This window comes from Burkholderia sp. 22088 (assembly GCF_052045915.1).
Taxonomy (GTDB): Bacteria; Pseudomonadota; Gammaproteobacteria; order Burkholderiales; family Burkholderiaceae; genus Burkholderia; species Burkholderia cepacia.
In genome coordinates this window covers 55,419-112,062 of sequence record NZ_JBQEPY010000019.1, presented here as the reverse complement: position 1 = coordinate 112,062, position 56,644 = coordinate 55,419, and the positions used below count along the sequence as shown (strand labels likewise).

Below are 56,644 nucleotides of genomic sequence, written 5' to 3'. Positions count from 1 at the left end.
GCCGGTACGCGTACGTGACGAGCGAGCTCAACGCGGCGGTCGAGGTGTTCGGCTACCACGACGGCAAGCTGACGCCGGTCGAGACCGTATCGATGACCGCGCCGGGCTTCAAGGGCAAGGTCGGCGGCGGTGCGATCCACCTGTCGCCTGACGGCCGCTTCCTCTACGTGAGCAACCGCGGCGATGCGAACGACCTGGTGATCTACGCGGTGAACCAGGCCGACGGCCGGTTGAAGCCCGTCGGCCGCCAGTCGAGCCTCGGCAAGACGCCGCGCGAGTTCCTGATCGACCCGACCGGCAAGTGGCTGATCGTCGGCAACCAGGACAGCGATACGTTCTACGTGTTCAGCCGCAATGTGGAAACGGGGCAACTGGGCCCGAATCCGCAGAAGGTGGCGGTCGGCAAGCCGGTCGACTTCAAGCTGGTGCCGGTGCAGTAAATGACAAAGGGCGCTGCCGATGCAGCGCCCTTTGCTTTCCGGGGCGGCCGGTTTCCCGGTGGCCCGCATCGGTGGACGGCGGCGGCGGCCGCGCTCAGTCGGCCGCGGCCGGCACGAGCACCTCGCGGCTGCCGTTGATGCCCATCGGCGACACCAGCCCGGCCGCCTCCATCTGCTCGACGAGGCGTGCGGCGCGGTTGTAGCCGATGCGCAACTGCCGCTGCACCGACGAGATCGACGCGCGCCGCGTGCGCACGACGAACGCGACGGCTTCGTCGTACAGCGGATCGGCCTCCGCGTCCGGCGCATCGCCGAACAGGTCCTGCGTTGCGCCGTCGGCGGCCGGGCCGTCGAGGATTCCTTCCTCGTACTGCGGTTCGCCGAACTGTTTCAGGTACTCGACGATCCGGTGCACTTCCTCGTCGGCGACGAATGCGCCGTGCACGCGCTGCGGATAACCGGTGCCCGGCGGCAGGAACAGCATGTCGCCCATCCCGAGCAGCGATTCGGCGCCCATCTGGTCGAGAATCGTGCGCGAGTCGATCTTCGACGACACCTGGAACGCGACGCGCGTCGGGATGTTCGCCTTGATCAGGCCCGTGATCACGTCGACGGACGGGCGCTGCGTCGCGAGGATCAGGTGGATGCCGGCCGCGCGCGCTTTCTGCGCGAGACGGGCGATCAGTTCCTCGATCTTCTTGCCGGCCACCATCATCAGGTCGGCCAGCTCGTCGATCACGACGACGATCAGCGGCAGCGTCGACAGCGGCTCGGGGTCCTCGGGCGTCAGCGAGAACGGGTTGCCGATCTTCTTTTCCTTCGCTTCGGCATCGCGGATCTTCTGGTTGAAGCCCGCGAGGTTGCGCACGCCGACGGCCGACATCAGCCGGTAGCGCTTCTCCATCTCGCCGACGCACCAGTTCAGCGCGTTGGCCGCGAGCTTCATGTCGGTGACGACCGGCGCGAGCAGGTGCGGGATGCCTTCGTAGACCGACAGCTCCAGCATCTTCGGGTCGATCATGATGAGCCGCACGTCCTCGGGTGTCGCCTTGTACAGCAGCGACAGGATCATCGCGTTGATCGCGACCGACTTGCCCGAGCCCGTCGTGCCCGCGACGAGCATGTGCGGCGCCTTCGCGAGATCGGTGACGACCGGATGGCCGGTGATGTCCTTGCCCATCGCGATCGTCAGTTGCGAGGCCGAGTGCTGGTACTGGCGCGACTCGAGGATTTCCGACAGGCGGATCATCTGGCGCTTCGCATTCGGCAGTTCGAGGCCCATGCAGGTCTTGCCGGGAATCGTCTCGACGACGCGGATCGACGTGAGGCCGAGGCCGCGCGACAGGTCCTTCATCAGCCCGACGATCTGGCTGCCCCGCACGCCGAGCGCGGGTTCGATCTCGAAGCGCGTGATCACGGGGCCGGCCGATGCGCCGACCACCGTTACCGGCACCTTGAATTCCTGCAGTCGCTGTTCGATGACCTGCGCGGTTTGCGCGAGGTGTTCGTCGGTGATCGTTTCGATGTCGTCGGACGCGGGTTCGAGCAGGTCGAGGGTCGGCAGTTCGACGTTGAACGTCGCGGGCGCGTGGAATTCGAACGCGTTCGGGCGCGGCGGGCGGGCGGGGGTGTCGGGGGCCGGTGCGGCGGGTTCGGTTGTTGCCGCGGCGGCGGTCGCTTCTGCCGGCGGGGCAGCGGGAATCGCCGGTACGGGCGTGACCGCCGCCGGTGCGGACAGGCTCGCGCCGGGGAATGTCGTGGCAGGTTGCGGGGCAGCGGCTGCCGGTGTCGCGGCGACGTTCGGCACGTGCCAGCTTGCCGGCGACGAGGCCGGGGCGGGCGGGGCTGCGAACGTCGTGGCTTCGATCGCGGCAGGTGCGGAAGCGATCGACGGAGTCGGTATCGCGGCGGTTGCCCCGAAGGACGGCAGCGAGCCGGTCGGAGCGACGGGCGAGCCGGAGATCGGTTGCGCCGGAGTCGCTGCGGCGGACGTGATCGGTGCGACGGCGCCGGGGGACGGTGCAGTCGTGTCGGAAACGGCCGGAGGCACGGGCAGGCTTGCGGCCGGCTGCGGTGCGACCGCGCCGGAGGTGCCGAACGTGCCGAATGTCGTACCCGTCGATGAGCTTGCCGGGTTGGCCGGCGCCGACGCCGGCGCCGGCGCCGGCGAGCCGGACGCGGTGTTCACGGGCATCGCGGCAGCGAGCGCGGGTGCGACAGCCGGTGCGGGCGCGGTCGAACCGAATGTCGAAGCCGACGTGCCGGCCGTCGACGGAGTCACGACGGGCGATGTGGGCATCGATGCACGGGGGAACGAACCGTAAGTCGTGCCCGTTTCGCTAACCGGGGCTGTCGACGCAACCGATGCAACGGTCGATGTCGACGCGGCCGGCTGCGAAGGCGAAGCCGACGCAGTACCAGTTACGCCGACCGGGGATGCCGATGGGGCGGATGTAGCGGTCGATGCCAATGCGGCCGGCTGCGACAGCGAAGCCGACGCAGTACCGGTTACGCCGACCGGGGATGCCGATGGGGCGGATGTAGCGGTCGATGCCAATGCGGCCGGCTGCGACAGCGAAGCCGACGCAGTACCGGTTTCGCCGACCAGGGATGCCGATGGGGCGGATGCAACGGTCGATGCCGATGCGGCCGGCTGCGAAAGCGAAGCCAACGCAGCGCCGGTTGCGCCGATTGCGGATGTCGACGCGACTGATGCAGCGGTCGATGCCGACGCAGGCGACTGAGCAGGCGAACCGGATGTCGTGCCGGTCACGCGATCCGTTGAAGTGGTCTCGGCGACAGGCGATGTCTCCGAAGCGAATGCAGGTGCTTGCGCGGCAAAGCCTTGAGCGGTGCCGACGAGCGGCGACGCAGCAGCCGAAGCCGTCTGCGTTGCGGCGGCAAACGGTTGAGCGGCGACCGGCGATTTCGGCAATTCCACGGCGGCGGTCGTATTCGTCGGGGCAGATCGTGCCGTCGACGGTTTCCAAGTCCATTCCGCTGCCGGCGCGGAGTCTTGGGCGCTTGCCGACGGCGGTGCCGCAGGTTCTGCTGTGTCTGCCTTGATGGCTTCCGGTGCTGCACCCGACGCAGCCGATCCCGACGTTGCCGACACCGCCGCAAACGGCCTGGCTTCGGCACTTGCGCGCGACGTCGTTTCGGTGATCGGCGAAGAGGGGAGGGCCGCGAACGGTGCGATGTTCCCTGTCGCTTTCACGTCGGCGTGCGCATCGTCGATGCCCTGCGGCACGCGGGCCGATGCGATGTGATCGATTGCGGGAGCCGGTTGCGCCGTGTACCTGTCGTCGTTATCGACGGGTGCCGGCAGATTGCTCGCGGCGATGTCGTGAGCCGCCTCGCGCCTGGGTTGCGCGGCGGCAGCATCGACCGGTTCCGATCCCGTCGCGTCCGTCGACGACTCGGCGGCCGGGTTCCACGCGGATGCGTCGAACGCGGAAACCGGCCGGCTGGCGAGGTCTTCCCACGGTGCGAGGTCGATGGGCGCGTCGAACGAGGCTGAGGGTGCGGACGGGATTCCCGGCGTCGGCGCGGCAGGCGCATCGTCGGCGTACCGGATCTCGTCGTCGGCGTGATGCGAAAACGCGGCATCGTCGCTGCCGGTATTTGGCAGCGCGTGCGGGGCGGCCGCGTCGAGCGCCACGGTGCCCGCATCGGCACCCGGTGCATGAACAGCGGGTGCCGCCGGCATGAACGCGTCGAGCACGATCGGTGCGTTGTCGTCGTACGCCGGCGCCGCATCGTGCGCGAGCGATACCGTGGCGTCATGCGCGGCGAGGCCGTGGGTCGCGGCGGCGATCCCGGTCGGCACGGCCGGCATGGTCGATGCGGCCGCCGATGCCGGCGCCGCAACGCCGGCTGCTGCCACGGCCACACCGGCCACGGTAGCGGCTGCGGCGGCAGCGTGCCCGGCGTCGGCCGGCTGCGCACCGCCCAGCGTCGCCCATTGCGCGGTGCTGGCCTCGATCGAGCGCAGCGTGTCGTGCACGCTCGGTGCCGGCGCGATCGGCGCGGCGGGTTTTTCCGTCCATGCATAGAGCGGCGCACGCGCCGGCGTTTGCGGCGCCGGACGACGTCGTGCCGTATCCGCAGGCTGACCGGCCGAACCTGCGCCTGCGACGGGGCGTACCAGCGGACGCTGCGGCTGCGCGGCGGCCGGCCGCGGCGTGACCGTGGTACGCGGCGTAGTCGGCTTCAATGCGGCCGTGGCCGGTCGCGCGGCTGTCGGCCGCGGGCGGACGGGTTCGAATCCGACGGGAAGCGGGGCTGGATCGGGGCGCGGGACCTGCGAATTCGCCGCTGCGCGCGCCAGGCTCGCGGTGCTGCCGGTCGTCGGTGGCGGCATCGCGCTGGCCGGGGGGATCGGTGCGGGCTGCGTCGGCGCGCGCTGGGGCGCGGTCGGCTTCAACCAGCCCGACGGCGCGACGGGTTCCACGTGGGGGCGCGGGGGCGTGCTGCTGCGCGGCTTCGGCCGCGCCTGCGGATCGGGTTTCCACAGCGTCGGACGCGAATACCGGCCGTTCTGGCGCGGCGCCATCGAATTGACGGTGTGCGCGGTGGTCGGCTGTACGACATCGTCGTCGCGATGCAGCGCGCTGCGCGGCAGGTCGGCAATGCCGCGGGCGTCGTCGTCGCCGCCGTCGCGCGACAGCTTGACGCCGAACGACGTGTCGACCCAGGCGGCGAACTGCCGCCAGCCGATGCCGGTCAACCAGGGCAGCCCGGCGAAGAACAGCACGACCATCGCGACCGGCGTGCCGATCGGGCCGAGCACGCGGGCGAAGCCTGCCGAGAACGCATGGCCGAGCGCGTTCGTGTCGGGGCCCGACAGCGGGCTCGTCAGCGTGCAGCTGGCCACGAACACCGCGGCGAAGCCGAGCCACAGACGGATCGAGCCGCGGCCGGCGAGCCCGCCGCCGCCGGGCAGCATCGCCTGCACGAGACGCCAGAAGAGAAGGAGGAACCAGACGGCGGAGATGCCGAACCAGCCGAAGACAACCGTGTGCATGCTTTGAAACAGGAGTGGGGAGGGGCGCGCGGGGCGCGACCCGCCGAGTTTAACCGGCCGGCGAACAAGACTCTAACGCGGCGTGCATCCGCTTCACGCCGCGCACGTGGGTGCGCGGCACACGCGCGTGGCGCGCCACGCGAAGGCGGTCGGTCGGCCTTCGCGCGCGCGGTGCTGCATCAGGGGCTCCGGTGCGTGAAGGTCAGCGTTGCGCCGGACGCGGTCACGATCTGCAATTGCTGCGGCTCGCGCATCTGCACGCCGGTCTTGTCGATGTGGGCGAGTGCGTCGAGGTACGCGGGTTCGAGTTGGCCGCCGAGCGTATTCGGGCAGGCCATCCGCGTGCCGGCGAGCGGCCCGAAGCTCAACAGGCCGTTCTTGATCGCGTAGGTGCCCATGTAGCGGTTGCAGCCCGAGAACCCGCTCGCGCGCCGGATGCCCGACTCGGTCGACAGCGCGAGCTTGATCGGCTCGCCGTTGTCGCCGTGCGGGATCGCGCGCTGCGTGCCGTCGGCGTTCAGCCAGCTGGTGAGCTCCCAGCTCGTGTCGTCGAGCAGCTGGACGGCGGCCGGGTTGTACGGGTCGGGCGCGGGGGCGGCGGAATCGGGGTGGGTCGGCATCGCGCAGGCGGCGAGAAGCGTGGCAAGCGTCAACGCGCAGAGCGGCGCGCGCAACGGGCGAAGCAGGCCGGTGCGTGCGCGTGCGGCCGCGGACAGGTGGGACATGAGCCTCGTTCCTCATCGGATTCTGATCAAGGCGTAAGAGTAACGCACCCGCCCCGCGGCAGGCGAGCCGACACTTCGCGCGTGAAAACGTTCGCAGCCCGCTCGCGAGCGGCCCGACGCGGGGCGGCGGCACGGCGAAACGCGCCAAACCGGTGTCGTGGCGCGTGTTAACATCGGAGCCGTTTTCGTCCTCCACCAGAAGCGGGTAATCACATGCAGATCGGTCAGCGGCTCGGTACGCCGCTCTCATCCTCGGCCACGCGCGTCATGCTGCTCGGCGCCGGCGAGCTCGGCAAGGAAGTCATCATCGCGTTGCAGCGTCTCGGTGTCGAAGTCATCGCGGTCGACCGCTATCCGGACGCACCCGGCCATCAGGTCGCGCATCGTGCGCACGTGATCGACATGACCGACGCCGCCGCGCTGCGCGCGATCGTCGAGGCCGAACGCCCGCACCTGATCGTGCCCGAGATCGAGGCGATCGCGACCGACGCGCTCGCGGCGATCGAGGCGGCCGGTCTCGCCGAGGTGATCCCGACCGCGCGCGCGACGCAGCTCACGATGAACCGCGAAGGGATCCGCCGGCTCGCGGCCGAGGAGCTCGGCCTGCCGACGTCCCCGTATGCGTTCGCGGATTCGTTCGAAGCGTTCAGCGCGGCCGTCGCGAAGATCGGCATGCCGTGCGTCGTGAAACCCGTGATGTCGTCGTCGGGCAAGGGGCAGTCGGTCGTGAAGACCGAAGCCGACGTGAAGCCGGCGTGGGACTACGCAATGGCGGGCGGGCGCGTGAACCACGGCCGCGTGATCGTCGAAGGCTTCATCGATTTCGACTACGAGATCACGCAGCTCACCGTGCGCGCGATCGATCCGGCGACGGACGCCACGCGCACCTATTTTTGCGAGCCGGTCGGCCACGTGCAGGTGGCGGGCGACTACGTCGAGTCGTGGCAGCCGCAGCCGATGAGCGCGGCGGCGCTCGAGAAGTCGCGCGAAATCGCGCACAAGGTCACCGAGGCGCTCGGCGGGCGCGGGCTGTTCGGCGTCGAGCTGTTCGTGCGCGGCGACGACGTGTGGTTCTCCGAGGTGAGCCCGCGGCCGCACGATACGGGCCTCGTCACGCTCGCGTCGCAGCGCCAGTCGGAGTTCGAGCTGCACGCGCGTGCGATTCTCGGGCTGCCGGTCGATCCGGCGCTCGGTTCGCCGGCCGCGTCGGCCGTGATCTACGGCGGGCTCGACGAGCGCGGCATCGCGTTCGAAGGCGTGCGCGACGCGCTTGCGGTGCCGGGCGCCGACCTGCGCCTGTTCGGCAAGCCGGAAAGTTTTGCGAAGCGGCGCATGGGCGTCGCGCTGGCGACCGGTGCGACCGTCGACGAAGCCCGCGAACGCGCGAAGCGTGCCGCTGCGGCCGTCCGGCCCGTGTCGGCGCGCTGACGTAACCAGGAGAGGACGATGACGCCAAGGTGGCTGCGTATCGGAAAGCTGGGCGCCGCACTGGCGCTGGTCGCGAGTCTCGCGGGTTGCGGCGTCGCGGCCGCGCCGTGCCGGGTGGCCTCGGCCGGGCTCAAGATCGTGCCGCTCGTCGGCCATCTCGCGGCCGCGCCGACCGACGCGTGTGCCGACGTCATCGATCCCTGATCACGCTATACGACGCGATCGCCAACAATAATTGCGCGCCCCGCGAGGGCGCGTTTCCACCCGTCTCGTGAGAGGACCTGCATGATTCGCCAAACGCTCGCCGCGCTCGCGCTCGCCGGCACCGCCGTTTCCGTCGCGCATGCCGCGCAACTGACCGTCGAAGAGATCGACGCCGATTCGCGCCAGTTCGCCGTCTACCAGTGCGCGAACCAGAAACAGCCCGTGCGCGTGTCGTACTGGCTCGCGGGCAACGGCCAGAGCTTCGCGCTCGTGCCGGTCAACGGGAAGCAGATGCTGTTCGTCGACACCGTGTCGGCGTCCGGCGCGCGCTATCAGGCCGGCCGCTATACGTGGTGGACGAAGGGCAAGGAAGCGACGCTGCGCGACGAGATCGCCGACCAGAATGCGCCGCCGCTGCTGGGCGACTGCGTCCAGGTCGAGAAGAAAAAGAAGAAGGGCTGAGCGACGGGCGGGAACGTGGGGCGTGCCTGGCGGTGGCAGCGGGCGGCAGGCTTTCTGGTGTGACTGCGTGGCACGCGGGCCGGCGGCGGGCGATCCGGTGAGGCGATCCGGCAAGACGATCCGGCAAGGCGATCCGGCAAGGCGATCCGGCAAGGCGATCCGGCAAGGCGATCCGGCAAGGCGATCCGGCAAGGCGATCCGGAATCTGACCCCTGAAATTATCCGTCGACCGATCGGGATAGCCCGATAGGGGCATTCGTCGACCGCGCGGGCCTGCCCGGGCCCGTCGCGCGTACCGCCGTTGGGGCCGTTCGCGGCGTTGTCACGGACAGATGGCTGCGCAGTGCTACAATACGCCCCTTTCCGCCGGCATTCGCGCCGAACGGAGTCCGCACGGCCTGGCGTCCAGCGTTCGCATTGAACCGGTCCCAAGCGCCAGAGCGGCGCCGCGCGGCGCGCCGCGGCTCCGTCTATTTCCGAATTGTGATGAGCGCAGGCCCGGCTGGCCTGACGCACGATGTCCCCGCCGCGCCTTTTGAGCGAAACGCCACCATGTCCGATTCTGTCGCCAAGCCCGTCGACGCAACCTTCGATCAATTCGGCCTTGCCGCCGATATCCTGAAAGCCATTGCGGAGCAGGGCTATACGACGCCGACGCCGATCCAGGCGCAGGCCATTCCGGTCGTGCTCGCCGGCCGCGACGTCATGGGCGCCGCGCAAACGGGCACCGGCAAGACCGCGAGCTTCTCGCTGCCGATCATCCAGCGGCTGCTGCCGCAGGCCAACACGAGCGCGTCACCGGCGCGCCACCCGGTGCGCGCGCTGATCCTCACGCCGACCCGCGAACTCGCCGACCAGGTCGCCGCGAACGTGCACGCGTATGCGAAGCACACGCCGCTGCGCAGCGCGGTCGTGTTCGGCGGCGTCGACATGAACCCGCAGATGGCCGAACTGCGCCGCGGCGTCGAGATCCTGATCGCGACGCCGGGCCGCCTGCTCGACCACGTGCAGCAAAAGACGGCGAATCTCGGCCAGGTGCAGATCCTCGTGCTCGACGAAGCCGACCGGATGCTCGACATGGGCTTCCTGCCCGATCTGCAGCGCATCCTGAACCTGCTGCCGAAGGAGCGTCAGACGCTGCTGTTCTCGGCCACCTTCTCGCCGGAAATCAAGAAGCTCGCGTCGACCTACCTGCGCAACCCGCAGACGATCGAAGTCGCGCGCAGCAACTCGACGAACGCGAACGTCACGCAGATCGTCTACGACGTCGCCGAAGGCGACAAGCAGGCGGCCGTCGTGCAGCTGTTGCGCGATCGCGGGCTCAAGCAGGTGATCGTGTTCTGCAACAGCAAGATCGGCGCAAGCCGGCTGGCGCGCAATCTCGAGCGCGACGGCGTGGTCGCGTCGGCGATCCACGGCGACAAGACGCAGATCGAGCGGATGCAGGCGCTCGACGCGTTCAAGCGCGGCGAGATCGAGGCGCTGGTCGCGACCGACGTGGCCGCGCGCGGCCTCGACATCGCCGAGTTGCCCGCCGTGATCAACTTCGACCTGCCGTTCAGCGCGGAAGACTACGTGCACCGGATCGGCCGTACCGGCCGTGCGGGTGCGACGGGCGACGCGCTGTCGCTGTGCAGCCCGAACGAGCGCAAGCAGCTCGCCGATATCGAGAAGCTGATCAAGCGTCCGCTCGAAATGCAGACGCTCACGCTCGACAAGCCGGCGCGCCATCGTCACGACGAGCGCGGCAACGAGCGCGGCGGCGAACGGGGCGGGCGTCGCGAACGCGACGAACATCGCGGTGCGTCGGGACGCCGCCCGGGCAGCTCCGAGCGCGGTCATCACCGTCGCCACGAAGCGCCGGTCGACGATTTCTTCCTGAAGCCGTACGAGCCGTCGGCGCCCGCGAAGCAGCGGGACGACGCGCAGCCTGCGCAGCAGCCCGAGAAGAAGGGGCCGAAGCGTCAGGTCGCCGCGCTGCTCGGCGGGTTCGGGATGCCGCGCAAGCCGTCGGCGTAAGCCTGGCGGACGCGACGGCGCGGCGCGCGAGCGCTGCGGGAAAAGCGGGTGCATGCGATGAGCATGTGCCCGTTTTTCATTGGGGGCGCGGTTCGATGGTGGAGCGGAAGAAGGCGCTTGGCGCCGGCGGAGAGCGATGCAAGCGGCACCCGGCGGGCGCGCGTTCGGCGCGAAACCGGCGCGAAACCGCGCGTCAGCCGGCCTGCGGCCCGAAGCGCGTCGCCCACGCGGCCGTTGCGGCTGCGTAGAACGCATCGAGAGTCGTGCCTGCGAGCGCGCCGGCCGGCGCGAGGCCCAGATGCGCGGCCGCAGCCTGCAGTGTCGGCAGCGGATTGTCGCGCTCGAGCGCGGTCGCGCCCGTCTGCTTGCTGAGCTTTTCGCCGTTCGCGTCGACCACCACGGGCACGTGCAGGTATCGCGGGGTCGGCACGCCGAGGCAGTGCTGCAGGTAGATCTGGCGCGCGGTCGAGTCGAGCAGGTCGGCGCCCCGCACGACGTGCGTGATGCCTGCATCGGCATCGTCGACGACGACCGCGAGCTGATACGCCCATTGCCCGTCCGCGCGTTTCAGCACGAAATCGCCGACTTCGGTCGCGAGGTTCTGCGTTTGCGCGTGCTGCCAGCGATCGTCGAACGTGACGATCGCGGCGGCGCCGTCCGGCACGCGCAGCCGCCACGCGCGCGCGGGCTTGCCGTGCAGGCCGGTGCGGCAGGTGCCCGGATAGGCGAGCGTCGTGTGGCGCTCGTGCGCGGCGCGCAGCGAATCGGCGATTTCCTTGCGCGTGCAGCCGCACGGATAGACGAGCCTGGCCGAGACGAGCCGTTCGAGCGCGGCCGTATAGGCTGCGTCGCGGGTGCTTTGCCAGACGGGCGGCTCGTCGGGCGTCATGCCGAAATGCGCGAGTGTCGCGAGGATGTCGTCGGCCGCGCCGGGTACCGTGCGCGGGCCGTCGAGATCCTCGATGCGCACGAGCCATGCGCCGCCGTGCGCGCGCGCGTCGAGCCAGCTCGCGAGCGCGCCGACCAGCGAGCCGAAGTGCAGCGGGCCGGTGGGCGACGGCGCGAAGCGGCCGCGATAGGCGCTCATCGGGGCGCGGGGCGGCGCGCGGTCAGGCTGCGCTGGCTGCCGGTGCGCAGGCCGGGCACGACCGGCCGGGCACGTAGCTCGGCGATTGTTGTGCTTCCGGCGTGACGACCGCGCGGCACGCGAAGCACGTGACGTTCTCGGTGGGCTGGAGTTGCGGATTCAGCGCGGTGCGGTAGTCGAACACGAAGCAGTCGCCGTGATAGTGCGCGCCGCCGACTTCCTCGAAGTATTTCAGGATCCCGCCTTCGAGCTGGTACACGTTCTCGATGCCGATGTCCTTCATGTGGATCGCGGCCTTCTCGCAGCGGATGCCGCCCGTGCAGAACGACACGACCGTCTTGCCTTCGAGGTCGGCGCGGTTCGCGTCGATCACTTCCGGGAATTCGCTGAACTTGTCGATCCGGTAGTCGAGTGCGTTGTCGAACGTGCCGACGTCGACTTCGAATGCATTGCGCGTGTCGAGCATCACGACCGGGCGGCCCGTGTCGTCGTGGCCGCGGTCGAGCCACGTCTTCAGCGTGCGCGCGTCGACGAACGGCGCGCGGCCGAGTTCCGGCTTGATCGCCGGTTTCTTCATCGTGATGATCTCGCGCTTCAGGCGCACGAGCATCCGGCGGAACGGCTGCGAATCGGACAGGCTTTCCTTGAACTGCAGCGATGCGAACCTGCCCTCGAACAGCGGATCGTGACGGATGTACGCGATGAATGCGTCGGCGGCGTCACGCGTGCCGGCGATGAACAGGTTGATGCCTTCCGGCGCGAGCAGGATCGTGCCGCGCAGGCCGAGTTCGTTGCAGCGGGCGGTGACGAGCGGGCGCCATTGCTCGGTCGCGTCGAGCGACACGAAGTGGTAGGCGGCGAGGTTGACGATGGTCATGATGGTCCGACGGGAAAACGGCCGCACGGCGGCCCGCAAAAAAGGGTGCGAAGCCGGGGCGTTGATTCGAAAAACCGTATTATCCCGCAAACGGCGCGGGCACCGGTACCTGGCCGATCGGCCAACCGCGCGACGCGTCGCCGCGCGCATCGGCCGAACGGCCAAAGCGGGCATTTTTTGGGCAGCCTGCGCGGCGGGGCGGCTACAATAGCGCCCATGTCAGATCCCCGCTTCGTCCATCTTCGCGTTCACTCCGAATTCTCGATTGCCGACGGCATCGTGCGCATTGACGACATCGTCAAGGCGGCGGCCGCGGACGGTCAGGGCGCGCTCGCGCTCACCGATCTCGGCAACGCATTCGGCCTCGTCCGTTTCTACCAGGAAGCCCGCGGCAAGGGCATCAAGCCGATCGCCGGCTGCGACGTCTGGATCGCCAATCCCGACGACCGCGACAAGCCGTCGCGGCTGCTGCTGCTCGTCAAGGACAAGGTCGGCTACCTGAATCTCTGCGAGCTGCTGTCGAAGGCGTGGCTCACGAACCAGTACCGCGGCCGTGCGGAACTCGACGCGAGCTGGCTCGACGGCGAGCTCGCGCAGGGGCTCCTCGCGCTGTCGGGCGCGCAACAGGGCGATATCGGGCTCGCGTTTGCCGCGGGCAACGAAGAAGCCGCGCGCCGTCACGCCGAGCGCTGGGCGAAGGTGTTCCCGGGCGGCTTCTACATCGAGCTGCAGCGTTACGGCCAGCCGGGCGCCGAGGCGTACATCCAGCAGGCCGCGACGCTCGCCGCGGCGCTGAAGCTGCCGGTCGTCGCGACGCACCCGACGCAGTTCATGACCGACGACGATTTCACCGCGCACGAAGCGCGCGTGTGTATCTCGGAAGGCGACATCCTCGCGAATCCGCGGCGCCAGAAGCGTTTCACGACCGACCAGTATTTCCGCACGCAGGACGACATGGCCGCGCTGTTCGCCGACCTGCCGTCGGCGATCGCGAACACGGTCGAGATCGCGAAGCGCTGCAACCTGAAGCTCGAGCTCGGCAAGCCGAAGCTGCCGCTGTTCCCGACGCCGGACGGCATGTCGCTCGACGACTACCTCGTCCAGCTGTCGAAGGAAGGGCTCGAGACGCGTCTCGCGCAGCTGTATCCGGCCGAAGCCGAACGCGACGCGCAGCGCGACACGTACTACAAGCGCCTCGAATTCGAATGCGGGACCATCACGAAGATGGGCTTTCCCGGCTACTTCCTGATCGTCGCGGACTTCATCAACTGGGCGAAGAACAACGGCGTGCCGGTCGGCCCGGGCCGCGGCTCGGGCGCCGGTTCGCTGGTCGCGTACGCGCTCGGCATTACCGATCTCGACCCGCTGCGCTACAACCTGCTGTTCGAGCGTTTCCTGAACCCGGAACGCGTGTCGATGCCCGACTTCGACATCGACTTCTGCCAGCACGGCCGCGATCGCGTGATCCAGTACGTGAAGGAAAAATACGGCGCGGACGCCGTGTCGCAGATCGCCACCTTCGGCACGATGGCCGCGAAGGCGGCCGTGCGCGACATCGGCCGCGTGCTCGACCTCGGCTACATGTTCACCGACGGCATCGCGAAGCTGATCCCGTTCAAGCCGGGCAAGCACGTGACGATCGCCGACGCGATGAAGGAGGAGCCGCAGCTTCAGGAGCGCTACGACCACGAGGACGAAGTGCACCAGCTGCTCGACCTCGCGCAGCGCGTCGAGGGTCTCACGCGTAACGTCGGGATGCACGCGGGCGGCGTGCTGATCGCGCCCGGCAAGCTGACCGATTTCTGCCCGCTGTACACGCAGGGCGACGACGGCGGCGTGGTCAGCCAGTACGACAAGGACGACGTCGAAGCCGTCGGCCTCGTGAAGTTCGACTTTCTGGGTCTCACGACGCTGACGATCCTCGACTGGGCCGAGCGCTACATCCGCCGCCTCGATCCGTCGAAGTCCGACTGGTCGCTCGCGCAGGTGCCGCTCGACGATCCCGCCTCGTTCCAGATCCTGAAGAAGGCCAACACGGTCGCCGTGTTCCAGCTGGAAAGCCGCGGGATGCAGGGCATGCTGAAGGATGCGCAGCCCGACCGCTTCGAGGACATCATCGCGCTCGTGTCGTTGTACCGTCCGGGCCCGATGGACCTGATCCCGAGCTTCTGCGCACGGAAGCACGGCCGCGAGAAGGTCGACTATCCGGATCCGCGCGTCGAACCCGTCCTGAAAGAGACCTACGGCATCATGGTCTATCAGGAGCAGGTGATGCAGATGGCGCAGATCATCGGCGGCTACTCGCTCGGCGGCGCGGACTTGCTGCGTCGCGCGATGGGCAAGAAGAAGCCCGAGGAGATGGCCAAGCATCGCGAGATCTTCGCCGAGGGTGCGGCGAAGAACGGCCTCACGCGCGAGAAGTCCGACGAGATCTTCGACTTGATGGAGAAGTTCGCGGGCTACGGCTTCAACAAGTCGCACGCGGCTGCCTACGCACTGCTCGCGTATCACACCGCGTGGCTGAAGGCGCACCATCCGGCCGAATTCATGGCGGCCAACATGACGCTCGCGATGGACGACACCGACAAGGTGAAGATCCTGTTCGACGATTGCATCGTGAACAACCTCGCCGTGCTGCCGCCCGATATCAACCAGTCGCATTACCGCTTCGAGCCGGTCGCGGAAGCCGACGGCAAGCGCTCGCGCACGATCCGCTACGGCCTCGGCGCCGTGAAGGGCAGCGGCCAGAACGCGATCGAGGAAATCCTGCGCGCCCGCGAGGAAAAGCCATTCACCGACCTGTTCGACTTCTGCGAGCGGATCGACCGGCGCGTCGTCAACCGCCGCACGGTCGAGGCGCTGATCCGCGCCGGCGCATTCGATTCGCTGAATACGAACCGTGCCCAGCTGATCGCGTCGGTACCGCTGGCGATGGAAGCGGCCGACCAGGCCGAGGCGAACGCGATGCAGGCCGGCCTGTTCGACATGGGCGCCGAATCGCCGCACGCGCATGCGCTCGTCGACGAGCCCGCGTGGGACGACAAGCGCCGCCTGCAGGAAGAAAAGGGCGCGCTCGGCTTCTACCTGTCCGGCCACCTGTTCGACGCGTATCGCGACGAGGTGCGCCGTTTCGTGCGGCAGAAGGTCGGTGACCTGAAAGAAGGGCGCGACAAGCTCGTGGCCGGCATCATCGCTTCGCTGCGCACGCAGATGACCCAGCGCGGCAAGATGCTGATCGCGCTGCTCGACGACGGCTCGGGCCAGTGCGAGATCACGATCTTCAACGAGCAGTTCGAGGCGAACAAGGCGCTGTTCAAGGAAGACGAACTGCTGATCGTGCAGGGGCAGGCGCGCAACGATGCGTTCACGGGCGGCATCCGCTTCACGGCCGACACGGTGATGGATCTCGAACGCGCGCGCAGCCGTTATGCGCAGGCCGTACGGCTGACGATGAACGGCAACGCCGACGCGGCCGCGCTGCGCCGCGTGCTCGAGCCTCACGTGTCGAAGGACGATCCCGCGGCCACGGCTGCGGTCGAGGCGCCTGCACCGCGCGGCGGCGGGCGCGACGGCGGCCGCCGTCCGCAGGCGCCGCTGCCCAACGGGCTCGCGGTGCAGGTTCACTACAGCAACGCGCGGGCTCAAGGCGAAATGCGCCTCGGCGACGCATGGCGCGTGAAGCCGAGCGACGTGCTGCTCGCGGAGCTGCGTGCGGCGTTCGACGGCAGCGTCGTCGAAATCACGTACTGACCGCGCTTCAGCCGAAGGCTGTCGCGCCACGCGGCCCGCCGCATCGCCATCGTGCGGTGCGGCGGGCCGTTTTGCATGTTCACGCAAGCGGGTCTTGGGCTGGCCATCCGGACGCTATACAATCCGGCGCTGGCCGCACGAACGCGGCGCCGATCGCCGCTCGTCCGGCGGGTGGCGCCGGTATCGCGCGCATGAACGGGGGCGGATCCGTGCGGCGAGCGGCAATATGCGACAAGGCCGTCCCGGAACCGGATGCGGGGAAATGGCCCGTCGCGACAACAATGAACTGACAGTCACCACATGACCATGGCCAATGGGAACCCGCCGCAGCGGATCCTCGTGATCCGGATCGATTTTTTGGGCGACATGCTGTGCACGACGGCGTTTCTCGGTGCGCTGAAGGAGCGCTGGCCCGGCGCGGAACTGCATGTGGTCGCGAACCGCTACAACGCGGCCGCGCTGGCCGGAAACCCGGACGTGGACGTGATCCACACCTACGTGTACAGCCGCCAATGCGAACGCAACGACCGTCCCGGGCGGATGCGTGCGTTCTTCGACCGGCTGCGGCTCGTGCGTCGCCTGCGCCGCTTGCGGTTCGACCTCGTGGTCGTGCCGAACGGCGGCATGCATCGCAGCAGCATGCAGTTCGCGCGCCAGATCGGCGCGAAGGATTGCCGCTGGCACGATGCCGAGACCGAATTCGACGATCGCAAGCCCGAGCATGTCGCGCAGCGGCCGATGTGCCATGAGGCGCTGTCGGGTTTCCGGCTCGTGCCCGAGCTCGGCCGCGCCGATCTCGACCGTCTCGAGTTGTCGGTCCATCCCGACCGCGCGCTGCAGGACGCGTGGCATCGGCTGCTCGGCGCGCGCACGAAGCCGCGGGTCGGGCTGTTCGTGACGAACAAGGCGGCCGAGCGCCGCTGGCCCGCGGATCGCTGGCACGACCTTGCCGAGCGGCTTGCGCCGAGCGTCGACGTGATCGTGTTTCGCGACCCGGCCGTGGGCCATGCGCCCGAGGACGACTCGTGGCGCGACGTGAGCGCCCGCCATGTCGCGCCTTCGTCGGTCGCCGAGCTGGTGGCGGCCGCGAGCCTGCTCGATGCGATCGTCTCGGCCGACAGCGCCCCCGTGCACCTCGCGTCGGCGCTCGGCGTGCCCGTCGCCGCGCTGTTCGAGGATCGTCCCGAGAAATACCTGCGCTGGCATCCGCTCGGTGTGCCGCACGTGATCCTGCGCGCCGGCGCGACCGTCGACGCGATCGGTGTCGACGCGGTCGAGCGCGCGGTGCGTCATCTGCTGCCGCAGGCCACCCATCGCGACGAACCGCTGGCCGACGCAGCCCACCCGCGGCCGGCTGCCGTTGTTGCGACGCCGGTGATCCTGGCGGCCTCGTAGCGTCACGGGCGTCACGGGCGTCACAAGCCTCCGCGTGCGGCACCGGCGCGCGGTGCGCCTGCCGGGCATCCCTCCATGAGCAGGGCCGTATCAGGGCCGCCGCGCGGCCGATTCGCCAGGCCGCGCCGGCTGCTGCAAAATCCTGTACATTGCCAGCCTTGTTCAGCCAGCCGGATACCTCAATCGCCGTGGCCCTGTTTTCTTCCGCCCGCCCGCCCAGAACCATCCTCGTGGCCGCGCCGCGCCGTATCGGCGACGTGCTGCTGACGACGCCGCTCGTCCGTTCGCTGAAGGCCCGCTGGCCGGATGCGCAGATCGACATGCTGGTGTTCCGCGGCACCGAAGGCGTGCTCGAGCACAATCCGGACGTGCGGCACGTGATCGTCGTCGCGCAGCGCGCGGGCTTCCGCGAGCGGTTGCGCGACGCGTTGTCGATGTGGCGCCGCTACGATCTTGCGTGCGCGGCGCTGAGCTCCGACCGGCCGCGCTTCTACAGCTGGTTCGCGGGCCGCAAGCGGGTGGGCCTCGTCGATCCGAACCGCGTGACGTGGCTCACGCGGATGATGCTGAACGGGATCGCGATCAATCATCACGAATCCGCGCATACGGTCGTCAGCACGCTGGCACTCGCGCCGGTGATCGGCATCGAGCCGGTGTCCGAGGTCGTCGCACCCGGCATCGGCGACGATCCGGCACGGCGTGCGCGTTTCGACGCGTGGCTCGCCGAGTCGCCCGCGATCCGCGCCGGCAAGCCGCTGGTCGTGCTGCATCCGTATCCGATGTTCCGTTACAAGCAGTGGCGGCTCGACGGCTGGGTCGAGATGATCGGCTGGCTGCGCGAGCACGGCTATGCGGTCGCGCTGTCGGGCGGCCCGGCCGACAGCGAGCGCGAGTATGCGGAGCAGGTCGCGGCCGAAGCGGGCGGCGACGTGCTGAACCTGGTCGGACGCCTGACGTTCGGCGAAAGCGCCGAACTCGTACGGCGCGCACGGCTCTTCATCGGGCCCGACACCGGCGCGACGCACGTCGCGGCCGCGACCGGCACCGACACGATCGCGCTGTTCGGTCCGTCCGACCCGGTGCGCTGGGGGCCGTGGCCGCAGCACTGGCCGGCGACCGAGAATCCGTGGCCGCTGCGCGGCTCGGGGCGGCACGGGAACGTGTGGCTGCTGCAGGGGGAGGGCGATTGCGTGCCGTGCCGGCACGAGGGCTGCGAGCGCAAGGTCGACAGCCGCAGCGACTGCCTCGTCAATCTCGGTGCGCAGCGCGTGAAGGCCGCAGCGGCCGAGATGCTCGGGCTGAATCCGCCGGGCCCGGCCGCGGTCACCGTCGATACGTCACGGCTGCATCGCGCCGGCTCCGACTGACGCGCGGGCGGCGCACGCCGTTCTTTTTTGTCGTTCTGGATGGCCTGTTTCGCGACGGGCCGCGCCGAACGCGCGCAGCCCGGTCGCTTCGACGGCGGGTGCCGCCGCCGCCGAAGTCGGTCGGCAGCACGGCGCAGGCCGCCGCGCGTTAAGCGTTACGCACTGCGCCGGATCGCCGACGTCTCGCGCGGCAGCGCCTCGCCGCGCTCGCCGCAGCCGAGCAGGATACCGGCCAGCAGCACGATCAGGTGCCCTTCGGCGAAATCGAGCAGCAACGAATTCGCGAGACTGCCGATCGCGAAGATCGCGAGCCAGGCGAGCAGCAGATGCCGCGAGCGCGGATCGAGCGCGCGGCTGCCGCGTGCGATCTGCACGATCAGGTTGATGAACAGCAGCAGGCCGAGCGTCCCGAGCTGCACGGCCATCAGCAGGTATTCGTTGTGCGGGTTCGATGTCAGCTGGCCTTCGGCGGCCGTCTTGCCGGCCGTGAGTTTCTCGAATTCGAATTCGAGGCCGCCCGCGCCATAGCCGATCAGCGGGCGCTGGCGATACAGTTCGAAGCCCTTCTTGTACCACTCGAGGCGCAGCCCGGTCGACGTCGCCGCATCGCTCTGCCGATACTGCTGCACTTCCGACACGACCTTGACGAGCCGGCCGTTGTGAACCGTGCAAGCCGCGACTACCAGCGCGATGCCGGCCAGGACGAACACCCCGGCGACGAGCCCCGCGCGCAGCGCCGACCGGCGGCGCAGCAACAGCACGAAACGCACCGCGACGACGAGGATCAGCAGCAGCGCGATGACTTGCCCGGTGCGCCCCTGCAGCATCACGAAGACGTTCACCAGCGACCACGCGGCGATGGCGGCGCAAGCGACGCGCGACAGCGTCGTGCGCGCCGACAGCGCGAAATCGGCGGCCTGGTAGAACAGCAGCGCGCCGAACATGCCGGCGGCGATGTGGTTCTTGAACACCCATGCGCGCGACAGCGGCAGCTGGGTCGCATGCGCGGGCCCGATCGCGGTCAGCCCGAGATAGTTGGTCGTCGACAGCAGCAGGATGACGCACAGCGTGGCGAACCAGCAGCGCTGCACGATCGGCGCCCAGTTCGAATGACGGAACGCGACCACGGCAAAAGGCAGCAGCAGCAGCTTGTCGTATTTGGCGACCCAGTTCCACGCCTTGGCGTGCGGCGCAACCGTATAAGTGACGCTGACGGCCAGCGCGGCGAGGATCAGCAGTGCCGCGAGCGAAGCCTGGTCGGTGACCAACGAGCGCAGGTCACGCCAGAATTCGGGGGAGATGACGAGCGCGGCGGCGAACAGCCCGCAGAAGACGTTGGTCAGCGCGGTCGAGACCGGCACCATGCAGAGCGCGGCAACGGCGAAGGCGCGGGCGGCGGTCAGGCGCCGCGTGGCGGGAGCGGAAAACGAAAGCATCGGAACCTGTCGAATGGACGAATGCGGCTTGCGGGCATCGTGCTGCGCGCCGCGCGCCCCGGCGGGAGAGCCGGGACGAACGGCGCAGAGTATACGCGAAGCAGGGGGCGTTTCCGTGCTGTTTTCGGGGCCCGATCAGCTGAACGCGCGCTTGATCCGCGAGCGCAGCAGCGCGCGCTTCAGGCGTCCTTCGATGGCCGGCGTGTCGAGCGCGACGCGCGTGCCGGCCGGTTCGCCGCGATGCAGGTAGTAGCGGTCGAACGTCGCCTGGGTCATGCCCCATTTGTTGAGGAACTGGCGGCGGCCGTCGTTCTTGACGATCTTGCCCGTGCTCTTCTGCTGGAAGTGGTAGACGAGGCTGTCGCCGGCGCCGATGAAGATCCGGCAGCCGGCGTCCCAGAATTTCATCGAGAAATCGTTGTCGCTGCTCATGCCGGGCGACAGTTCGCTGCTGTAGCCGCCGATCCGGTTCCACCAGTCGCGGTGCACGAGCGTCGGCGGCCAGGTCGAGCCGAGCCAGTCCGCGCGCGCGAGCTTCGGGGCCGCCGCGACGAGGCTCGCCGCATCGAAATGTTCGGCGTCGCGGCCGAAATTGCTGACCACGACGCACGGGTTGCGCGTGTCGACCGGCTCGATCATCGTGCCCGACAGCATGAACAGGTCGGTCGGCATCTGTTCGATGCGGCGCACGAGCGCCGTGTCCCAGCCGGGGCAGCAGAACATGTCGTCGTTCATGTAGACGACGTAGTCGCGGGTCGCGCGCGCGGCGGCCCAGTTCACCGCGTGGCAGATGCCGATGTTGGTCGGCGACGCGGTATGTTCGATGCCTTCGCTGCGCACCCAGTCGAGCGTGCCGTCGGAGCCGTCGTTCACGTGGACGATGATCTGGTGGTCGTACGCGGAGTGGCGGCGCAGGCTGTCGACGACGAGCTTGAGGTACGGCAGGTTGTTCCAGGTCGGAATGATGATGGAGAACATGGCGGTCGGATTCGGTGGTCGTCGTGGCGGGCGGCGCGCGGCGCCGCCTGTCGGGCGAGCGGGCACGCGCGGCGCGGGCAGCCCGGCATTGTAACGCCGCGCCGGTCGCGTGCCGGGCGGGCGCTCAGCGCGCCCGTTCGTGGCCGAGCTTCAGGAACCGGTAATACACGGTTTCCGCGTTGAACACGGCGATCATGAAGCCGGCGCGGCCGTCGAGGAAGCCGCGCCGCAGCACGTAGGTGCGCACGAACGCCCAGGTGCCGCGCGCGAGCGCCTTGCCGAAGCCGCCGCGCTGGCCGGCCGCGCGGCGCTGGCGCGCGCCGGCCGTCGAATACGCGTCGAGCTTGCGCACGACGGTTTCGAAATCCTCGTACGAGTAGTGCATCAGCTTGCCGGACAGGCGCTGCGCCGCGCCATCGAACACGAGGCGCTCGTGCACGAGATCGTCCGAGAAGCGCGCGCAGCCGCGCCGGAACAGGCGCGGCACCCAGTCCGGATACCAGCCGCTGTGATGGATCCACTGGCCGCAGAAGCTCGACAGCCGGTCGAGCGCGTAGACCTGCGCGTTCGGTGCGCGGATCGTGTCGCGGATCGACTGCGCGAGTTCAGGCGTGACGACTTCGTCGGTATCGAGGGACAGGATCCAGTCGGTGTCGAGCGCGTCGAGCGCGCGGTTCTTCTGCGGGCCGAAGCCCGGCCAGTCGCGCTCGACGATCACGCGCGCGCCGTGCGCCTGCGCGATCGCGACGGTATCGTCGGTGCTGCCGCCGTCTATGACGACGACGTCATCGGCGAACGACAGCGCGGCAAGGCACTGCGCAAGCCGCGCGGACGCATTGAGGGCGATGAGGGCGACGCCGAGGGAGGGTTCAGCCATGAAATCGTCGGAAAGGCGGAGAAAACGGTGAGCGGCAGTATACCCGCGGGCCGGCCGCCGGCCGCCGGCCGCGTCGGCCCTGCGTCGGCCCCGTGTCGGCCATGACCGTGCCCGCCGGGGCGGTGCGGCTATAATGTTGAGCCCTTTTCGGCACCCGCCCGACAGGGGCGACCTCCCGGGCGGCCATGCCCGGGCGCCGCTTCGCGGCTCAAGAAGGATTGCCTTGGAAACCCAGAACACTCTTCGCAAACCGATGGACGGCACGGGCACCTCGCCCGTGACGGTCCTCAAGCGCCTGTGGCCGTACATCCGGCCGCTGATCGGCATCGTGGTGCTCGCCGTGATGACGATGGGCGTCGTCGCGGCCACCGAGGCCGGTATCCCGGCGCTGCTCAAGCCGCTCCTCGACCACGGCTTCGGCGCGCACGGCAGCGACCGTGCGAAATGGTACGTGCCGATCGCGGTGATCGGCCTCGCGCTCGTGCGCGGCGTGTCCCAGTACACGTCGAATTACCTGCTCAACTACGTATCGAACCGCATCCTGCTGCAACTGCGGCTCGAGATGTTCCAGCGGATGATCCATACCGGCGCGTCGTTCTTCCAGCGCGAAACCGCGAGCACGGTGATCAACGCGATCGTGTTCGAGGTCAACCAGATCCTGTCGGTGCTGACGGGCGTGATGGTCACGCTGGTGCGCGATTCGCTGACGGTGATCTTCCTGCTCGGCTACCTGTTCTACCTGAACTGGCGGCTCACGCTGATCGTCGCGGTGATCCTGCCGGGCATCGGCTGGCTCGTCAGCAAGATCAACCGCCGCCTGCGCCGCCTGAACCGCGAGCACCAGACGCTGACCAACGAGCTGTCGTACATCGTCGAGGAGACGGTCGGCGGCTACAAGGTCGTCAAGGTGCACAACGGCGAAGCGTACGAGATCGACCGCTTCACGCAGATGAGCAAGCGCCTGCGCGGCTACGCGATGCGCATGACGGTTTCCGGCGGCCTCGCTCAGCCGCTCACGCAGTTCCTCGCGTCGATCGCGCTCGCGGTCGTGATCACGATCGCGGTCGTGCAGTCGTCGAACGACCAGACGACGGTCGGCGGCTTCGTCGCGTTCGTCACGTCGATGCTGCTGGTGATCTCGCCGCTCAAGCACCTGATCGACGTCAACCAGCCGCTGCAGCGCGGGATGACGGCCGCCGAGCTGATCTTCGGGCTGATCGACGAGCCGGCGGAGCCGCAGGGCGGCGGCCGGCTGTTGCCGCATGCGCGCGGCGAGATCGAGTTCCGCAACGTGTCGTTCGACTACGGCGCGACCGAGCGGCCGACGCTCGACCGCATCTCGTTCAAGGTCGCGCCGGGTGAAATGATTGCGCTCGCGGGGCCGTCCGGCAGCGGCAAGACGACGCTCGTGAACCTGCTGCCGCGCTTCTTCGACCCGACCGACGGCGCGATCCTGGTCGACGGCGTGCCGGTGGCCGACTACGACCTCCACGCGCTGCGCGGCCAGATGGCGATGGTCAGCCAGGACGTCGTGCTGTTCAACGACACGATCGCCGCGAACGTCGCGTACGGGCAGACGCCCGACCGCGCGCGCGTGCAGGCCGCGCTCGAGGCCGCGAACCTCGCCGACGCGGTCGCCGCGATGCCCGACGGGCTCGACACGCTCGTCGGCGGCAACGGGATGCGGCTGTCCGGCGGCCAGCGCCAGCGGCTCGCGATCGCGCGTGCGATCTACAAGGACGCGCCGATCCTGATTCTCGACGAAGCGACGTCGGCGCTCGACTCGGAATCGGAGCGCCACGTGCAGGCCGCGCTCGAACGGCTGATGGAAGGCCGCACGACGCTCGTGATCGCGCACCGGCTGTCGACGATCGAGCGCGCAGACCGCATCCTCGTACTCGAGGCCGGCAAGATCGTCGAAGAGGGCAGCCACGACGAATTGCTGCGCCACGGCGGCCTCTACGCGCACCTGCACCGGATCCAGTACCAGCAGCAGGCGGCGTAACGCGCGGTTACGTAGCCGCGCGATACCGTGTGCTAGTCTTCATCGGGCAGTTCGAGTGGTTTCGTTCGACGTGACGACACGGAGGGAACGCACGATGAAGAAGATGCACGGGATGATGCTGGCCGCGGTGATCGCGGCGGGTTTCGCCGCACCGGCCGCGATGGCGCAGGACCACGACAACCACCACGACCAGGGCGGCCACGGCATGCAGCGCGGCCACGGCCCGAAACATATGCCGCCCGGCCAGATGCGTCATGAGGACGACGTGCCGCCGCGCTGGGCCGACCAGCCGCGCCGCGAGTGGCACAAGGGCGACCGGCTTCCCCCCGAGTTCCGCGATCGCCAGTACGTGATCGACGACTGGCGCGGCTATCACCTGAGCCCGCCGCCGCGCGGTTATCAATGGGTCGGCGTCGGCGGGGATCACCTGCTGGTGCAGATCGGTTCCGGCATCGTGCTGCGGATCGGCGGCTGACCTTGCCGCTCGCCCGGCGCGTATCGCGATGCCGCGATGCGCGCCGGGCAGCCGCGTCACTTTGCCGCTGCGTGGCGGAACCAGCGGCGCTCGATTCTCGACATCACCCAGCACACGCCCAGCGCACACACGGTGCCGAGCGTCACTTCACCGAGCCGCATCAGCGGAACGTCCCACAGCGGGCCGTTGCCCGGAAACAGCAGCACGATCGTCGCGGTTACGCCGCCGAGCCGTGCCGCGCTGCCGACGTTCAGACACCAGCAGCAGACGATCACGACCGCGACGGTAATCGCATACGCGACGAGGCGGTCGCCGCCGAGTGCCGCACCGGCGAAGCCGAGCACGCCGCCGACCATCGCGCCGATGAACTGGTCGCGCGACAGCGACATCGTGTCCGAGTAGTTGTGCTGCGTGACGGCGATCGCGGTGATCGCCGCCCATACGGCCTGCTCGGTATGCAGCGCGTGGCCGATCACGTAGGCGAGGCACGCGCTGCACACGGCCTGCAGCGCCATCAGCCCGCCTTGCGCGAGCCGTTCCCCGAATGACAGCCCCTTGAACAGATCGAAGATCGACTGCTGGATCTGCTGGCGGGCTTCGTTGAGTGTCCTGATCGTATCCATCATGCGTTGACCTGGAAGCGGGTAGCGGCGGCGCGCGGGCGTCAGTGCGCCTGTTCGGGCGACGCGGCGGCCGGTTCGTCGGCTGCCGCGTCGCCGTTCTCGACGCGCGTTTCGGGCATCACGAGCCAGACCAGCAGCACGGCCAGCGCGCCGGCGCCCGCGAGCCCGAAGAAGCTGACGGCATTCCCGAAATGATCGGCGACGTAGCCGGCAGCCGCGGTGCTGAGCGTCGCGCCGATCCCGGCCGCGAGCCCGAACAGCCCGATGCACAGGTTGTAGCGGCCCTTGCCGCCCGCGACGTCGGCCGCGATCAGCGGCAGCATCACGCCGAACACGGCGGCGCTGATGCCGTCGAGCATCTGCACCGGCACCAGCAGGTACGGGCTGCTCACGCCCGCGAACAACAGCGCGCGCACCGGCAGCGCGGAGAAGCCGAGCAGCAGGATCGGCCGGCGCCCCCAGCGCTGCGCGGAGCGGCCGACCCACGGCGACAGCATCGCGACGATCGCCTGCGGCACGATGATGCACGCGGCGATCACGAGCTGCACGTTCTCGCCCATCCCGGCCGTGACCTCACCGGCCGCGAGGTTCAGCATCGCCGCGTTCGACAGGTGGAACAGCACGACGCACGCCGCGAAGATCAGCATCCGGCGGTCGCGCAGCAGTTCGAGCAGTGTCTCGCGTTCGCCGGCTTCGTCGCGGTCGCCGTGGTCGTCGGGCTTCGACGATTGCGGGATCACTTCGTGTGTCGGCTGGATCATCGCGAGTGCGAACAGCGCGGGCAACGCCAGCACGGCGGTCAGCCAGAACACCGCACGCGCGGAGAAGTATTCGCCGGTGAGCCCCATCAGGCCCGCCGCGACCGCGCTGCCGATCGATGCCCAGCGCGCGTTGCGGCCGAGCCGGTCGCCGAGGTCGGCGCGGCCGACGAGCGAGAACGAGATCGCGGCCATCGCCGGCACGAGCATGCAGCTCGCGAAACCGTGGAACACCTCGGCGGCGATCACCGGCACGATCGTCGGGCTCGACGCGAGCAGCACCGCGGACAGGATGATGGCCGCGATCGCCCACGCGGCCGCGCCTTTCTTGTTCTTCAGCGCATCGACGGCCGCGCCGCCCGGCACCTGGCTGACCATCGCGCTGATCGTGCCGATCGACAGCACCATGCCGATCTCGCCCTGCGTCCACTTGTGCGACGCGAGGTAGGACGCGATGAACGGACCGAACCCTGTTTGAACGTTTGCAACGAAGAAGTTGAGCCAGTCGAGGGACCGGAGACTGCGTACGCTGACGGAATGCTTGATCGTCATCGGGTCGCACTCGCAGACGAAGCCGGTGCCGGGGCAACGGGCGGGTAGACCGCGACGATCGGCTTGTCGGCCGCGTAGGGCGGCGACGCCTTGATCTGTGCGTCGTTCAGGTCGAGCTGCGGACGCAGTGCCTTGTCGCGCGTGACGAAGCGCAGCGCGCCCCAGCTCGCGGCGATCGAACGGCGGTCGGTATTGACGAGCCCGCCGAGGTCGAGCACGACAGCCTGCGGCTGCGACGCGCGGTCGATCAGCACGTCGACGATGCGGCCGATCTTCGTGCCGTTCGGGCGCTCGACGTCGCTGTCGAGCAATGGCAGGCGCGTCGTGGGCGAGGCCGCGGCCGAACCCGACAGTGGCACGGCCTTGGGCCGCGCGGCCGGCGGCAGGTCGCCCGACGGCACGTCGAGCACGATCGGCTCCTGTTTGCCGCCCGGCGTGAAGCGGAACACGTTCCACGGGAAGATGACCTTGCGGTCGCCGACGCCCATGAAGCCCTGCAGGTTGACGACCATCTCGCGCGGCTTGCCGCTCGCGTCGGTCACCATGTCGACCGCGCGGCCGATCACCTTGCCGTTGCGGCGCGCGACTTCGCTGTCGAGCAGCGCATGGATCTGCGTGCGGTCGAGCGGGCGCGTCGCGACGATCGGCGCGGGCGGAGGCGGCGGCGGAGTCGGCGATTCGGGGCGCTGCACGGGCTTCGGCCGCGTGACTTCGCGGTGCGGCTTTTTCGGCGCTTCCGGCCCTTCCGGCTGCGTCGGCGCCGGCACGGGCGGCATCGTCAGCGGTTCGCCGGCGGTTTCCTGGATGGGCTCGACGAGCGCCTCGCTGATCGGCGCGGGCGGATTCTGGACCGGCAGCAGCCCGCAGCCGGACAGCAGCGCGGCGGCGGCGAGAATCAGGAAGACCGTCGAGGACGGCAACGACTTGCGGGATGCGTGAAACGGAAGTCCGCCGCTCATTGACACTCACTCCATGGGTCGGGGGCGGCCCGAGGGCACGCGGCTGGCGATGGATGGCGGGTGCGGGCGGCGCACCACGCGAGGGGAGATTTTAACGTGTCTTCCTTTCAGGGCCGATTTCGACGGCTTGCTGGAGGCGGACTGTCGGGAAAAGGTAGGGATCGGCGGCGGTCGCGTCGCCGTGGGGCGACGGGGAAGCGACCGGGCGAGGGGCCGTGCGCATGGGTGCCGGCCCGGCCTGCCGCCGTCATGGCGGGCAGGCGCGGGCGCTGCATGAATGCAGGGGGAAACCGGGCGTCAGGCTTCCGGGTACCACGCGTCGGAGAATTCGCTGACCTGCACGTCGGTCAGTTCCGGACGGGCGGCGAGCCAACCGCGCACGAGTTCGCGATCGGCGTCGGTCGTCGTGCCGCGCGGTGCGCCGGAGATCACGTACGCGCCGATGCCTTCGTCCGCCGACGCGACGGTCAGCAGACCGTTCGCTTCGACGAAGTCGATGAACGCGTCGATCAGCTGGCCGCGTTCGAGGTCGGTCAGTTCGTTGCGGTAGTGCGCGGTTGCGTTGAACGCGAGTTCCTGGAATTCGCCGATGTGGAGTTTCTTGCGCTGGCGGCGGTTGTGGCCTTGGCTCATGGTGTGTGGTGAGTGAATGAGAGGGGAATGGATCGTGCGGCCGGAGGCGGCAGCGAAAGGATGACGCATGGCGCCGTCTCGATCGCGTGTCATCGCGGAGGCGATCGTGAAACCATTCGTGAACATTGACGCGATGGGCGTTTCGTGATGCGGCTTGGCCCGGCGGCTCATCGCGCGCATGACCGAATGATACAGGGACGGCGGGCTGCCTCGGCTTTGCTATGGCCGGCGGCTACTCGAACGACAACGAGGGTCGCATGTCGGACGATCGCAATGCGTTCATTGGACGTATCGATCTCGAGGCGGGCGGCCTGTTTTTCCGGGATTCTGAAATGCCGACCGATACGTGGGAAAAGCTGGCTGCATTCACGCGCGAAGAACAGGGTCGCCCGTTGATCGGCGGCGAACTGAAGATCGCTCCGTCGTCACGCCTCGAAGAGGATCTGTATGTGACCGGAATCGACGCAATCGAATTTATCGACAAGTGGGCCAAAACGTTTGGCGTGCCGGCCGGCGATTTTCCCTGCGGCCGCTATTTCGGCCCGGAGGAACAGGATAGGGTGACGACGTTTCTCGCGATGTTTTCCGAGCGTTATCGCAAACCACCGCGCGTGTCGTTGACGCTCGGCATGCTGGAGGAAGCGATGCGGCTCGGCCGTTGGGACAGCAATGCGATCGAGCCGGCCGCAACGTTAACCGCTCACACGAAATAACCGGACTCGAACGGCCGTTACATCAGCACGATGTCGTATTGCTCCTGGCTCAAATTCGACTCCACCTGCAGCGACACCGGCTTGCCGATGAAGTCGATCAGCATCGCGAGATGTTGCGATTCCTCATCGAGGAACAGGTCGATCACCTGCTGCGCGGCGATCACGCGGAATTCGCGTGGGTTGAATTGCCGTGACTCACGCAGGATTTCGCGCAGGATGTCGTAGCACACGGTACGCGACGTTTTCACCTGGCCCTTGCCCTGGCAGGTCGGGCACGGTTCGCACAGCACGTGCGCGAGCGATTCGCGGGTGCGCTTGCGCGTCATCTCGACGAGCCCGAGCTGCGAGAAGCCGTTGACCGTCACGCGCGTGCGGTCGCGCGACAGCGCCTTCTTCAGTTCGGACAGCACCGCGTCGCGATGCTCGGCGTTCTCCATGTCGATGAAGTCGATGATGATGATCCCGCCGAGGTTACGCAGCCGCAGCTGCCGCGCGATCGTATGCGCGGCCTCGAGGTTGGTCTTGAAGATCGTGTCGTCGAAGTTGCGCGCACCGACGTAACCGCCCGTGTTCACGTCGATCGTCGTCATCGCCTCGGTCTGGTCGATCATCAGGTAGCCGCCCGACTTCAGGTCGACACGGCGCGACAGTGCGCGCTGGATCTCCGTCTCGATGTTGTACAGGTCGAACAGCGGCCGTTCGCCCGTGTAGTGGTGCAGCTTCGGGCTCACGGCCGGCGTGAACTCGGCCGCGAATTCGGAGAGGCGCTGGTAGGTCTCGCGCGAATCGACCTGGATGCGCGTCGTGTCGTCGTTCGCGAAATCGCGCAGCACGCGCTGCGCGAGATCGAGATCCTGGTACAGCAGGCTCGTCGCCGGCAGCCGCTGCGCCTGCCCGACGATCGTCGCCCATGTCTTGCGCAGGTACGTGACGTCGCCGGCGAGTTCGTCGGAGGTCGCATCCTCGGCGATCGTGCGCACGATGTAGCCGCCTTTCTCGTCCGGCGGGATCACGGCGGTCAGCCGCGCGCGCACGGCCTCGCGCTCGGCCTCGCTCTCGATCTTCTGCGAGATGCCGATATGCGGCTCCTGCGGCAGGTAGACGAGCGTGCGGCCCGCGATGCTGACCTGCGTCGACAGCCGGGCGCCTTTCGTGCCGATCGGGTCCTTTATGACCTGGACCATCAGCGTCTGGCCCTCGAACACGGTCTTTTCGATCGGCTGGTGCGGCGTGCCCGACTGCGGCTCGCCCGCGAGGCGAGGATGCCAGATGTCGGCGACGTGCAGGAACGCCGCACGCTCGAGGCCGATGTCGATGAATGCCGACTGCATGCCGGGCAGCACGCGCACGACCTTGCCGAGATAGATGTTGCCGACCCGCCCGCGCGACAGCGTGCGCTCGACGTGAAGCTCCTGCACCGCGCCTTGCTGGACGAGTGCGACCCGCGTTTCCTGCGGCGTGAGGTTGATCAGGATTTCTTCGTTCATGGTGGGATTCAGAAGGCGACACGCGCGGCGCGCAACAGCGCCGCGGTCTCAAAAAGGGGCAGACCCATGATACCTGAATGGGAACCGTCGATTCGCTCGATGAACTCGGCGGCGCGCCCCTGGATCGCGTACGCGCCGGCCTTGCCGAACGGCTCGCCCGATTCGACGTAGCGTGCATACGCATCGCGCGACGCGGCCGCGAAGCGCACCGACGAGCGCGACAGCGCGGGCGGCAGCAGTTGGCCGTCGGCATCGATCACGGCGACGGCCGTCAGCACTTCGTGTTCGCGGCCCGCGAGGCGGGTGAGCATCGCGAGCGCGTCGTCGGCGTCGGCCGGCTTGCCGAGGATCGCGCCGTCGATCGTGACGGTCGTATCGGCGACCAGCACCGGCGAAGCCGGCTTGCCGCTCGCGACGAGGCGCGCACGCGCGGCCTCGGCCTTGGCGACGGTCACGCGCCGCACGTAGGCATCGGCGGCTTCGCCGGGCAGTTCGGCCTCGAGCGCTTCGGCGTCCTCGTCGGGGCGCGGCAGCAGCAGCTCGAAGCGTACGCCGATCTGCTGCAGCAGCTCCTGGCGGCGCGGGCTTTGTGAAGCGAGGTAAAGGGTGGGGAAAAGTGCGGGGGGCGTGCTGGACGGCATGGTGTCGTTATCTCGGTGAGCGCGCGAGGCGCGCGTCTCGAGGACGACACGTCATGCGCGGTGGTAGGGGTGATTCTGCGTGATGCTCCACGCCCGGTAAAGCTGTTCGGCGAGCAGCACGCGCACCATCCCGTGCGGCAGCGTCATGCTCGAGATGCGCAGCAGCACGTCGGCGCGCGCTTTCAGTTCCGGATCGAGCCCGTCGGCACCGCCGATCACGAACGCGACGTCGCGGCCGTCCTGCTGCCAGCCGGGCAGCGCCTGCGCGAGCTGCATCGTGGTCCAGTCGCGGCCGCGCTCGTCGAGCGCGACGAGGCGCGCGCCCTTCGGCAACGCGGCCTCGATCTTCTGCCGCTCGGCCGCCATCACGCTCTCGGCGCTGCGGCCGCCCGAACGCAGTTCGGGCTTGATCTCGCGCAACTCGATGCGCAGTTCCGGCGGCATCCGCTTCGTGTATTCGTCGAAGCCGGACGCGATCCAGCCCGGCATCTTGTGGCCGACCGCAAGAATGAAAAGCTTCATCGGGAGACGCGTAACGACTCGGGGCTCAACGGCGGCGGGCGGCCGTCTTGCGCGCCGGGCGTGCGGGCGCGGCTTCTTCCTCGTCCTCGTCGCCTTCGCTGGCCGTGGCGAAGCCGTTCCCCTTGCCGCCGCCGAGCTTCATCCGCACGGGCTTGTCGCCCCAGATTTCCTCGAGGTTGTAGTACTGGCGCAGGGCCGGCTGCAGGATGTGCACGACCACGTCGCCGCAGTCGACGAGCACCCATTCGCCGGTGTCTTCGCCTTCGGAGCTGACGATGTCGCCGCCGGCTTCCTTGACCTTGTCACGCACGCTCGACGCGAGGGCCTTGGTCTGGCGGTTGGAGGTGCCCGAAGCGACGACCACGCGGTCGAACAGTTCGGTCAGGTGGCTGGTGTTGAACACCTTGATGTCTTGCGCCTTGACGTCTTCGAGGGCGTCGACGATCACGCGCTGCAGTTTGCGAATATCCATGGATTCAGGAATGGTAGAGGCGATGTTGAAGAATATAGGCCCATACGGCGGCCGGCACATGCTCGGCCGATGCGTCGGGCATTTGCGCATGGCGCGCGATGCATTCGCGCAGGTGTGCGCGGATGTCGGTCGCGGCGATGTCGAACGAAAGGGTCGTATCGATCAGCAGGTGCCCGCCCGGCGTGGCCTTCAGCACGTCGGCGCCGGCCTGCCGCGCGGCGATTTCCCGCGCGACGTCCGGCGGCGCCGCGCCGAGATCGAAGCCCGGGCGCGTCGACACGCAGATGTGCGCGTAGTCGAACAGCGTGCGCCAGTCGCGCCACGTGTCGAGGCGCACGAGCTGGTCGGCGCCGATCAGCAGCGACAGCGACGCGTCCGGGCCGATCCGCGCGCGCCAGCGCGCGAGCGTCTCGACCGTGTAGGTCGGGCCGGCGTGCTCGATCTCGTCGGTGGCGACGGTCACGGTCACGCCCGGCAGGGACAGCGAGCCGGCGGCCGCGCGGGTCATCGCGAGCCGATGCTCGGCGGCCGACACGTCGCGCTTCTGGTACGGCTGCCCGGCGGGCAGCAGCACGAGTTCGGTCAGGCCGAGCAGCCCGGCGAACCGGCGCGCGAGCGCGAGATGGCCGTCGTGGATCGGGTCGAAAGTGCCGCCCAGCAGGCCGATACGACGCGGCAGCGGGGCGGGGCGGGCGATGGTGTCCAGAAAAACGTGTCCTGTTCTTGGGGCGGCGGGGCGCGACGGGCTCAGACCCAGTCGCGCGGCACGAGGAACTCGCTCAGGCGCGCTTCCGGCGAGCCCGGCTCGGGCTGCCAGTTGTAGCGCCAGTTCGCGACCGGCGGCATCGACATCAGGATCGATTCGGTCCGGCCGCCGCTTTGCAGGCCGAACAGCGTGCCGCGGTCGAACACGAGGTTGAATTCGACGTAGCGGCCGCGCCGGTAAGCCTGGAAGTCGCGCTCGCGCTCGCCGTACGGCAGCGCGGCACGACGCTCGACGATCGGCAGGTACGCGTTCAGGAACGCGTCGCCGACGCTTTGCATCATCTCAAACGAGCGTTCGAATCCGGGCTCGGAGAAATCGTCGAAGAAGATCCCGCCGACGCCGCGCGTCTCGTTGCGGTGCTTCAGGAAGAAATACTCGTCGCACCACGCCTTGAAACGCGGATAAAGCTCGGCGCCGAACGGATCGAGCGCGTCCTTGCAGGTCTGGTGGAAATGCCGCGCGTCGTCCTCGAACGGATAAACCGGTGTCAGATCCATCCCGCCGCCGAACCAGAAGACCGGCGCTTCGCCGGGTTTCGTCGCGATCAGCATCCGCACGTTCATGTGCACGGTCGGGCAGTACGGATTGCGCGGGTGCAGCACCAGCGACACGCCGAGCGCCTCGAAGCCGCGACCGGCCAGCTGCGGACGCGCGGCGCTCGCCGACGGCGGCAGCGCGTCGCCCGCGACGTCGGAAAAACCGATCCCCGCGCGCTCGAACACGCGGCCGCCTTCGAGAATCCGCGTGCAGCCGCCGCCGCGCAGGCGCTCTTGCGGCCCGCGCTGCCACGCATCGGTCGCGAGCGGCGTGCCGTCGAGCGCACCGAGCGCGTCGGCGATGCGTGTCTGCAGGCCCTGGAGGTACGTGCGCACGCGCGTCACGTCGTAGGTCGAATCGGTCATGTCTGGACTGGGTGCCCCCGTGCGAAGCGGGGCCGTAAAAAAGGCATCTGCCGGGCATTCTATCGAACCCCGGCAGAGGACCCGCCGCCGCGCGAGGGCGGGGCGGCGGTTGCAACGTTACGCGCTCTTGCGGTTGAGCGCGCGGAAGCCGATGTCGCGGCGGTACTGCATGCCTTCGAAATTGATCTGGTTGATCGTGTCGTACGCATGCTGCTGCGCTTCGCGCACCGAATCGGCGAGGCCGACCACGCACAGCACGCGGCCGCCGGACGTCGTCAGCTTGTCGCCGTCGAGCGTCGTGCCCGCATGGAACGTGACCGCCTGTTCGGTCTCGGCCGGGATCCCGTTGATGCGGTCGCCCTTGCGCGGCGCGTCCGGATAACCGTGCGCGGCCAGCACGACGCCGAGCGCGGTGCGGCGGTCCCAGTCGAGCTCGACCGTGTCGAGCGTGCCCGCGATCGCCTGCTCGACGACCTTCGAGAAATCGCTCTTCAGGCGCGCCATGATCGGCTGCGTTTCCGGGTCGCCCATCCGGCAGTTGAACTCGAGCGTGCGCGGATTGCCTTCCTTGTCGATCATCAGGCCCGCATACAGGAAGCCCGTGAAGCGGATGCCGTCCTTCTCCATCCCGCGCACGGTCGGCATGATGATCTCGCGCATCACGCGTGCGTGCATCTGAGGCGTGACGATCGGCGCGGGCGAATACGCGCCCATGCCGCCGGTGTTCGGGCCGCGATCCTCGTCGAGCAGGCGCTTGTGGTCCTGGCTGGAAGCCAGCGCCAGCGCGTGCTTGCCGTCGACCATCACGATGAAGCTGGCTTCCTCGCCGTCGAGGAATTCCTCGATCACGACGCGCGCGCCGGCGTCGCCCAGCTTGTTGCCCGACAGCATCATGTCGACGGCCTGATGCGCTTCTTCCAGCGTCATCGCGACGACGACACCCTTGCCGGCCGCGAGGCCGTCGGCCTTCACGACGATCGGCGCACCCTTCGCGTCGATGTACGCGTGCGCGGCGGCGACGTCGGAGAACGTTTCGTACTCGGCGGTCGGGATGCCGTGGCGCTTCATGAACGCCTTCGCGAAATCCTTCGAGCTCTCGAGCTGCGCGGCTTCGCGGGTCGGGCCGAAGACCTTCAGGCCGCGTGCGCGGAACAGGTTGACGATGCCGGCCGCGAGCGGCGCTTCCGGCCCGACGAGCGTGAACGCGACGCCTTCGCTTTCCGCGAAATCGGCGAGTTCGTCGAGCGCCGTGATGTCGACGTTCTTCAGACGCTCGTCCTGTGCCGTGCCGCCATTGCCGGGCGCGACGTAGACCATCTGGACGCGCGGCGACTGCGCGAGCTTCCACGCCAGCGCATGTTCGCGGCCGCCGGAACCGACGACGAGTAGTTTCATGGGATTCCCCGCAGACTAGAAAACAGGGCGGCCGGCACGCTCAGGCGCGCCGGCCGCGGATTCGATCGGGCCGCCGCCGCAAAGGGTGCGCGGCGGCCGGCATCTCATTCCTCGACGATGACGGCGTTCGTATACACGTCCTGCACGTCGTCGAGGTTCTCGAGCGCGTCCAGGAGCTTCTGCATCTTCGCTGCGTCGTCGCCGGTGAATTCGACTTCGTTCTGCGGCTTCATCGTCACTTCGGCGAGTTCGGCCTTGAAGCCGCCGGCTTCGAGCGCGTCCTTCACCGCCGAGAATGCCTGCCAGTCGCACAGCACTTCGATCGAGCCGTCGTCGTTCGTGTTCACGTCGTTCGCGCCGGCTTCGAGCGCGGCTTCCATCAGCGCGTCTTCCGACGTGCCGGGGGCGAACAGGAACTGGCCGACGTGATCGAACATGAACGCGACCGAGCCGTCGGTGCCCATGTTGCCGCCGAACTTCGAGAACGCGTGGCGGACTTCCGCGACCGTGCGGGTGCGGTTGTCGGTCAGCGTGTCGACGATGATCGCCGCGCCGCTGATGCCGTAGCCTTCGTAACGGATTTCCTCGTAGTTCGCGCCGTCCGCGCCGCCGACGCCGCGATCGATCGCGCGCTTGACGTTGTCCTTCGGCATGTTCGCGTCGGCCGCCTTGTCGACCGCGAGACGCAGGCGCGGGTTCGAGTTGACGTCGCCGCCGCCGAGGCGCGCCGCGACCTGGATTTCCTTGATCAGGCGAGTCCAGATCTTGCCGCGCTTCGCGTCGGCCGCTGCCTTCTTATGCTTGATGTTGGCCCATTTCGAATGACCAGCCATACCTTTCTCCGTGCCCGGGCGCGCAGCGCGGGCGATTGTTTCAATGTGTCGTTGAGTCGGCGGCCGTGTCGGCGGGCATGAAGCCGCGGGGCCGCGCGTGTCGAGTGGATCGAGATTTTATCACGCGGCGACCGCCGGATCGGGGCCGCCGCGCATGGCCGAACGGCCGGGTGGGCCGCCGCGAGCCGGGCCGCGCGCCGCGCGGCCGTGCCGGGGCTCAGTTCTTGGTGCCGAACAGGCGGTCGCCCGCGTCGCCCAGGCCCGGCACGATGTACGCGTGCTCGTTCAGGTGCGAATCGAGCGACGCGACGAACAGCTTCACGTCGGGGTGCGCGTCCTGGAACACCTGCACGCCTTCGGGCGCGGCCACCAGTGCGACGAACATGATGTTCGCGGCCGGCACGTTGCGGCGTTTCAGCACGTCGACCGCGTGCACGGCCGAGTAGCCGGTCGCGACCATCGGGTCGCACAGGATGAAGATGCGGTCTTCCAGATCCGGCAGGCGCACCAGGTATTCGACCGGGCGATGGTCGTCGGCGCGGTACACGCCGATATGGCCGACACGCGCGGAGGGCACCAGATCGAGCAGGCCGTCCGACATCCCGATGCCCGCGCGCAGCACCGGCACGATCGCCAGTTTCTTGCCCGCGATCACCGGCGCGTCGACCTCGACGAGCGGGGTTTCGACCCGCTTGGTGGTAATCGGCAGGTTGCGGGTGATCTCATAGCCCATCAGCAGCGTGATTTCGCGCAGCAGCTCGCGGAACGTGCGGGTGGACGTGTCCTTGTCGCGCATGTGCGTGAGCTTGTGCTGGATCAGCGGGTGATCGGTGATGAAGAGATTCGGGAAACGGCTGTCCTGTTTCATGACGGGGGGTGCCTTGGCGGCAAAAGAGGATCGGGGGCGGGGGCGGGCGCAAGCCGGCCGCGCGCTTATGTCCGCAATTTTACCAAGGCGCGCCGCATGATCCGGATAATATCGACGTCTCACGACAATCCGCGCGCCTGCGCCCGCCCGTTCGCCTGCCTGGCCCGCCCGTGGTCCGGGCGCCGAATCGGCCGGGCCGCGCCGGCGCGTGTCGCCACCAAGGAATCGACGATGGATCTCGGCATCGAAGGAAAGACCGCGCTCGTGTGCGCGGCAAGCAAGGGGCTCGGTCGCGGCTGCGCGGAAGCGCTGGCCGCGGAGGGCGTGAACCTCGTGATCGTCGCGCGCACGCGCGACACGCTGGAGGAAACCGCGGAGGAGATCCGCGCCGGCGCGAACGTGTCGGTGACCGCGGTCGCCTGCGACATCACGACGCCGGACGGGCGTGCGGCCGCGCTCGCCGCGTGCCCGCAGCCGGACATTCTCGTGACGAATGCGGGCGGCCCGCCGCCCGGCGACTTCCGCGACTTCTCGCACGACGACTGGATCCGTGCGCTCGAATCGAACATGCTGACGCCGATCGAGCTGATCCGCGCGACCCTCGACGGGATGATCGCGCGCCGCTTCGGCCGGATCGTCAACATCACCAGTTCGGCCGTGAAGGCGCCGATCGACGTACTCGCGCTGTCGAACGGCGCGCGCTCGGGGCTGACCGGATTCGTCGCGGGGCTGTCGCGCAAGGTCGCGGGGCAGGGCGTGACGATCAACAACTTGCTGCCGGGCTTGTTCGACACCGACCGGATCGCGACCACGCTCACCGCGTCGGCGAAGGCGCAGGGCGTGACGGTCGACGAGATGCGCGCGCGGCGCACGAAGGAGATCCCGGCCGGCCGCCTCGGCACGCGCGCAGAGTTCGGCGCGGCGTGCGCGTTCCTGTGCAGCGTGCATGCCGGCTACATCACCGGGCAGAACTGGCTGCTCGACGGCGGCGCGTATCCGGGCACGTTCTGACGCGCGTGTCCCGAATCACGATCACGACAACAACCGAACGACAAAGGAACCGGAGATGAGCAAAACCCGCATCGCCTTGATTGCGCACGACGCGAAGAAGGACGAGATCGTCGCGCTCGCGGGCGAATACCGCGCGACGCTCGCGCAATGCCGGCTGGTCGCGACCGGCACGACGGGCGGCCGCATCGCGGACGCGCACGGGCTGGAGGTCGAGCGCAAGCTGTCGGGGCCGCTCGGCGGCGACCTGCAGATCGGCGCGGAACTGGCGGACGGCCGCGTGGACATCGTCGTGTTCCTGCGCGACCCGATGACCGCGCAGCCGCACGATCCCGACATCACCGCGCTCGTGCGCGCGTGCGACGTGCACGACGTGCCGGTCGCGACCAACGTCGCGACGGCGCGGATGCTGCTCGACGATCTGGCGCGGAACATGCAGGACCGCTGCTAGCCCGCAGCGTGGCCCGATTGCCCCTGTTGCGGGCAGGGCCATGCACGGACGGCGGCGCCGGGCGAGAATCGTGCGTCGCGACGCGCCTGCCGCCGGCTGTTGCCTGCATCGATCGGCGCCGTGCGTCGGCGATCCGACCATTTCCCTGACCGACAGACAGACAAGGAGCGAAACGATGCCGAAAGCAATCCGATACGACCAGCCCGGCGGCCCGGACGTGATGAAGTGGGTCGATGTCGAGGTCGGCGAGCCGAAGGCGGGTGAAGTCCGCATTCGGCAGCACGCGGTCGGGCTCAACTACATCGACGTGTATTTCCGCACCGGCCTTTATCCGCAGCCGCTGCCCGGCGGCCTCGGGATGGAGGCGGCGGGCGAGGTGACGGCCGTCGGCGAAGGCGTGACCGCGCTCAAGGCGGGCGACCGCGTCGCGTACGTCGGGCAGCCGCCGGGCGCGTATGCGCAGGAACGCGTGATGCCGGCCGAGCGGCTCGTGAAGCTGCCGGACGGCATCAGCTACGACGACGCGGCGTCGGTGATGCTGCAGGGCCTGACCGCGCACTACCTGCTGCGCCGCACGTACCCGGTGAAGGCCGGCGACACGATCCTGATCCACGCGGCGGCCGGCGGCGTCGGCCTGCTGGTGTGCCAATGGGCGAAGGCGCTCGGCGCGACCGTGATCGGCACGGTCGGCTCCGACGAGAAAGCCGCGCTCGCGAAGGCGCACGGTTGCGACCATCCGATCGTCTATACGCGCGAGAACTTCACGCAGCGCGTGAAGGAGATCACGAACGGCGCGGGCGTGCCCGTCGTCTACGACTCGATCGGCAAGGACACCTACATCGGCTCGCTTGACTGCCTCGCGCCGCTCGGCTACTTCGTCAGCTTCGGCAACGCGTCGGGCCCGCTGCCGGCGATCGATTCGAAGGAGTTCTCGTCGCGCGGCTCGCTGTTCTTCACGCGGCCGACGCTGTTCTCGTACATCGCGAAGCGCGCCGATCTCGAATCCGCGGCCGCCGAGCTGTTCGACGTGATCCTGTCGGGCAAGGTGAAAACCAGCATCAACCAGCGCTATCCGCTCGCGGAAGTCGGCCGCGCGCATGCCGACCTCGAGTCGCGCAAGACCACCGGCTCGACGATCCTCGTTCCCTGATACATCCCTTCGTGCCGGCATCATGTCGGCACGCCCTCCCGGCGGGCGGCACCGGCGTGTCGCCCGTCCTGCCCATCGTTCCGCCCGCCGTTCCGCCGCCCGCGTTTACACGTTTTTTATACCCGCCCCGATACCTTTGACCCGTCCTTTACGTGCGTTCCCATAAGGTTCTAGTCGTCTGATTTCGACGATGGAGAACAGAAAAATGGATGGGGTTTTCATCGGCGCACTGGTGCTCTTCACCACGCTGATCCTCGGTTTGGTTGCCGGTTGCGACAAGCTCGTGCAATACGGTCGCGGGGGGCGAGCATGACCTGGATGCTCTGGCTGGCGGGCGCCTCGACGGCGCTGCTGTTCGCGTATCTCGTCTTTGCGCTGCTGCGCGCGGAGGACATCGAATGAACGCGAACAACCTGTTTCAGACGCTGCTCTTCGTCGTCGTGCTGCTGGCGGCGGCCGTGCCGGTCGCGCGCTACCTGTCCGCGGTGATGGACGGCAGTTCGCGCGTCGTGCGCGTGTTCGGGCCGCTCGAGCGCGCGCTGTACCGCATTGCCGGCGTCGACGCCGGCAGCGAGATGAACTGGAAGCAGTACGCGATCGCGACGATCGCGTTCAACGCGCTCGGCGCGCTGTTCCTCTACGGCCTGCTGCGCCTGCAGGGCTTCCTGCCCGGCAACCCGCAGCAATTCGGCGCGATGACGGTCGACGGCGCGTTCAACACGGCCGTCAGCTTCGTCACCAACACGAACTGGCAGGACTACACGCCCGAGCAGACCGTCAGCTACCTGACGCAGATGCTCGGCCTGACCGTGCAGAACTTCCTGTCGGCGGCAACCGGCATCGTCGTCGTGATCGCGCTGATCCGCGGCTTCGCGCGTCATACCGCGCAGACGATCGGCAACTTCTGGGTCGACCTCACGCGTGTGACGATGTACGTGCTCGTGCCGATGTCGATGATCGTCGCCGCGCTGCTGATGAGCCAGGGCGTGATCCAGAACATGAAGGCGTACCAGGACGTGCCGGTGCTGCAGGCGAGCACCTATGCGGCGCCGAAGCTCGACGCGCAGGGCAATCCGGTGAAGGACGACAAGGGCAACGCGGTCACGGTGCCGACCCCGCTCACGAAGCAGACGCTCGCGATGGGCCCGGTCGCGTCGCAGGAAGCGATCAAGATGCTCGGCACCAACGGCGGCGGCTTCTTCAACGCGAACTCCGCGCACCCGTACGAGAACCCGACGCCGTTCGCGAACTTCCTGCAGATCTTCTCGATCCTGATCATCCCGGCCGCGCTGTGTCTCGTGTTCGGCCGGATGATCGGCGACCGCCGGCAGGGCATCGCGGTGCTCGCGGCGATGACCGTCGCGTTCGTGCTCGCGATCGGCGTCGAGGTGAGCGCCGAGCAGGGCGGCAACCCGACGCTCGCCGCGCTTCACGTCGACCAGTCGACGGGCGCGTTGCAGCCGGGCGGCAACATGGAAGGCAAGGAAACGCGCTTCGGGATCGCGCAGACCGGCATCTTCACGGTCGCGACGACGGCCGCGTCGTGCGGCGCGGTCGACACGATGCACGATTCGCTGACGCCGCTCGGCGGCCTCGTGCCGATGCTGCTGATGCAGCTCGGCGAGGTGATCTACGGCGGGGTCGGCTCGGGTCTCTACGGGATGCTCGTGTTCGCGCTGCTCGCGGTGTTCGTCGCCGGCCTGATGATCGGCCGCACGCCGGAATACGTCGGCAAGAAGATCGAAGCGTACGAGATGAAGATGGTGTCGATCGTCGTGCTGCTCACGCCGCTGCTCGTGCTGGTCGGCACGTCGATTGCCGTGCTCGCCGATGCGGGCAAGGCCGGCATCTCGAATCCCGGCCCGCACGGCTTCTCGGAAATCCTGTACGCGTTCAGCTCGGCCGCGAACAACAACGGTAGCGCGTTCGCGGGCCTGACGGTCGGCACGCCGTTCTACAACTGGATGACCGCGATCGCGATGTGGTTCGGCCGCTTCGGCACGATCGTGCCGGTGCTGGCGATCGCCGGCTCGCTGGCCGCGAAGAAGCGCATCGCGGTGACGAGCGGCACGCTGCCGACGCACGGTCCGCTGTTCGTCGTGCTGCTGCTCGGCACGGTGCTGCTGGTGGGCGCGCTGACCTACGTGCCGGCGCTCGCGCTCGGCCCGGGCGTCGAGCACCTGATGATGTGGCTGGGCGCATGACGCGCGGCGACACGTTGAAAAGACTCGAGAGATTGAAGAGATCGCAATGACTCAACATTCCGCAACACGGTCCATGTTCGATCCGGCGCTGCTGCGCCCGGCGATCGTGGACTCGTTCAAGAAACTCACGCCGCGCACGCAGTTCCGCAACCCGGTGATGTTCTGCGTGTACGTCGGCAGCATCCTGACCACGATCCTGTGGATCGCGGCGCTCTCCGGTCAGGCCGAGGCGCCCGCGGGCTTCATCCTCGCGATCGCGCTGTGGCTGTGGTTCACCGTGCTGTTCGCGAACTTCGCCGAGGCGCTCGCCGAAGGGCGCTCGAAGGCGCAGGCCGCGTCGCTGCGCAGTGCGAAGAAGGACGTGATGGCGAAGAAGCTCAACGAGCCGCATCCGAAGTCGCCGATCCGCATCACGACCGCGACCGAGCTGCGCCGTGGCGACGTCGTGCTGGTCGAGGCCGGCGACGTGATCCCGGCCGACGGCGAGGTGGTCGACGGTGTCGCGTCGGTCGACGAATCGGCGATCACCGGCGAATCCGCGCCGGTGATCCGCGAATCGGGCGGCGACTTCTCGTCGGTGACGGGCGGCACGCGCGTGCTGTCCGACTGGATCGTCGTCAAGGTCACCGCGAACCCCGGCGAGGCGTTCCTCGACCGGATGATCGCGATGGTCGAAGGCGCGAAGCGCAAGAAGACGCCGAACGAAATCGCGCTGACGATCCTGCTCGTCGCGCTGACGATCGTGATGCTGCTGGCAACGGCGACGCTGCTGCCGTTCTCGATGTTCTCGGTCGAGGCGATGAAGGCCGGCCACGTCGTGACGATCACCGCGCTCGTCGCGCTGCTCGTGTGCCTGATCCCGACGACGATCGGCGGGCTGCTTTCCGCGATCGGCGTGGCCGGGATGAGCCGGATGATGCAGGCGAACGTGATCGCGACGTCGGGCCGTGCGGTGGAAGCGGCCGGCGACGTCGACGTGCTGCTGCTCGACAAGACCGGCACGATCACGCTGGGCAACCGTCAGGCATCGACGTTCGTGCCGGCGCCGGGCGTGACCGAGGAAGCGCTGGCCGATGCCGCGCAGCTGTCGTCGCTCGCCGACGAAACGCCGGAAGGCCGCAGCATCGTGGTACTGGCCAAGGAACGTTTCAACATTCGCCAGCGCGACATGGCGCAGCTGCACGCGACGTTCATCGGCTTCTCGGCACAGACGCGGATGTCCGGCGTCGATCTCCCCGGCCGCGAGATCCGCAAGGGCGCGGCCGATGCGATCCGTCACTACGTCGAGACGCACGGCAGCCGCTTCCCGGAAGAAGTGCGCCGGGCGGTCGACGAAGTCGCGCGCCGCGGCAGCACGCCGCTCGTCGTGGCCGACCTGCATGACGGTGCGGCGCGCGTGCTCGGCGTGATCGAGCTGAAGGACATCGTGAAGGGCGGCATCAAGGAGCGCTTCGCGGAGCTGCGCAAGATGGGCATCAAGACCGTGATGGTGACGGGCGACAACCGGCTGACGGCCGCGGCGATCGCGGCGGAAGCGGGCGTCGACGATTTCCTCGCGGAAGCGACGCCGGAAACCAAGCTCGCGACGATCCGCGAGCACCAGGCGGCCGGCCGGCTCGTCGCGATGACGGGCGACGGCACCAACGACGCACCGGCGCTCGCGCAGGCCGACGTCGCCGTGGCGATGAACACCGGTACGCAGGCCGCGAAGGAAGCGGGCAACATGGTCGACCTCGACTCGAACCCGACGAAGCTGATCGAGATCGTCGAGATCGGCAAGCAGATGCTGATGACGCGCGGTTCGCTGACGACGTTCTCGATCGCGAACGACATCGCGAAGTACTTCGCGATCATCCCGGCCGCGTTCGTGACGACGTACCCGCAACTGCGCGTGCTCGACATCATGCACCTGACATCGCCGGCCTCCGCGATCCTGTCGGCGGTGATCTTCAACGCGCTGATCATCGTCGCGCTGATCCCGCTCGCGCTGAAGGGCGTCACGTACCGGCCGCTCGGCGCCGCGTCGCTCCTGCGCCGCAACCTGCTGGTGTACGGCCTCGGCGGCGTGCTGCTGCCGTTCCCGTTCATCAAGCTGATCGACATGACGCTCGCTGCACTCGGCTGGGCCTGAACCGGCCGCCATTGAAGGAAACATCATGAAAACGTTGATTCGCCCGCTCGTCGTGCTCTTCGTCGTCCTGACCGCCGTGACGGGCCTGGCTTACCCGGCCGTGATGACCGTGTTCGGCCAGGCCGTGTTCCCGTCGCAGGCGAACGGCAGCCTGATCGAGAAGGACGGCAAGCCGGTCGGCTCCGCGCTGATCGGCCAGCCGTTCGATGCGCCGAAGTACTTCTGGGGCCGGCTGTCGGCCACGGCGCCGATGCCGTACAACGCGACCGGCTCCGGCGGCTCGAACCTCGGCCCGCTGAACCCGTCGCTCGCCGACCAGGTGAAGGGGCGCATCGCCGCGCTGCGCGACGCGGGCACCGACCTGTCGAAGCCCGTGCCGGTCGACCTCGTGACGGCGTCGGCGAGCGGCCTCGATCCGGAGATCACGCCGGCCGCCGCCGCGTACCAGGTCGAGCGCGTCGCGAAGGCGCGCAACCTGACGCCCGACGCGGTCGCGCAGCTCGTCGCCGCGAACACGACGGGCCGCCAGTTCGGCGTGCTCGGCGAGGCGCGCGTGAACGTGCTGAAGCTGAACCTCGCGCTCGACGCGGCGCAAGCCGCGCACTGAGCGCGTCCGGCAACCGGCGCCCGGCGCGGTCAGCCCGCGCCGGGCGCGCCTTTTCCCGACGGCGCTTGCGCCGTCTTTGCCTTTTGCGGCGATTTGGAACAACAATGCTCGTACTCGCGCGCATCCGGGCGCTCCGCCTTTCTGACGCATGAATCGTCCCGATCCAGACCAACTCCTCGACAAGCTGCAGCGTGACGAAGAAAAGCAGCGGCGCGGCCAGCTCAAGATCTTCTTCGGCGCATCGGCCGGTGTCGGCAAGACCTACGCGATGCTGCAGGCCGCGCGCCAGCGCCGGCAGGAAGGCGTCGACGTCGTCGTCGGCATCGTCGAGACCCACGGGCGCAGCGAAACCGCCGCACTGCTCGACGGTCTCGACGTGCTGCCGCTCGCGCGCATCGACTATCGCGGCCGCACGCTCGCCGAATTCGATCTCGACGGCGCACTCGCGCGCCAGCCGCAACTGATCCTCGTCGACGAGCTCGCGCATTCGAACGTGCAGGGCGCACGGCACATGAAGCGCTGGCAGGATGTGTACGAACTGCTCGACGCGGGCATCGACGTCTATACGACCGTCAACGTCCAGCACCTCGAAAGCCTGAACGACGTGGTCGGCGCGATCACCGGCATCCGCGTGTGGGAGACGGTGCCCGACCGCGTATTCGACGCGGCCGACGAAGTCACGCTCGTCGACCTGCCGGCCGAGGAACTGCTCGAGCGGATGCGCGACGGCAAGGTCTATCTCGCGCAGCAGGCCGAGCGCGCGGTGCGCAACTTCTTCCGCAAGGGCAACCTGATCGCGCTGCGCGAACTGGCGTTGCGGCGCACGGCCGATCGCGTCGACGCGCAGATGCGCGAATACCGCGCCGACCGCTCGATCCAGCGCATCTGGCAGGCGCGCGAACGGCTGCTCGTATGCGTCGGGCCGGGCCCCGAGGCGCCGACGCTCGTGCGCGCGGCCGCGCGGCTCGCCGCGAGCCTGAAGGCCGACTGGATCGCCGTCTATGTGGAGACGCCGCGGCTGCAGCGGCTGCCCGACGCGCGGCGGCAGCGTACGCTCGACGCGCTGAAGCTCGCCGCCGAACTCGGCGCGGAGACGGCCACGCTCGCCGGCGCCGACGCGGTCGCCGCGCTGATCGGCTATGCGAAGGTGCGCAACGTGTCGAAGATCGTCGCGGGCGGCTCGCCGAAGGTCGGGCTCGTGCGCCGCTTCGCGCGGCCGTTCGGCGAGCAGCTCGCCGAACGCGCGGGCGACGTCGACCTGATGCTGATCCGTGCGTCCGCAAGCGACGAGGCGCGCGCCGCGCCGCTCGACGCGCGTGCGCGCGACTGGCGCGACGCGTTCGCGCAGTTCGGCACGCATCGCTCGCCGCCGCGGCACTACGCGTATGCGGCCGCGATCTGTGCGGCGATCACGGTCGTCGCGAGCCTCGTGTCCGAGCGGCTCGACCTCACGAACCTCGTGATGCTGTACCTGCTCGGCGTCGTGTTCTCGGCCGTGCGGCTCGGGCGCGGCCCGGGCGTGCTGCAGTCGTTCCTGTCGGTGGCCGCGTTCGATTACTTCTTCGTGCCGCCGCGCATGTCGTTCTCGGTCAGCGATACGCAATACCTGCTGACCTTCTTCGGGATGCTGCTGACGTCGCTCGTGATCAGCCACCTGACGTCGACGCTGACGCGCCAGGCGAGCGTCGCGCAGCGCCGCGAGCGCCGCACCGGCGCGATCTATGCGATGGCGCGCGAGCTGGGCGCGGCGCTGACGACCGAGCAGATCGTCGAGATCGGCAGCCGTCACGTCGGCGAGGTGTTCCGCGCGCGCGTCGCGTTCCTGCTGCCCGACAGCGCGGACAAGGTGCGGCAGAAGATCGAGGAGCCCGACGCGGCCGTCACGCTGACGGGCGCCGACCTCGACAGCGACGTCGGCCAGTGGGTGTACGACCAGCAGAAGCCGGCCGGTCGCGGCACGGATACCTTGCCCGCGACGGTCGCGCTGTACCTGCCGCTGAAGGCGCCGATGCGCACGCGCGGCGTGCTCGCGGTCGCGTCACGCGAACCGCGCGAACTCGAGGTACCCGAGCAGCAGCGGATGCTCGATGCATTCGCCGCGCAGATCGCACTCGCGCTCGAACGCGTGCACTACGTCGAGATCGCGCGCGACGCGCTCGTCAACATGGAATCCGAGCGGCTGCGCAACTCGCTGCTGTCGGCGATCTCGCACGACCTGCGTACGCCGCTCACGACGATCGTCGGTTTCTCGTCGATGCTCGCGAACGGACGCGCGGCCGCACAGGGCGGCGACGCCGCGGCGGCCGAGCGCTTCGCGCAGCGCGAGGGCGAACTCGTCGATGCGATTCACGACGAGGCGCTGCGGATGACGGGCATCGTCACGAACCTGCTCGACATGGCGCGGCTGCAGGCCGGCAGCCTGCAGCTCAAGCGCCAGTGGTCGCTGCTCGAGGAAACCGTCGGCGCGGCGCTTGCCGCATGCAAGCGCGTGCTGTCGCGCCATCCCGCGCGCGTCGTGCTGCCGGCCGACCTGCCGCTCCTGCAGATGGACGCGGTGCTGATGGAGCGCCTGTTCACCAACCTGTTCGAGAACGCGGCGAAGTACACGCCGCCCGATACGCCGCTCGAGATCGGCGCGGAGCGCGTGACCGACGACGGGCTGCCGTTCGTGCGCGTGCATGTCGACGATCACGGCCCGGGCCTGCCGGCCGGCATGGAAACGCGGATCTTCGACAAGTTCACGCGCGGCGAGAAGGAATCGGCGACGCCGGGCATCGGGCTCGGCCTCGCGATCTGCCGCGCGATCGTCGAGGCGCACGGCGGTAAAATCGGCGCGCTCAACCGCACCGCACCCGACGGCCACGTGACGGGCGCGCGCTTCTGGTTCACGCTGCCGGTCGAGACGCCGCCGGCCGCGCCTGCCGTATCCGACGACGAACCCGAGGTGCCGGGTGCGTCGTCCCCATCCGAGTCATTGCCAGACCATGAGTGAACCCAGCCTGACCGTCGTCCTGATCGAGGACGAAAAGCAGATCCGCCGTTTCGTGCGCGCCGCGCTCGAGGAGGAGGACATCGCGGTGTTCGAGGCCGAGACGGGCAAGCAGGGGCTGATCGACGCGGCGACGCGCAAGCCCGATCTCGTGATCGTCGACCTCGGCCTGCCCGATACCGACGGCCTCGACGTGATCCGCGAGCTGCGCGGCTGGTCCGAGGTGCCGGTGATCGTGCTGTCGGCGCGCACGCAGGAAGAAGAGAAGGTCGCGGCGCTCGATGCCGGCGCCGACGATTACCTGACCAAGCCGTTCGGCGTGTCCGAACTGCGCGCGCGGATCCGCGCGCAACTGCGCCGGCGCAACCAGGGCGGCGCGAACGAGTCGCCGAAGGTGAGCTTCGGCACCGTGACGGTCGATCTCGCGCTGCGCCAGGTGTGGCGCGACGGGGAGATCGTGCACCTGACGCCGCTCGAGTACCGGTTGCTCGCCACGCTCGTGCGCCACGCGGGGCGCGTGCTCACGCACCGGCAGCTGCTGCGCGACGTGTGGGGGCCGTCGCACGTCGAAAGCCACCACTACCTGCGCATCTACATGGCGCACCTGCGCCAGAAGCTCGAGCGCGACCCGGCGCAGCCCGAGTACATCGTCACCGAGACGGGCGTCGGATACCGGCTCGTCGGCGCCGCATGACGGGCCGGGCCGGGCCGCGGCGGCGCACGTGCGCGTGACGTCGCGCGCCGGCAGGGTTGCGTCGGCGCGACAGTCTCGCGGCCGACGCGCGCGTTGCACACCCGGCGCTCATTCCCCGTTATCCTGACCGCTCCGCGAACGAAAACGAGGAGCGTGCAATGTCCGTCCGTCTGGTCGTCATCTGTGCGCTGGCGCTTGCCGCGTCTGGCGCGTTCGCCCAACCGCTGCCGCCCGGGCAGCAGCCGCCGTCGTCCCAGCAGGCGGCGGCCAATCCCGCTTCGGTCAATTGCACCAAGCTCGGCGGCCACCACACGGTACGCAACCTGTCGAGCGGGCAGGTCGGCATGTGCGTGTTCAAGGACGGCCGCGTGTGCGAGGAGTGGGCGCTGTACCGCGACGACCGCTGCGTCGGCGGCGCGACGCCGAAGCGCGTCTCGAACTGACCGGGCCCGGCCGGTCGCGCCCCCGGCCGGCCGCCGGCGTGTCCGTAAGCATCTTGTTATACTCGGCGCCGCCCGGGGACGACCCCGGGACATTCGCTTCAACGGGGACGGCCCCATCCGATACGGAGTACGTCGGGATGGCGTGGGTATGGTTGTTGATTGCCGGTTTGCTGGAAGTGGCCTGGGCGGCCGGCCTGAAATCGTCGGACGGCTTCACGAAGCTCGGTCCGTCGGTGTTTACGATCGTGACGGCGCTGGCCAGCTTCGGGCTGCTCGCGGTCGCGATGCGCCAGTTGCCGCTCGGCACCGCATACGCGGTGTGGACGGGCATCGGCGCGGTCGGTGCGTTCGTGTTCGGCATCGTGATGATGGGCGAGGCGCTGACCGCCGCGCGTGTCGCGAGTGCCGCGCTGATCGTCGCGGGGCTGATCGGCCTCAAGCTGTCGTCGGCGGCCTGACGACCGCATCCGGGTGCGCCCGCGCCCGGGTGCCGCGCCGCGGAATTGCGCCGGCCGCCCGTCCGGCCTGTCTATAATGGAACGCATTCGGGCCTGAATACCGTCGTGCTTCTCGCGGCACGCGGTGCCGGTCGCCACGCGCCACGCGGCCGGTCTGTCCGACCCGATCCGATCAATCGGCAAAGCGCACGGAAAGTGCAAGGAGAGGGCCATGATCGAAGCCATTTCGCTCGGCGCGGGGCTCGCGTGGGCGAGCGGCCTGCGCCTGTACCTGACGGTGCTGATCGCCGGCCTGCTGGCGCGGTTCGGCTGGCTGCACCTGCCCGACACGCTGGCCGTCCTGATGTCCCCGTGGGTCATCGGCGCCGCGGCCGTGCTCACCGTCACCGAATTCCTTGCCGACAAGATCCCCGCGTTCGACTCGCTGTGGGATGCCGTGCACACCTTCATCCGCATTCCGGCCGGCGCCGTGCTCGCGGCCGGCGCGCTCGGCCATGCCGATCCGACCGTGCTCGCGGTCGCGGGGCTCGCCGGCGGTTCGCTCGCCGGTGCCGCGCACGTGGCGAAGGCCGGCACGCGCGCGCTGATCAACCTGTCTCCCGAACCGATTTCGAACTGGGTCGCATCGTCGACCGAGGACGGCCTCGTGGTCGGCGGGCTCGTGCTCGCGTTCTTCGTTCCGCTCGCCTTCCTGGTGCTGCTCGCCGCCTTCATCGCGGCTTCCGCGTGGGCGCTCCCGCGCCTGTGGCGGGGTGTCTCGGGCGGCTTTCGCGGCATGGCGAACCACATGGTGTCGCGGCTGAACTCGATCGGGGGGAAGCGCGATTGAAGGGGCGGCAACACGCGGCGCAGCCGCCCGCCGGGCAACCCGGCCATGAGATGCGTGCGCATGCCGGCCGCTTCGGCCTGCGCGACCTGATCCGCCAGGCTGCCCGCATGACCGCGCGCGACTGGCGCGCGGGCGAGCTGACGCTGCTCGTCCTTGCGCTGGTACTCGCGGTCGCGGCGCTGACGAGCGTCGGCTTCCTCGCCGACCGGCTGCGCCAGGGGCTCGAGCGCGACGCGCGCCAGATGCTCGGCGCCGATTTCGTCGTGCGGGCCGACCGCCCCGTCGATCCGTCGTTCGACCGGCAGGCTCGCGCGCTCGGCCTGCGTACCGCGACGACCGCGATCTTCCCGAGCATGATCGCGTCCGCCACGGGCGGGCAGGCGTCCGACGCGGCGCCGTCGCGCCTCGCGGCCGTGAAGGCCGTGTCTCCCGGATATCCGTTGCGCGGCGCGGTCGAGATCCTGCCGGCCGGTGCCTCCGCCTCGCAGAAGGCGGCCGGGATTCCCGCGCCGGGCACCGTATGGGCCGATCCGGCGCTGCTCGATGCGCTGCACCTGAAGGCGGGCGATACGGTGCGCGTCGGGTTGCGCACGTTCAAGGTCGCCGCATCGATCTCCCGCGAACTCGATCGCGGGTTTTCGTTCGTCAATTTTTCGCCGCGGCTGATGATGCGCGCGGACGAACTCGCCGCGACCGGGCTCACGGGCTACGGCAGCCGGGTCACATACCGGCTGCTGGTCGCCGGCGACCAGCAGGCCGTCGCGCGCTTCGAAGCGTATGCGCACGCACGCGTCGACGGCGGGAAGCTGCGCGGTGCCGGTCTCGAGTCGCTGCAGGAAGGCCAGCCGCAGGTGCGGCAGACGCTGGATCGCGCGCGCCACTTCCTGACGCTCGTCGCGCTGCTCACCGCGCTGCTCGCGGCGGTCGCGATCGCGATGGCCGCGCAGCGCTACATGCGGCGCCACCTTGACGGCTGCGCGACGATGCGCTGTCTCGGCGTGAGCCGCCGCACGCTCGGCGCGTTGTTCGCGCTCGAATTCGCCGGCATCGGCATCGTATCCGGCGCCGCAGGCGCGGTGCTTGGCTACGGCGGCCACTGGGCGTTGCTGGCCGCGCTCGGCGGACTGATCGACGTGGTGCTGCCGCCGCCCACGCCGTGGCCGGCGCTGATCGGCGTGGGCGCCGCGCTCGTGCTGCTGCTCGGCTTCGCGCTGCCGCCGCTCGTGCCGCTCACGCGCGTGCCGCCGGTGCGCGTGCTGCGGCGCGAGTGGGGCGACGCGTCGCGCACTGCGTGGGCTGCGTATGCGATCGGCGTCGTGCTGTTCGCGGGGCTGCTGATCGTGGCCGCCGGCAACCTGAAGCTCGGGCTGATCGTCGCGGGCGGTTTCGCCGGCGCGCTGGTCGGTTTCGCGCTGATCGCGCGGCTCGTGCTGTTCGCCGCCGCGCGGACGGTGCGCAACGCGCGTGTGGCCGCGGGCGTCGGCTGGCGTTACGCGCTCGCGTCGTTGCACCGGCGCGGCACGGCCAGCGCGCTGCAGATCACCGCGCTGGCGCTCGGCCTGATGTGCCTGCTGTTGATCGCGATCACGCGCAACGACCTCGTTGCGGGCTGGCGGCAGTCGACGCCGCCCGATGCGCCGAACCAGTTCCTGATCGACATCCAGCCCGACCAGCGTGCCGACGTCGCGGCGTATCTGACCGCGCACGGCGTGCGCGACGCGGTGCCCGCGCCGATGGTGCGCGGCCGCCTCGTCGCGATCAACGGCAAGCCGGTGAATCCGGATGCCTACCCGTCCGACGAGGCCCGCCGGCTCGTCGACCGCGAGTTCAACCTGTCTTATACGACCGAGCTGCCGTCCGACAACCGGATCGTCGAAGGCGACTGGTTCGGCACCGCGGCCACGCCGCAGATCTCGATCGAGGCCGGCCTCGCGAAGACGCTGAACGTGAAGCCGGGCGACGTACTGCGCTTCGACGTGACGGGGCTGACGGTCGACGCGCCGATCACGAGCGTGCGCAAGCTCGACTGGGGCTCGTTCCGCGTCAATTTCTTCGTGCTGATGCCGCCGCCGGTGCTGAAGGATTTCCCGGCCGTATACCTGACGAGCTTCCATCTGCCGGCCTCGGACGCCGCGCTGCTCGATCCGCTGATCGCGCGCTACCCGAACCTGACCGCGATCGACGTCGCGCCGATCCTCGCGCAGTTGCAGCGGATGATGCTGCAGGTGGTCGGTGCGGTGCAGTTCCTGTTCGCGTTCACGCTCGCGGCCGGTGTGCTCGTGCTCTACACGGCGCTGGCCGGCACGCGCGACGAGCGGGTGCGCGAGGCTGCGCTGCTGCGCGCGCTCGGCGCATCGCGGGCGCAGGTCAATGCGGTGCAGCGCGCGGAATTCATCGTGGTCGGCGCGCTGGCCGGCGCACTGGCGGCGGCGGGTGCGATCGCGGTCGGCTGGGTGCTCGCGTCGCGCGTGTTCGACTTCCAGCTCGCCGTCGATCCGTGGCTCGTGCCGGCCGGCATCGCGGCCGGCATCGCGTGCGCCGGTGCGGCCGGCTGGCTGAGCCTGCATAATGTGCTGCGGCGCCCCGCGCTGCAGTCGCTGCGCGACGCATGAGCGTCGCCGGCGGCCCCGAAGATCCCGTTTTCCGACTATCCGTATGACCGATGTGAATGACGATGCGCCGTCGCAGCCGACGGCGTTCGAACTCGTGGGCGGTGAAGCCCGCGTGCGCGAAATGGTGGACCGCTTTTACGACCTGATGGACCTCGAGCCCGAGTTCGCGCAGATTCGCGCGCTGCACCCGGCGTCGCTCGACGGTTCGCGCGACAAGCTGTTCTGGTTCCTGTGCGGGTGGCTCGGCGGCCCCGACCACTACATCAGCCGGTTCGGCCATCCGCGGCTGCGTGCGCGGCACCTGCCGTTCCCGATCGCGTCGGTCGAGCGCGATCAGTGGCTGCGCTGCATGGCGTGGGCGATGGAGGATGTCGGATTGCCCGAACCGCTGCGCGAGCGGCTCATGCATTCGTTCTACGATACGGCCGACTGGATGCGCAACCGGCCCGGTTGACCGACCGGTACGCCGCTGCACGCGCGCGGGGCGATCTGCGTCTGGGCGCGCGCACCGCGTGGCGCGACACTGGCCGCTTCCCCAATCGATACGAGGTTTGCCCGATGACGACACAAGCGCTGTTTCGCGAAGACGCGTACCTCACGCAATGCGACGCGGTCGTTCTGGCCGTCGGTGAAGACGGCATCCGGCTCGACCGCACCGTGTTCTATCCGCTCGGCGGCGGCCAGGCCGGCGACACCGGCACGCTGACGCTGCCCGACGGCAGCACGATCGCGATCGCCGATACGCGCAAGGCGAAGTTCGACGGCGCGACGCCCGACGATGCCGTGCACGTGCCCGCACCGGGGCAGGAGGCGCGTGTCGCGGCGCTCGTGCCCGGCACGCGCGTCGCCGCGGAGATCGACTGGCTGCGCCGCTACCGCCACATGCGCCTGCATACGGCCGCGCACCTGATGTGCGCGGTGCTGCCGTACGCGGTCGACGGCTGCAGCGTGACGGCCGACTATGTCCGCCTCGATTTCGCGACGTCCGACCCGATCGACCGCGACGATGTCGAGCGGCGCCTCGCCGGCCTGGTGGTCGGCGCGCACCCGGTCACGACCGAGTGGATCACCGACGACGAGATGGCCGGGCGGCCGGACCTCGTGCGCACGATGAGCGTGAAGCCGCCGATGGGCCTCGGCCGGGTGCGGCTGCTGCGCATCGAGCATGTCGACCTGCAGCCGTGCGGCGGCACGCATGTGCGCAACACGGCCGAAATCGGCGAGCTGCGAATCGCGAAACTGGAAAAGAAGAGCGCGCGCACCCGGCGCCTCGTCCTGGAGTTTGCATGACGATCGACACCACCCACGCAGGCGCGGCGCTTGATCCGCATGCGCGGGAGATCCTGGATTTCTGGTTCGGCGAGCCGGGCTCGGCCGAATTCGGGCAGGCGCGCAAGGTCTGGTTCAACGGCGGGGCGGCGTTCGACGACGTGCTGCGCACACGCTATGGCGCCTTGCTCGACGCTGCGTGCGACGGCGGATGCGATCACTGGGCAGGTTCGCCGTCGGGTGCACTTGCGTTGATCGTCGTGCTCGACCAGTTCTCGCGCAACATCCATCGCGGTACGCCGCGCGCGTTTGCCGCCGACCCGAAGGCGCTCGCGCTTGCACGCCGCGTGGTCGCGGCCGGCTGGGACGCGCAGTTGCCGAGCGGACATCACCGCGCGTTTGCGTATCTGCCGTTCGAGCACGACGAGTCGGTCGAGAGCCAGCGCGAGGCCGTGCGCCTGTGCGCGGGCATCCGCGACGAGGCGGGGTGCGAAAGCTACCACCGCTTCGCGTTGCTGCATGCGGCCGTCGTCGAGCGCTTCGGCCGCTTTCCGCACCGGAACGCGATTCTCGGACGCGAGTCGAGCGACGAGGAAACGGCGTTTCTTCGCGAGCCCGGTTCGTCGTTCTGAAGATCCGCGCAATCGCGCGATAAGGGGAGGGGGCAGCCCCGCGGCGTCGCGCGGCCACCGTGTCAGCCGGGCGCGCCGGTCGGCGGCGCGCGTTTCCCGGCGGCTGTTCGCGTGTCAGGCGGCGGTGTTCGCCGTTCCACGCATGGCACGAGGGGACGCACGACGGTGCGCCGTGCCGTCATCCGTCACTGCAGGTGCTGCTCGGGCGTGCGCACGTACACGCGCAGCAGTTCGTCGTTGTCGCCCGGGCGCGCGCCCGACCAGAACAATTTCCATTCGCTGCCCGGCGCCGGATCGACGGCCCGCACACCCTGGACGATCATCCAGGTGCAGCGCGTCGTTTTCGCGTCGTCGATCGGCGTGTGCTGGATGCCGGAGAAGTAGTACAGCATCGGCGCTTCCGATTCGCCGAGCCCGTGCAGGCTCGCCATGCAGTCGCCGTCGTTCCATTCGAGCGCGAGATGCGCGTTCAGGTCGTCGAACACCGAGCGGTAGCTCTTCGCGACGTCGAGCCACGGCAGAAGCAGCGTGTAGATGAGCCCCCATGCGACGAGTGCGCCGGCGCCCCACGACAGTGCGCCGCGCCAGAGGCCCGTCGCGCGCAGTTTCGGCAGCAGCGTGAGCCAGCCGACCGTCAGCACGAGCGCGCCGGTCACGAGCGCGGGTTCGATCGGCATCGTCCAGTCGAGCGGCAGCCAGCGGCCGAGCGGCGCCAGATCCGCGCGCGACGCGGCCGGATCGGCCATCACCGCCCAGATTGCCCAGGCGAGCGCCACGGCCGCGCCGAACAGGATGCGGCTCAGGTAATCCCACGCGAGATGCAGCCGGCGCGGCAGGCGCTCGATGGCCTGCGCGGCGACCAGCGCGAGCGGCGCGAAGAACGGCAGGATGTAGAGCTGGCGCGACGTCGCGGACACTTGCAGCACGGCGAGACCGATGCCGGAGAACAAGACGGGCAGCGCGACGCGCGGCGTCCGCCAGTCGCGCCACACGCCGCGCGCGAGCGCGACGATCGCGAGCGGCGCGACCGGGAAGCCGACGAGCAGGAACGCGCGGAGGATGAAGAACGGCTTGTCGTTTTCCGCGCCCAGTTCGGGGACGGAGAAGCCGAAGAAGCGGCCGACGTTGTTATCCCAGAACCACGTCATGAACAGCGTCTCGGAGCGCATGAACAGCGCGGTCGGCCAGATGAGCGCGAACGGCGCGAACACGAGCGCGGCGATGCCGAGCGCGCGCGCGAACGAGCGGGTGCGGCAGGCCGGATAGAGCACCAGCGCGCCGACGAGCGAGGCCGCGAACACGAGCGGCACGAACAGCCCCTTCGCCATCAGTGCAATGCCGACGCCCGCGCCGAAGATCGGTGCGGCCCAGCGGCCCGACGGCCGGACCGGCAGCCCGTGGCGCATCTGCTGCGCGCGCGCGACGTGCTGCATCACGAGTTCGAGCAGCCCGCTAAAGCCGATTGCCGTGCCGGCGAACAGCGCGACGTCGGTCATCATGTCGTGCACGTGCTTGATGACGACGAGCGTGCCCGCGCTCAACACGACGGGGCCGATCACGCGCAGGTCGAACCAGGTGTCCGCGCGGCTGGCGACGCGCGCCGTGCGTGCGATGAAGCCGAACGCGAGCGCGGCGAACAGCGCGCTCGCGAGTCGCGCTGCGTCGTGCAGCGGCATCACGCGTTGCAGCAGCCATGCGAGGCTGGTCGCGACCCACGCGTAAAGTGGCGGCTTTTCCATGAACGGCAGGCCGGCATTGGTCGGCACGACGAAGTCGCCCGTCTCGAGCATGTGCTGGATGATGCCGAACGTGTAGGTTTCGTCCTGTTTCCAGGGATCGTGACCGAGGACGCCCGGCAGCACGTACGCGCAGATCAGCGCGGCGACGAACAGCCATGCGCGCCAGCCGAGCAGGAACGAGCGCTCGTGCGTGGTGCTGGTTGCGACGGTCGAGGCGGCGTCGGGCGTGCCGGCGACGTCGAGCGTTGCGGTGAGGTCGGTGTCGGCGGTCGAGCGGGTGTGCTGAGCCGGGGCGGGCACAGACGTGCGTCGCCGGCCGGGCGCTGCGGTTCCGGGCATGGAAAAGATCTCGGGTCGAGTCGAGCCGGTCCGGCGACATGGGCAGGACCGATTAGGGTCACATCAAGGGATAACGGACAGGTGTTGATGACGCCTGTCTGAATGCCCGCTAGTAGACCATGGAATTGTTACGAGAGTTTACTGATAGTGTCACGGAATTGTGGAGATTTGTGGTGTCGTGACGACTGATCCTCTCGGGCGGCGGTTTTTGCTGCGCCGCAGTACGGCATTACCGGCCGCCGCCGACGTCGAGCAGGGCACCCGTCGTGTAGGACGCCGCGTCGCCAAGCAGCCAGACGATCGCTTCGGCGATCTCCTGCGCTTCGCCCGCGCGGCCGAGCGGCGTCGTTGCGCCGAGGCGGGCCGCACGGCCCGGCTGGCCGCCGCTCGCGTGAATTTCGGTCTCGATCAGGC

At 69.1% G+C, this 56,644-nt stretch carries 49 protein-coding genes and 1 pseudogene (2 of these 50 only partly in view); 28 read left to right on the top strand and 22 right to left on the bottom strand.

The window, feature by feature from the left end:
* Nucleotides 1–440 carry the end of a lactonase family protein gene (locus tag ACTJLD_RS31435; RefSeq protein WP_027786811.1) on the top strand. 805 nt of this gene lie to the left of the window's left edge, so 440 of the gene's 1,245 nt are visible here — the last part of the coding sequence; its start codon lies off the left edge, out of view; the stop codon is at nt 438–440.
* A 94-nt stretch (nt 441–534) separates the two neighbouring features.
* Here ACTJLD_RS31435 and ACTJLD_RS31430 read toward each other — a convergent pair.
* Both ACTJLD_RS31430 and ACTJLD_RS31425 read right to left on the bottom strand, forming a co-directional pair.
* Nucleotides 535–3,012: pseudogene (locus ACTJLD_RS31430) on the bottom strand (DNA translocase FtsK); the annotation flags it as partial.
* 2,633 nt (nt 3,013–5,645) lie between these two features.
* Nucleotides 5,646–6,191 carry an META domain-containing protein gene (locus tag ACTJLD_RS31425; protein ID WP_059697969.1) on the bottom strand — a complete coding sequence of 182 codons (546 nt, stop codon included), beginning with the start codon at nt 6,189–6,191 and terminating at the stop codon, nt 5,646–5,648.
* 213 nt (nt 6,192–6,404) lie between these two features.
* On the opposite strand from ACTJLD_RS31425, the gene purT reads away from it, so the two are divergent.
* From purT to ACTJLD_RS31405, 4 genes are all read left to right on the top strand, one after another.
* A complete protein-coding gene (gene purT / locus ACTJLD_RS31420) occupies nt 6,405–7,619 on the top strand; it encodes a formate-dependent phosphoribosylglycinamide formyltransferase (protein ID WP_059590653.1) in 1,215 nt (404 codons plus the stop codon).
* Between the two features lie 18 nt (nt 7,620–7,637).
* Nucleotides 7,638–7,823 (top strand): DUF6726 family protein, encoded by a 186-nt coding sequence (locus ACTJLD_RS31415; RefSeq protein ID WP_027786814.1) that lies wholly within the window; start codon nt 7,638–7,640, stop codon nt 7,821–7,823.
* 81 nt (nt 7,824–7,904) lie between these two features.
* Nucleotides 7,905–8,285 (top strand): MliC family protein, encoded by a 381-nt coding sequence (locus ACTJLD_RS31410; RefSeq protein ID WP_021161266.1) that lies wholly within the window; start codon nt 7,905–7,907, stop codon nt 8,283–8,285.
* 486 nt (nt 8,286–8,771) lie between these two features.
* Nucleotides 8,772–10,304, top strand: a complete 1,533-nt coding sequence (locus ACTJLD_RS31405) for a DEAD/DEAH box helicase (RefSeq protein ID WP_176115225.1) — start codon at nt 8,772–8,774, stop codon at nt 10,302–10,304.
* A 193-nt stretch (nt 10,305–10,497) separates the two neighbouring features.
* Here ACTJLD_RS31405 and gluQRS read toward each other — a convergent pair whose 3' ends face one another.
* Both gluQRS and ACTJLD_RS31395 read right to left on the bottom strand, forming a co-directional pair.
* Nucleotides 10,498–11,391 (bottom strand): tRNA glutamyl-Q(34) synthetase GluQRS, encoded by an 894-nt coding sequence (gene gluQRS / locus ACTJLD_RS31400; RefSeq protein WP_440660576.1) that lies wholly within the window; start codon nt 11,389–11,391, stop codon nt 10,498–10,500.
* Nucleotides 11,392–11,413: 22 nt separating this feature from the next.
* Entirely contained in the window at nt 11,414–12,268 is an 855-nt protein-coding gene (locus ACTJLD_RS31395) for a sulfurtransferase (RefSeq protein ID WP_440660574.1), read from the bottom strand.
* 216 nt (nt 12,269–12,484) lie between these two features.
* Here ACTJLD_RS31395 and dnaE point away from each other — a divergent pair, with 216 nt between their 5' ends.
* The 3 genes from dnaE to ACTJLD_RS31380 all read left to right on the top strand — a co-directional run bounded on the left by dnaE (nt 12,485) and on the right by ACTJLD_RS31380 (nt 18,780).
* The gene (dnaE, locus tag ACTJLD_RS31390) at nt 12,485–16,018 is read left to right on the top strand and encodes a DNA polymerase III subunit alpha (RefSeq protein ID WP_027786819.1); all 3,534 of its coding nucleotides are present in this window, start codon (nt 12,485–12,487) and stop codon (nt 16,016–16,018) included.
* A gap of 306 nt (nt 16,019–16,324) precedes the next feature.
* The gene (locus ACTJLD_RS31385) at nt 16,325–17,413 is read left to right on the top strand and encodes a glycosyltransferase family 9 protein (protein WP_059697960.1); all 1,089 of its coding nucleotides are present in this window, start codon (nt 16,325–16,327) and stop codon (nt 17,411–17,413) included.
* A gap of 188 nt (nt 17,414–17,601) precedes the next feature.
* Complete coding sequence (locus tag ACTJLD_RS31380) at nt 17,602–18,780, top strand: glycosyltransferase family 9 protein (protein WP_059618946.1); 1,179 nt, start codon at nt 17,602–17,604, stop codon at nt 18,778–18,780.
* A 155-nt stretch (nt 18,781–18,935) separates the two neighbouring features.
* Here the strand turns inward: ACTJLD_RS31380 and ACTJLD_RS31375 are convergent, their stop codons facing one another.
* From ACTJLD_RS31375 to ACTJLD_RS31365, 3 genes are all read right to left on the bottom strand, one after another.
* On the bottom strand, nt 18,936–20,216 hold the full coding sequence (locus ACTJLD_RS31375) for an O-antigen ligase family protein (protein ID WP_027786822.1): 1,281 nt from the start codon (nt 20,214–20,216) through the stop codon (nt 18,936–18,938).
* Between the two features lie 135 nt (nt 20,217–20,351).
* Nucleotides 20,352–21,194, bottom strand: a complete 843-nt coding sequence (locus tag ACTJLD_RS31370) for a glycosyltransferase family 2 protein (protein ID WP_440660571.1) — start codon at nt 21,192–21,194, stop codon at nt 20,352–20,354.
* A gap of 124 nt (nt 21,195–21,318) precedes the next feature.
* Nucleotides 21,319–22,071: a glycosyltransferase family 2 protein gene (locus tag ACTJLD_RS31365; protein WP_440660569.1), complete on the bottom strand. Its 753-nt coding sequence runs from the start codon at nt 22,069–22,071 to the stop codon at nt 21,319–21,321.
* 253 nt (nt 22,072–22,324) lie between these two features.
* Here ACTJLD_RS31365 and msbA point away from each other — a divergent pair, with 253 nt between their 5' ends.
* Entirely contained in the window at nt 22,325–24,076 is a 1,752-nt protein-coding gene (msbA, locus tag ACTJLD_RS31360) for a lipid A export permease/ATP-binding protein MsbA (protein ID WP_034195746.1), read from the top strand.
* Between the two features lie 94 nt (nt 24,077–24,170).
* Nucleotides 24,171–24,551: an RcnB family protein gene (locus tag ACTJLD_RS31355; RefSeq protein ID WP_059688858.1), complete on the top strand. Its 381-nt coding sequence runs from the start codon at nt 24,171–24,173 to the stop codon at nt 24,549–24,551.
* A 56-nt stretch (nt 24,552–24,607) separates the two neighbouring features.
* Here the strand turns inward: ACTJLD_RS31355 and ACTJLD_RS31350 are convergent, their stop codons facing one another.
* The 4 genes from ACTJLD_RS31350 to ACTJLD_RS31335 form a co-directional block, all read right to left on the bottom strand.
* Nucleotides 24,608–25,174: an FUSC family protein gene (locus tag ACTJLD_RS31350; RefSeq protein ID WP_440660643.1), complete on the bottom strand. Its 567-nt coding sequence runs from the start codon at nt 25,172–25,174 to the stop codon at nt 24,608–24,610.
* A 41-nt stretch (nt 25,175–25,215) separates the two neighbouring features.
* Entirely contained in the window at nt 25,216–26,484 is a 1,269-nt protein-coding gene (locus ACTJLD_RS31345) for an MFS transporter (RefSeq protein ID WP_059697953.1), read from the bottom strand.
* Nucleotides 26,481–27,443: a PRC-barrel domain-containing protein gene (locus ACTJLD_RS31340; protein ID WP_440660566.1), complete on the bottom strand. Its 963-nt coding sequence runs from the start codon at nt 27,441–27,443 to the stop codon at nt 26,481–26,483. Before ACTJLD_RS31340 ends, ACTJLD_RS31345 begins: the two co-directional genes overlap by 4 nt.
* Nucleotides 27,444–27,740: 297 nt before the next feature.
* Nucleotides 27,741–28,076, bottom strand: coding sequence for a YggL family protein (locus ACTJLD_RS31335; protein ID WP_027786829.1), 336 nt, complete (start codon nt 28,074–28,076; stop codon nt 27,741–27,743).
* A 332-nt stretch (nt 28,077–28,408) separates the two neighbouring features.
* On the opposite strand from ACTJLD_RS31335, the gene ACTJLD_RS31330 reads away from it, so the two are divergent.
* On the top strand, nt 28,409–28,789 hold the full coding sequence (locus ACTJLD_RS31330; RefSeq protein ID WP_440660641.1) for a DUF1493 family protein: 381 nt from the start codon (nt 28,409–28,411) through the stop codon (nt 28,787–28,789).
* Between the two features lie 17 nt (nt 28,790–28,806).
* Here the strand turns inward: ACTJLD_RS31330 and rng are convergent, their stop codons facing one another.
* The 9 genes from rng to upp all read right to left on the bottom strand — a co-directional run bounded on the left by rng (nt 28,807) and on the right by upp (nt 36,675).
* Nucleotides 28,807–30,276: a ribonuclease G gene (gene rng, locus ACTJLD_RS31325; protein WP_021161094.1), complete on the bottom strand. Its 1,470-nt coding sequence runs from the start codon at nt 30,274–30,276 to the stop codon at nt 28,807–28,809.
* 8 nt (nt 30,277–30,284) lie between these two features.
* The gene (locus tag ACTJLD_RS31320) at nt 30,285–30,917 is read right to left on the bottom strand and encodes a Maf family protein (RefSeq protein ID WP_060086010.1); all 633 of its coding nucleotides are present in this window, start codon (nt 30,915–30,917) and stop codon (nt 30,285–30,287) included.
* A 51-nt stretch (nt 30,918–30,968) separates the two neighbouring features.
* Complete coding sequence (gene rlmH / locus ACTJLD_RS31315) at nt 30,969–31,439, bottom strand: 23S rRNA (pseudouridine(1915)-N(3))-methyltransferase RlmH (protein WP_006484265.1); 471 nt, start codon at nt 31,437–31,439, stop codon at nt 30,969–30,971.
* Nucleotides 31,440–31,464: 25 nt separating this feature from the next.
* On the bottom strand, nt 31,465–31,911 hold the full coding sequence (gene rsfS / locus ACTJLD_RS31310) for a ribosome silencing factor (protein WP_440660564.1): 447 nt from the start codon (nt 31,909–31,911) through the stop codon (nt 31,465–31,467).
* Between the two features lie 4 nt (nt 31,912–31,915).
* Complete coding sequence (locus tag ACTJLD_RS31305; protein WP_060193461.1) at nt 31,916–32,617, bottom strand: nicotinate-nucleotide adenylyltransferase; 702 nt, start codon at nt 32,615–32,617, stop codon at nt 31,916–31,918.
* A 41-nt stretch (nt 32,618–32,658) separates the two neighbouring features.
* Nucleotides 32,659–33,579, bottom strand: a complete 921-nt coding sequence (gene hemF, locus ACTJLD_RS31300; protein WP_060357720.1) for an oxygen-dependent coproporphyrinogen oxidase — start codon at nt 33,577–33,579, stop codon at nt 32,659–32,661.
* A 117-nt stretch (nt 33,580–33,696) separates the two neighbouring features.
* The gene (gene purD / locus ACTJLD_RS31295; protein ID WP_021161100.1) at nt 33,697–34,974 is read right to left on the bottom strand and encodes a phosphoribosylamine--glycine ligase; all 1,278 of its coding nucleotides are present in this window, start codon (nt 34,972–34,974) and stop codon (nt 33,697–33,699) included.
* A gap of 104 nt (nt 34,975–35,078) precedes the next feature.
* Nucleotides 35,079–35,807, bottom strand: coding sequence for a YebC/PmpR family DNA-binding transcriptional regulator (locus ACTJLD_RS31290; RefSeq protein WP_011352741.1), 729 nt, complete (start codon nt 35,805–35,807; stop codon nt 35,079–35,081).
* Nucleotides 35,808–36,024: 217 nt separating this feature from the next.
* Nucleotides 36,025–36,675, bottom strand: a complete 651-nt coding sequence (upp, locus tag ACTJLD_RS31285; RefSeq protein WP_011352740.1) for a uracil phosphoribosyltransferase — start codon at nt 36,673–36,675, stop codon at nt 36,025–36,027.
* 231 nt (nt 36,676–36,906) lie between these two features.
* On the opposite strand from upp, the gene ACTJLD_RS31280 reads away from it, so the two are divergent.
* The 17 genes from ACTJLD_RS31280 (at nt 36,907) to ACTJLD_RS31200 (ending at nt 54,152) form a co-directional block, all read left to right on the top strand.
* A complete protein-coding gene (locus ACTJLD_RS31280) occupies nt 36,907–37,686 on the top strand; it encodes an SDR family oxidoreductase (protein ID WP_027786835.1) in 780 nt (259 codons plus the stop codon).
* 55 nt (nt 37,687–37,741) lie between these two features.
* Entirely contained in the window at nt 37,742–38,134 is a 393-nt protein-coding gene (locus ACTJLD_RS31275) for a methylglyoxal synthase (RefSeq protein WP_059697949.1), read from the top strand.
* A gap of 175 nt (nt 38,135–38,309) precedes the next feature.
* On the top strand, nt 38,310–39,284 hold the full coding sequence (locus tag ACTJLD_RS31270; RefSeq protein ID WP_059688483.1) for a quinone oxidoreductase family protein: 975 nt from the start codon (nt 38,310–38,312) through the stop codon (nt 39,282–39,284).
* 190 nt (nt 39,285–39,474) lie between these two features.
* Entirely contained in the window at nt 39,475–39,597 is a 123-nt protein-coding gene (locus tag ACTJLD_RS31265) for a hypothetical protein (RefSeq protein ID WP_255221841.1), read from the top strand.
* Entirely contained in the window at nt 39,594–39,686 is a 93-nt protein-coding gene (gene kdpF / locus ACTJLD_RS31260; RefSeq protein ID WP_006752209.1) for a K(+)-transporting ATPase subunit F, read from the top strand. Before ACTJLD_RS31265 ends, kdpF begins: the two co-directional genes overlap by 4 nt.
* Entirely contained in the window at nt 39,683–41,488 is a 1,806-nt protein-coding gene (gene kdpA, locus ACTJLD_RS31255; protein ID WP_027786840.1) for a potassium-transporting ATPase subunit KdpA, read from the top strand. Before kdpF ends, kdpA begins: the two co-directional genes overlap by 4 nt.
* A gap of 46 nt (nt 41,489–41,534) precedes the next feature.
* On the top strand, nt 41,535–43,619 hold the full coding sequence (gene kdpB, locus ACTJLD_RS31250; RefSeq protein ID WP_060357719.1) for a potassium-transporting ATPase subunit KdpB: 2,085 nt from the start codon (nt 41,535–41,537) through the stop codon (nt 43,617–43,619).
* A gap of 25 nt (nt 43,620–43,644) precedes the next feature.
* Nucleotides 43,645–44,226, top strand: a complete 582-nt coding sequence (gene kdpC / locus ACTJLD_RS31245; protein WP_060207729.1) for a potassium-transporting ATPase subunit KdpC — start codon at nt 43,645–43,647, stop codon at nt 44,224–44,226.
* Between the two features lie 148 nt (nt 44,227–44,374).
* The gene (locus ACTJLD_RS31240; RefSeq protein ID WP_354006599.1) at nt 44,375–47,218 is read left to right on the top strand and encodes a DUF4118 domain-containing protein; all 2,844 of its coding nucleotides are present in this window, start codon (nt 44,375–44,377) and stop codon (nt 47,216–47,218) included.
* Nucleotides 47,211–47,909 (top strand): two-component system response regulator KdpE, encoded by a 699-nt coding sequence (gene kdpE, locus ACTJLD_RS31235; RefSeq protein WP_027786844.1) that lies wholly within the window; start codon nt 47,211–47,213, stop codon nt 47,907–47,909. The genes ACTJLD_RS31240 and kdpE overlap by 8 nt, the downstream gene beginning before the upstream one ends.
* A gap of 158 nt (nt 47,910–48,067) precedes the next feature.
* Entirely contained in the window at nt 48,068–48,352 is a 285-nt protein-coding gene (locus ACTJLD_RS31230; protein ID WP_119339102.1) for a putative hemolysin, read from the top strand.
* 137 nt (nt 48,353–48,489) lie between these two features.
* Nucleotides 48,490–48,810: a quaternary ammonium compound efflux SMR transporter SugE gene (sugE, locus tag ACTJLD_RS31225; protein WP_027786846.1), complete on the top strand. Its 321-nt coding sequence runs from the start codon at nt 48,490–48,492 to the stop codon at nt 48,808–48,810.
* A 211-nt stretch (nt 48,811–49,021) separates the two neighbouring features.
* Complete coding sequence (locus ACTJLD_RS31220; protein ID WP_021161113.1) at nt 49,022–49,639, top strand: DUF4126 domain-containing protein; 618 nt, start codon at nt 49,022–49,024, stop codon at nt 49,637–49,639.
* A gap of 50 nt (nt 49,640–49,689) precedes the next feature.
* A complete protein-coding gene (locus tag ACTJLD_RS31215; protein WP_440660559.1) occupies nt 49,690–52,251 on the top strand; it encodes an ABC transporter permease in 2,562 nt (853 codons plus the stop codon).
* A 43-nt stretch (nt 52,252–52,294) separates the two neighbouring features.
* A complete protein-coding gene (locus tag ACTJLD_RS31210) occupies nt 52,295–52,705 on the top strand; it encodes a group II truncated hemoglobin (protein WP_006398765.1) in 411 nt (136 codons plus the stop codon).
* Between the two features lie 104 nt (nt 52,706–52,809).
* Nucleotides 52,810–53,541, top strand: a complete 732-nt coding sequence (locus ACTJLD_RS31205; protein WP_048020474.1) for an alanyl-tRNA editing protein — start codon at nt 52,810–52,812, stop codon at nt 53,539–53,541.
* Nucleotides 53,538–54,152 (top strand): DUF924 family protein, encoded by a 615-nt coding sequence (locus tag ACTJLD_RS31200; RefSeq protein WP_060172968.1) that lies wholly within the window; start codon nt 53,538–53,540, stop codon nt 54,150–54,152. The genes ACTJLD_RS31205 and ACTJLD_RS31200 overlap by 4 nt, the downstream gene beginning before the upstream one ends.
* A gap of 185 nt (nt 54,153–54,337) precedes the next feature.
* On the opposite strand, the gene ACTJLD_RS31195 is transcribed toward ACTJLD_RS31200, so the two are convergent.
* Nucleotides 54,338–56,230 carry an ArnT family glycosyltransferase gene (locus ACTJLD_RS31195; RefSeq protein WP_322076028.1) on the bottom strand — a complete coding sequence of 631 codons (1,893 nt, stop codon included), beginning with the start codon at nt 56,228–56,230 and terminating at the stop codon, nt 54,338–54,340.
* A gap of 229 nt (nt 56,231–56,459) precedes the next feature.
* Nucleotides 56,460–56,644, bottom strand: the end of a protein-coding gene (locus ACTJLD_RS31190) for an SDR family oxidoreductase (RefSeq protein WP_027786852.1). 577 nt of this gene lie beyond the right edge of the window; the window shows 185 of its 762 coding nt (coding positions 578–762); the start codon falls outside the window, past its right edge; the stop codon is at nt 56,460–56,462.

What these genes read in the sequence shown, in the direction of transcription:
- ACTJLD_RS31345 (WP_059697953.1), bottom strand. Translation starts at nt 26,484, where the DNA reads ATGACGATCAAGCATTCCGTCAGCGTACGCAGTCTCCGGTCCCTCGAC.
- kdpC (WP_060207729.1), top strand. Translation starts at nt 43,645, where the DNA reads ATGAAAACGTTGATTCGCCCGCTCGTCGTGCTCTTCGTCGTCCTGACC.
- ACTJLD_RS31370 (WP_440660571.1), bottom strand. Translation starts at nt 21,194, where the DNA reads ATGTTCTCCATCATCATTCCGACCTGGAACAACCTGCCGTACCTCAAG.
- kdpB (WP_060357719.1), top strand. Translation starts at nt 41,535, where the DNA reads ATGACTCAACATTCCGCAACACGGTCCATGTTCGATCCGGCGCTGCTG.
- hemF (WP_060357720.1), bottom strand. Translation starts at nt 33,579, where the DNA reads ATGACCGATTCGACCTACGACGTGACGCGCGTGCGCACGTACCTCCAG.
- dnaE (WP_027786819.1), top strand. Translation starts at nt 12,485, where the DNA reads ATGTCAGATCCCCGCTTCGTCCATCTTCGCGTTCACTCCGAATTCTCG.
- ACTJLD_RS31365 (WP_440660569.1), bottom strand. Translation starts at nt 22,071, where the DNA reads ATGGCTGAACCCTCCCTCGGCGTCGCCCTCATCGCCCTCAATGCGTCC.
- ACTJLD_RS31340 (WP_440660566.1), bottom strand. Translation starts at nt 27,443, where the DNA reads ATGAGCGGCGGACTTCCGTTTCACGCATCCCGCAAGTCGTTGCCGTCC.
- ACTJLD_RS31265 (WP_255221841.1), top strand. Translation starts at nt 39,475, where the DNA reads ATGGAGAACAGAAAAATGGATGGGGTTTTCATCGGCGCACTGGTGCTC.
- ACTJLD_RS31410 (WP_021161266.1), top strand. Translation starts at nt 7,905, where the DNA reads ATGATTCGCCAAACGCTCGCCGCGCTCGCGCTCGCCGGCACCGCCGTT.
- rlmH (WP_006484265.1), bottom strand. Translation starts at nt 31,439, where the DNA reads ATGAAGCTTTTCATTCTTGCGGTCGGCCACAAGATGCCGGGCTGGATC.
- ACTJLD_RS31335 (WP_027786829.1), bottom strand. Translation starts at nt 28,076, where the DNA reads ATGAGCCAAGGCCACAACCGCCGCCAGCGCAAGAAACTCCACATCGGC.
- kdpF (WP_006752209.1), top strand. Translation starts at nt 39,594, where the DNA reads ATGACCTGGATGCTCTGGCTGGCGGGCGCCTCGACGGCGCTGCTGTTC.
- ACTJLD_RS31350 (WP_440660643.1), bottom strand. Translation starts at nt 25,174, where the DNA reads ATGGATACGATCAGGACACTCAACGAAGCCCGCCAGCAGATCCAGCAG.
- ACTJLD_RS31205 (WP_048020474.1), top strand. Translation starts at nt 52,810, where the DNA reads ATGACGACACAAGCGCTGTTTCGCGAAGACGCGTACCTCACGCAATGC.
- ACTJLD_RS31330 (WP_440660641.1), top strand. Translation starts at nt 28,409, where the DNA reads ATGCCGACCGATACGTGGGAAAAGCTGGCTGCATTCACGCGCGAAGAA.
- ACTJLD_RS31270 (WP_059688483.1), top strand. Translation starts at nt 38,310, where the DNA reads ATGCCGAAAGCAATCCGATACGACCAGCCCGGCGGCCCGGACGTGATG.
- ACTJLD_RS31405 (WP_176115225.1), top strand. Translation starts at nt 8,772, where the DNA reads ATGAGCGCAGGCCCGGCTGGCCTGACGCACGATGTCCCCGCCGCGCCT.
- ACTJLD_RS31195 (WP_322076028.1), bottom strand. Translation starts at nt 56,230, where the DNA reads ATGCCCGGAACCGCAGCGCCCGGCCGGCGACGCACGTCTGTGCCCGCC.
- ACTJLD_RS31230 (WP_119339102.1), top strand. Translation starts at nt 48,068, where the DNA reads ATGTCCGTCCGTCTGGTCGTCATCTGTGCGCTGGCGCTTGCCGCGTCT.
- ACTJLD_RS31385 (WP_059697960.1), top strand. Translation starts at nt 16,325, where the DNA reads ATGGCCAATGGGAACCCGCCGCAGCGGATCCTCGTGATCCGGATCGAT.
- ACTJLD_RS31320 (WP_060086010.1), bottom strand. Translation starts at nt 30,917, where the DNA reads ATGCCGTCCAGCACGCCCCCCGCACTTTTCCCCACCCTTTACCTCGCT.
- ACTJLD_RS31280 (WP_027786835.1), top strand. Translation starts at nt 36,907, where the DNA reads ATGGATCTCGGCATCGAAGGAAAGACCGCGCTCGTGTGCGCGGCAAGC.
- rsfS (WP_440660564.1), bottom strand. Translation starts at nt 31,911, where the DNA reads ATGGATATTCGCAAACTGCAGCGCGTGATCGTCGACGCCCTCGAAGAC.
- ACTJLD_RS31290 (WP_011352741.1), bottom strand. Translation starts at nt 35,807, where the DNA reads ATGGCTGGTCATTCGAAATGGGCCAACATCAAGCATAAGAAGGCAGCG.
- ACTJLD_RS31375 (WP_027786822.1), bottom strand. Translation starts at nt 20,216, where the DNA reads ATGCTTTCGTTTTCCGCTCCCGCCACGCGGCGCCTGACCGCCGCCCGC.
- msbA (WP_034195746.1), top strand. Translation starts at nt 22,325, where the DNA reads ATGGACGGCACGGGCACCTCGCCCGTGACGGTCCTCAAGCGCCTGTGG.
- ACTJLD_RS31415 (WP_027786814.1), top strand. Translation starts at nt 7,638, where the DNA reads ATGACGCCAAGGTGGCTGCGTATCGGAAAGCTGGGCGCCGCACTGGCG.
- sugE (WP_027786846.1), top strand. Translation starts at nt 48,490, where the DNA reads ATGGCGTGGGTATGGTTGTTGATTGCCGGTTTGCTGGAAGTGGCCTGG.
- ACTJLD_RS31275 (WP_059697949.1), top strand. Translation starts at nt 37,742, where the DNA reads ATGAGCAAAACCCGCATCGCCTTGATTGCGCACGACGCGAAGAAGGAC.
- ACTJLD_RS31210 (WP_006398765.1), top strand. Translation starts at nt 52,295, where the DNA reads ATGACCGATGTGAATGACGATGCGCCGTCGCAGCCGACGGCGTTCGAA.
- ACTJLD_RS31200 (WP_060172968.1), top strand. Translation starts at nt 53,538, where the DNA reads ATGACGATCGACACCACCCACGCAGGCGCGGCGCTTGATCCGCATGCG.
- upp (WP_011352740.1), bottom strand. Translation starts at nt 36,675, where the DNA reads ATGAAACAGGACAGCCGTTTCCCGAATCTCTTCATCACCGATCACCCG.
- ACTJLD_RS31220 (WP_021161113.1), top strand. Translation starts at nt 49,022, where the DNA reads ATGATCGAAGCCATTTCGCTCGGCGCGGGGCTCGCGTGGGCGAGCGGC.
- ACTJLD_RS31215 (WP_440660559.1), top strand. Translation starts at nt 49,690, where the DNA reads ATGCGTGCGCATGCCGGCCGCTTCGGCCTGCGCGACCTGATCCGCCAG.
- ACTJLD_RS31395 (WP_440660574.1), bottom strand. Translation starts at nt 12,268, where the DNA reads ATGACCATCGTCAACCTCGCCGCCTACCACTTCGTGTCGCTCGACGCG.
- ACTJLD_RS31240 (WP_354006599.1), top strand. Translation starts at nt 44,375, where the DNA reads ATGAATCGTCCCGATCCAGACCAACTCCTCGACAAGCTGCAGCGTGAC.
- purD (WP_021161100.1), bottom strand. Translation starts at nt 34,974, where the DNA reads ATGAAACTACTCGTCGTCGGTTCCGGCGGCCGCGAACATGCGCTGGCG.
- purT (WP_059590653.1), top strand. Translation starts at nt 6,405, where the DNA reads ATGCAGATCGGTCAGCGGCTCGGTACGCCGCTCTCATCCTCGGCCACG.
- kdpA (WP_027786840.1), top strand. Translation starts at nt 39,683, where the DNA reads ATGAACGCGAACAACCTGTTTCAGACGCTGCTCTTCGTCGTCGTGCTG.
- ACTJLD_RS31355 (WP_059688858.1), top strand. Translation starts at nt 24,171, where the DNA reads ATGAAGAAGATGCACGGGATGATGCTGGCCGCGGTGATCGCGGCGGGT.
- rng (WP_021161094.1), bottom strand. Translation starts at nt 30,276, where the DNA reads ATGAACGAAGAAATCCTGATCAACCTCACGCCGCAGGAAACGCGGGTC.
- gluQRS (WP_440660576.1), bottom strand. Translation starts at nt 11,391, where the DNA reads ATGAGCGCCTATCGCGGCCGCTTCGCGCCGTCGCCCACCGGCCCGCTG.
- kdpE (WP_027786844.1), top strand. Translation starts at nt 47,211, where the DNA reads ATGAGTGAACCCAGCCTGACCGTCGTCCTGATCGAGGACGAAAAGCAG.
- ACTJLD_RS31425 (WP_059697969.1), bottom strand. Translation starts at nt 6,191, where the DNA reads ATGTCCCACCTGTCCGCGGCCGCACGCGCACGCACCGGCCTGCTTCGC.